General features: G+C 50.5%; 59 protein-coding genes, 3 tRNA genes and 1 pseudogene (2 of these 63 running past the window's edge). 38 read left to right on the forward strand and 25 right to left on the reverse strand.

Translation table 11 applies throughout. The features are described 5' to 3' along the window. The 4 genes from fliD to amyA form a co-directional block, all read left to right on the forward strand. Positions 1-672 carry the final stretch of a flagellar filament capping protein FliD gene (fliD, locus tag QNN86_RS08280; RefSeq protein ID WP_181619163.1) on the forward strand. It extends 732 nt beyond the left edge of the window, so 672 of the gene's 1,404 nt are visible here — the last part of the coding sequence; its start codon lies off the left edge, out of view; its stop codon occupies positions 670-672. Between the two features lie 15 nt (positions 673-687). After that, a complete protein-coding gene (gene fliS / locus QNN86_RS08285) occupies positions 688-1,095 on the forward strand; it encodes a flagellar export chaperone FliS (RefSeq protein WP_096757502.1) in 408 nt (135 codons plus the stop codon). Further along, positions 1,095-1,463, forward strand: a complete 369-nt coding sequence (fliT, locus tag QNN86_RS08290) for a flagella biosynthesis regulatory protein FliT (protein ID WP_096757503.1) — start codon at positions 1,095-1,097, stop codon at positions 1,461-1,463. Before fliS ends, fliT begins: the two co-directional genes overlap by 1 nt. 71 nt (positions 1,464-1,534) lie before the next feature. After that, on the forward strand, positions 1,535-3,022 hold the full coding sequence (gene amyA / locus QNN86_RS08295) for an alpha-amylase (protein WP_414210908.1): 1,488 nt from the start codon (positions 1,535-1,537) through the stop codon (positions 3,020-3,022). A gap of 40 nt (positions 3,023-3,062) precedes the next feature. On the opposite strand, the gene yedD is transcribed toward amyA, so the two are convergent. Then, positions 3,063-3,476: a lipoprotein YedD gene (yedD, locus tag QNN86_RS08300; protein WP_096757505.1), complete on the reverse strand. Its 414-nt coding sequence runs from the start codon at positions 3,474-3,476 to the stop codon at positions 3,063-3,065. A gap of 185 nt (positions 3,477-3,661) precedes the next feature. Here yedD and yedE point away from each other — a divergent pair, with 185 nt between their 5' ends. Together yedE and yedF are read left to right on the forward strand one after the other, a co-directional pair. Further along, positions 3,662-4,867, forward strand: coding sequence for a selenium metabolism membrane protein YedE/FdhT (gene yedE / locus QNN86_RS08305; RefSeq protein WP_115258823.1), 1,206 nt, complete (start codon positions 3,662-3,664; stop codon positions 4,865-4,867). Continuing rightward, on the forward strand, positions 4,864-5,097 hold the full coding sequence (gene yedF / locus QNN86_RS08310) for a sulfurtransferase-like selenium metabolism protein YedF (RefSeq protein WP_000790495.1): 234 nt from the start codon (positions 4,864-4,866) through the stop codon (positions 5,095-5,097). Before yedE ends, yedF begins: the two co-directional genes overlap by 4 nt. Before the next feature lie 54 nt (positions 5,098-5,151). Here yedF and fliE read toward each other — a convergent pair whose 3' ends face one another. Continuing rightward, the gene (gene fliE / locus QNN86_RS08315) at positions 5,152-5,466 is read right to left on the reverse strand and encodes a flagellar hook-basal body complex protein FliE (RefSeq protein ID WP_045444321.1); all 315 of its coding nucleotides are present in this window, start codon (positions 5,464-5,466) and stop codon (positions 5,152-5,154) included. 216 nt (positions 5,467-5,682) lie between these two features. Between fliE and fliF the strand changes: the two genes are divergently transcribed. The 14 genes from fliF to rcsA all read left to right on the forward strand — a co-directional run bounded on the left by fliF (position 5,683) and on the right by rcsA (position 17,179). Next, on the forward strand, positions 5,683-7,353 hold the full coding sequence (fliF, locus tag QNN86_RS08320) for a flagellar basal-body MS-ring/collar protein FliF (RefSeq protein WP_414210909.1): 1,671 nt from the start codon (positions 5,683-5,685) through the stop codon (positions 7,351-7,353). Next, positions 7,346-8,341: a flagellar motor switch protein FliG gene (gene fliG / locus QNN86_RS08325; RefSeq protein ID WP_048211311.1), complete on the forward strand. Its 996-nt coding sequence runs from the start codon at positions 7,346-7,348 to the stop codon at positions 8,339-8,341. The genes fliF and fliG overlap by 8 nt, the downstream gene beginning before the upstream one ends. Beyond that, the gene (gene fliH / locus QNN86_RS08330; protein WP_153879686.1) at positions 8,334-9,041 is read left to right on the forward strand and encodes a flagellar assembly protein FliH; all 708 of its coding nucleotides are present in this window, start codon (positions 8,334-8,336) and stop codon (positions 9,039-9,041) included. The genes fliG and fliH overlap by 8 nt, the downstream gene beginning before the upstream one ends. Further along, positions 9,041-10,411 (forward strand): flagellar protein export ATPase FliI, encoded by a 1,371-nt coding sequence (gene fliI, locus QNN86_RS08335; protein ID WP_096757510.1) that lies wholly within the window; start codon positions 9,041-9,043, stop codon positions 10,409-10,411. The genes fliH and fliI overlap by 1 nt, the downstream gene beginning before the upstream one ends. Positions 10,412-10,432: 21 nt before the next feature. Then, positions 10,433-10,876, forward strand: a complete 444-nt coding sequence (gene fliJ / locus QNN86_RS08340; protein WP_096757511.1) for a flagellar export protein FliJ — start codon at positions 10,433-10,435, stop codon at positions 10,874-10,876. Next, positions 10,873-12,087: a flagellar hook length control protein FliK gene (fliK, locus tag QNN86_RS08345; protein WP_279276999.1), complete on the forward strand. Its 1,215-nt coding sequence runs from the start codon at positions 10,873-10,875 to the stop codon at positions 12,085-12,087. Before fliJ ends, fliK begins: the two co-directional genes overlap by 4 nt. Before the next feature lie 104 nt (positions 12,088-12,191). Beyond that, on the forward strand, positions 12,192-12,659 hold the full coding sequence (gene fliL, locus QNN86_RS08350) for a flagellar basal body-associated protein FliL (protein WP_182270056.1): 468 nt from the start codon (positions 12,192-12,194) through the stop codon (positions 12,657-12,659). Positions 12,660-12,663: 4 nt separating this feature from the next. Next, positions 12,664-13,668: a flagellar motor switch protein FliM gene (gene fliM / locus QNN86_RS08355; RefSeq protein WP_115258830.1), complete on the forward strand. Its 1,005-nt coding sequence runs from the start codon at positions 12,664-12,666 to the stop codon at positions 13,666-13,668. Next, positions 13,665-14,078, forward strand: a complete 414-nt coding sequence (fliN, locus tag QNN86_RS08360; protein ID WP_096757515.1) for a flagellar motor switch protein FliN — start codon at positions 13,665-13,667, stop codon at positions 14,076-14,078. The genes fliM and fliN overlap by 4 nt, the downstream gene beginning before the upstream one ends. Then, positions 14,078-14,455 carry a flagellar biosynthetic protein FliO gene (gene fliO / locus QNN86_RS08365; RefSeq protein ID WP_182270057.1) on the forward strand — a complete coding sequence of 126 codons (378 nt, stop codon included), beginning with the start codon at positions 14,078-14,080 and terminating at the stop codon, positions 14,453-14,455. The genes fliN and fliO overlap by 1 nt, the downstream gene beginning before the upstream one ends. Continuing rightward, a complete protein-coding gene (gene fliP / locus QNN86_RS08370) occupies positions 14,455-15,192 on the forward strand; it encodes a flagellar type III secretion system pore protein FliP (protein ID WP_181619154.1) in 738 nt (245 codons plus the stop codon). The genes fliO and fliP overlap by 1 nt, the downstream gene beginning before the upstream one ends. A 9-nt stretch (positions 15,193-15,201) precedes the next feature. After that, positions 15,202-15,471 (forward strand): flagellar biosynthesis protein FliQ, encoded by a 270-nt coding sequence (gene fliQ / locus QNN86_RS08375; protein ID WP_115258833.1) that lies wholly within the window; start codon positions 15,202-15,204, stop codon positions 15,469-15,471. An 8-nt stretch (positions 15,472-15,479) separates the two neighbouring features. Further along, positions 15,480-16,274 carry a flagellar biosynthetic protein FliR gene (gene fliR, locus QNN86_RS08380; RefSeq protein ID WP_115258834.1) on the forward strand — a complete coding sequence of 265 codons (795 nt, stop codon included), beginning with the start codon at positions 15,480-15,482 and terminating at the stop codon, positions 16,272-16,274. A 281-nt stretch (positions 16,275-16,555) separates the two neighbouring features. Continuing rightward, complete coding sequence (rcsA, locus tag QNN86_RS08385) at positions 16,556-17,179, forward strand: transcriptional regulator RcsA (protein ID WP_181219414.1); 624 nt, start codon at positions 16,556-16,558, stop codon at positions 17,177-17,179. Between the two features lie 55 nt (positions 17,180-17,234). Here the strand turns inward: rcsA and dsrB are convergent, their stop codons facing one another. Continuing rightward, on the reverse strand, positions 17,235-17,423 hold the full coding sequence (gene dsrB, locus QNN86_RS08390; protein WP_170974186.1) for a protein DsrB: 189 nt from the start codon (positions 17,421-17,423) through the stop codon (positions 17,235-17,237). Positions 17,424-17,586: 163 nt separating this feature from the next. Between dsrB and yodD the strand changes: the two genes are divergently transcribed. Next, positions 17,587-17,814: a YodD family peroxide/acid resistance protein gene (gene yodD, locus QNN86_RS08395; RefSeq protein ID WP_096757522.1), complete on the forward strand. Its 228-nt coding sequence runs from the start codon at positions 17,587-17,589 to the stop codon at positions 17,812-17,814. A gap of 206 nt (positions 17,815-18,020) precedes the next feature. Here the strand turns inward: yodD and QNN86_RS08400 are convergent, their stop codons facing one another. Continuing rightward, positions 18,021-18,200, reverse strand: coding sequence for a YodC family protein (locus QNN86_RS08400; RefSeq protein ID WP_170973029.1), 180 nt, complete (start codon positions 18,198-18,200; stop codon positions 18,021-18,023). Between the two features lie 77 nt (positions 18,201-18,277). Then, positions 18,278-19,189: a DUF808 domain-containing protein gene (locus QNN86_RS08405; RefSeq protein WP_115259966.1), complete on the reverse strand. Its 912-nt coding sequence runs from the start codon at positions 19,187-19,189 to the stop codon at positions 18,278-18,280. Positions 19,190-19,367: 178 nt separating this feature from the next. Here QNN86_RS08405 and yedA point away from each other — a divergent pair, with 178 nt between their 5' ends. Beyond that, positions 19,368-20,288, forward strand: coding sequence for a drug/metabolite exporter YedA (gene yedA / locus QNN86_RS08410; protein WP_414210910.1), 921 nt, complete (start codon positions 19,368-19,370; stop codon positions 20,286-20,288). Here yedA and QNN86_RS08415 read toward each other — a convergent pair. The 3 genes from QNN86_RS08415 to QNN86_RS08425 all read right to left on the reverse strand — a co-directional run bounded on the left by QNN86_RS08415 (position 20,280) and on the right by QNN86_RS08425 (position 22,927). Next, complete coding sequence (locus QNN86_RS08415; RefSeq protein ID WP_181619151.1) at positions 20,280-20,747, reverse strand: very short patch repair endonuclease; 468 nt, start codon at positions 20,745-20,747, stop codon at positions 20,280-20,282. The two genes, yedA and QNN86_RS08415, sit on opposite strands and share 9 nt — an antisense overlap. After that, positions 20,728-22,158: a DNA cytosine methyltransferase gene (locus QNN86_RS08420; protein ID WP_414210911.1), complete on the reverse strand. Its 1,431-nt coding sequence runs from the start codon at positions 22,156-22,158 to the stop codon at positions 20,728-20,730. Before QNN86_RS08420 ends, QNN86_RS08415 begins: the two co-directional genes overlap by 20 nt. A gap of 73 nt (positions 22,159-22,231) precedes the next feature. After that, a complete protein-coding gene (locus tag QNN86_RS08425; RefSeq protein ID WP_414210912.1) occupies positions 22,232-22,927 on the reverse strand; it encodes a phosphohydrolase in 696 nt (231 codons plus the stop codon). A 399-nt stretch (positions 22,928-23,326) separates the two neighbouring features. Between QNN86_RS08425 and ompC the strand changes: the two genes are divergently transcribed. After that, the gene (gene ompC / locus QNN86_RS08430; protein WP_414210913.1) at positions 23,327-24,514 is read left to right on the forward strand and encodes a porin OmpC; all 1,188 of its coding nucleotides are present in this window, start codon (positions 23,327-23,329) and stop codon (positions 24,512-24,514) included. Positions 24,515-24,569: 55 nt separating this feature from the next. On the opposite strand, the gene QNN86_RS08435 is transcribed toward ompC, so the two are convergent. Continuing rightward, positions 24,570-25,256, reverse strand: coding sequence for an outer membrane protein (locus QNN86_RS08435; RefSeq protein WP_414210914.1), 687 nt, complete (start codon positions 25,254-25,256; stop codon positions 24,570-24,572). A gap of 602 nt (positions 25,257-25,858) precedes the next feature. Further along, a tRNA-Ser gene (locus tag QNN86_RS08440) sits at positions 25,859-25,948 on the reverse strand. Between the two features lie 93 nt (positions 25,949-26,041). Here QNN86_RS08440 and mtfA point away from each other — a divergent pair. The 3 genes and pseudogenes from mtfA to QNN86_RS08455 form a co-directional block, all read left to right on the forward strand. Then, positions 26,042-26,839, forward strand: coding sequence for a DgsA anti-repressor MtfA (gene mtfA / locus QNN86_RS08445; protein ID WP_135912245.1), 798 nt, complete (start codon positions 26,042-26,044; stop codon positions 26,837-26,839). 100 nt (positions 26,840-26,939) lie between these two features. Then, positions 26,940-27,015 (forward strand) — tRNA-Asn (locus tag QNN86_RS08450). Between the two features lie 160 nt (positions 27,016-27,175). Further along, positions 27,176-27,326 (forward strand): annotated as a pseudogene (locus QNN86_RS08455) (Arm DNA-binding domain-containing protein); the annotation flags it as partial. Positions 27,327-27,469: 143 nt separating this feature from the next. Here the strand turns inward: QNN86_RS08455 and QNN86_RS08460 are convergent. The 11 genes from QNN86_RS08460 to nac all read right to left on the reverse strand — a co-directional run bounded on the left by QNN86_RS08460 (position 27,470) and on the right by nac (position 40,182). Beyond that, positions 27,470-29,926 carry an ankyrin repeat domain-containing protein gene (locus tag QNN86_RS08460; RefSeq protein WP_414210916.1) on the reverse strand — a complete coding sequence of 819 codons (2,457 nt, stop codon included), beginning with the start codon at positions 29,924-29,926 and terminating at the stop codon, positions 27,470-27,472. Between the two features lie 79 nt (positions 29,927-30,005). Further along, complete coding sequence (locus tag QNN86_RS08465; protein WP_414210918.1) at positions 30,006-31,214, reverse strand: glycosyltransferase; 1,209 nt, start codon at positions 31,212-31,214, stop codon at positions 30,006-30,008. Continuing rightward, on the reverse strand, positions 31,215-31,781 hold the full coding sequence (locus QNN86_RS08470) for a hypothetical protein (RefSeq protein WP_181619122.1): 567 nt from the start codon (positions 31,779-31,781) through the stop codon (positions 31,215-31,217). It abuts the gene before it with no gap. Next, positions 31,778-32,902, reverse strand: coding sequence for a glycosyltransferase (locus QNN86_RS08475; protein WP_414210919.1), 1,125 nt, complete (start codon positions 32,900-32,902; stop codon positions 31,778-31,780). The genes QNN86_RS08470 and QNN86_RS08475 overlap by 4 nt, the downstream gene beginning before the upstream one ends. After that, positions 32,893-33,864: an NAD-dependent epimerase/dehydratase family protein gene (locus QNN86_RS08480; protein ID WP_414210920.1), complete on the reverse strand. Its 972-nt coding sequence runs from the start codon at positions 33,862-33,864 to the stop codon at positions 32,893-32,895. The genes QNN86_RS08475 and QNN86_RS08480 overlap by 10 nt, the downstream gene beginning before the upstream one ends. Before the next feature lie 64 nt (positions 33,865-33,928). Next, positions 33,929-35,215 (reverse strand): F390 synthetase-related protein, encoded by a 1,287-nt coding sequence (locus QNN86_RS08485; RefSeq protein ID WP_181619119.1) that lies wholly within the window; start codon positions 35,213-35,215, stop codon positions 33,929-33,931. Further along, entirely contained in the window at positions 35,212-36,018 is an 807-nt protein-coding gene (locus QNN86_RS08490) for an MBL fold metallo-hydrolase (protein WP_135321480.1), read from the reverse strand. Before QNN86_RS08490 ends, QNN86_RS08485 begins: the two co-directional genes overlap by 4 nt. Further along, positions 35,996-37,012: an NAD-dependent epimerase/dehydratase family protein gene (locus tag QNN86_RS08495; RefSeq protein ID WP_414210921.1), complete on the reverse strand. Its 1,017-nt coding sequence runs from the start codon at positions 37,010-37,012 to the stop codon at positions 35,996-35,998. The genes QNN86_RS08490 and QNN86_RS08495 overlap by 23 nt, the downstream gene beginning before the upstream one ends. Then, the gene (locus tag QNN86_RS08500; protein WP_181619116.1) at positions 37,009-38,016 is read right to left on the reverse strand and encodes a 3-oxoacyl-[acyl-carrier-protein] synthase III C-terminal domain-containing protein; all 1,008 of its coding nucleotides are present in this window, start codon (positions 38,014-38,016) and stop codon (positions 37,009-37,011) included. The genes QNN86_RS08495 and QNN86_RS08500 overlap by 4 nt, the downstream gene beginning before the upstream one ends. 193 nt (positions 38,017-38,209) lie before the next feature. Further along, complete coding sequence (gene cbl / locus QNN86_RS08505; protein ID WP_181619115.1) at positions 38,210-39,163, reverse strand: HTH-type transcriptional regulator Cbl; 954 nt, start codon at positions 39,161-39,163, stop codon at positions 38,210-38,212. A 101-nt stretch (positions 39,164-39,264) separates the two neighbouring features. Then, positions 39,265-40,182 carry a nitrogen assimilation transcriptional regulator NAC gene (nac, locus tag QNN86_RS08510; protein ID WP_115258850.1) on the reverse strand — a complete coding sequence of 306 codons (918 nt, stop codon included), beginning with the start codon at positions 40,180-40,182 and terminating at the stop codon, positions 39,265-39,267. A gap of 326 nt (positions 40,183-40,508) precedes the next feature. Here nac and QNN86_RS08515 point away from each other — a divergent pair. Together QNN86_RS08515 and QNN86_RS08520 are read left to right on the forward strand one after the other, a co-directional pair. After that, positions 40,509-40,584: transfer RNA gene (locus tag QNN86_RS08515), tRNA-Asn, on the forward strand. Positions 40,585-40,744: 160 nt separating this feature from the next. Continuing rightward, the gene (locus QNN86_RS08520; RefSeq protein ID WP_414210922.1) at positions 40,745-42,016 is read left to right on the forward strand and encodes a tyrosine-type recombinase/integrase; all 1,272 of its coding nucleotides are present in this window, start codon (positions 40,745-40,747) and stop codon (positions 42,014-42,016) included. Between the two features lie 229 nt (positions 42,017-42,245). Here the strand turns inward: QNN86_RS08520 and QNN86_RS08525 are convergent, their stop codons facing one another. From QNN86_RS08525 to QNN86_RS08540, 4 genes are all read right to left on the reverse strand, one after another. Next, positions 42,246-43,001: an ABC transporter ATP-binding protein gene (locus QNN86_RS08525; RefSeq protein WP_414210923.1), complete on the reverse strand. Its 756-nt coding sequence runs from the start codon at positions 42,999-43,001 to the stop codon at positions 42,246-42,248. Next, entirely contained in the window at positions 42,985-43,998 is a 1,014-nt protein-coding gene (locus tag QNN86_RS08530) for a FecCD family ABC transporter permease (RefSeq protein WP_414210924.1), read from the reverse strand. The genes QNN86_RS08525 and QNN86_RS08530 overlap by 17 nt, the downstream gene beginning before the upstream one ends. A 43-nt stretch (positions 43,999-44,041) precedes the next feature. Next, the gene (locus QNN86_RS08535) at positions 44,042-45,121 is read right to left on the reverse strand and encodes an ABC transporter substrate-binding protein (RefSeq protein ID WP_414210925.1); all 1,080 of its coding nucleotides are present in this window, start codon (positions 45,119-45,121) and stop codon (positions 44,042-44,044) included. A gap of 68 nt (positions 45,122-45,189) precedes the next feature. Further along, positions 45,190-46,572, reverse strand: a complete 1,383-nt coding sequence (locus QNN86_RS08540) for an MFS transporter (protein ID WP_414210926.1) — start codon at positions 46,570-46,572, stop codon at positions 45,190-45,192. Between the two features lie 427 nt (positions 46,573-46,999). Between QNN86_RS08540 and amiA the strand changes: the two genes are divergently transcribed. The 10 genes from amiA to QNN86_RS08590 all read left to right on the forward strand — a co-directional run. Beyond that, entirely contained in the window at positions 47,000-47,854 is an 855-nt protein-coding gene (gene amiA, locus QNN86_RS08545; protein WP_414210978.1) for an N-acetylmuramoyl-L-alanine amidase AmiA, read from the forward strand. A gap of 105 nt (positions 47,855-47,959) precedes the next feature. After that, complete coding sequence (locus QNN86_RS08550) at positions 47,960-49,000, forward strand: porin (protein WP_414210927.1); 1,041 nt, start codon at positions 47,960-47,962, stop codon at positions 48,998-49,000. Between the two features lie 268 nt (positions 49,001-49,268). Beyond that, complete coding sequence (locus tag QNN86_RS08555) at positions 49,269-50,189, forward strand: hypothetical protein (protein WP_414210928.1); 921 nt, start codon at positions 49,269-49,271, stop codon at positions 50,187-50,189. Between the two features lie 134 nt (positions 50,190-50,323). Continuing rightward, positions 50,324-50,509, forward strand: a complete 186-nt coding sequence (locus QNN86_RS08560; RefSeq protein WP_044711720.1) for an AlpA family transcriptional regulator — start codon at positions 50,324-50,326, stop codon at positions 50,507-50,509. A 17-nt stretch (positions 50,510-50,526) separates the two neighbouring features. After that, on the forward strand, positions 50,527-51,099 hold the full coding sequence (locus QNN86_RS08565) for a DUF2857 domain-containing protein (protein ID WP_414210929.1): 573 nt from the start codon (positions 50,527-50,529) through the stop codon (positions 51,097-51,099). A gap of 1 nt (position 51,100) precedes the next feature. Further along, the gene (locus tag QNN86_RS08570) at positions 51,101-51,310 is read left to right on the forward strand and encodes a TraR/DksA family transcriptional regulator (protein ID WP_044711713.1); all 210 of its coding nucleotides are present in this window, start codon (positions 51,101-51,103) and stop codon (positions 51,308-51,310) included. Positions 51,311-51,952: 642 nt separating this feature from the next. Then, positions 51,953-52,660 (forward strand): lytic transglycosylase domain-containing protein, encoded by a 708-nt coding sequence (locus QNN86_RS08575; RefSeq protein WP_414210930.1) that lies wholly within the window; start codon positions 51,953-51,955, stop codon positions 52,658-52,660. Beyond that, on the forward strand, positions 52,660-52,953 hold the full coding sequence (locus tag QNN86_RS08580; RefSeq protein ID WP_414210931.1) for a TrbC/VirB2 family protein: 294 nt from the start codon (positions 52,660-52,662) through the stop codon (positions 52,951-52,953). Before QNN86_RS08575 ends, QNN86_RS08580 begins: the two co-directional genes overlap by 1 nt. A 10-nt stretch (positions 52,954-52,963) precedes the next feature. Further along, positions 52,964-55,708: a VirB3 family type IV secretion system protein gene (locus QNN86_RS08585; protein WP_414210932.1), complete on the forward strand. Its 2,745-nt coding sequence runs from the start codon at positions 52,964-52,966 to the stop codon at positions 55,706-55,708. A 20-nt stretch (positions 55,709-55,728) separates the two neighbouring features. Beyond that, a protein-coding gene (locus QNN86_RS08590; RefSeq protein WP_100194240.1) for a type IV secretion system protein crosses the window boundary here: on the forward strand, positions 55,729-56,371 show its 5' portion. Its footprint extends 62 nt past the window's final position; the window shows 643 of its 705 coding nt (coding positions 1-643); its start codon is at positions 55,729-55,731; its stop codon lies beyond the right edge, outside the window.

The raw sequence follows: 56,371 nt of genomic DNA on the forward strand, positions 1-56,371 counted from the left end.
GACGCCCCGCAGGGCATTACGCTGCAGCTGACCAAAGAAATAAAAGATGCGTCCATCACGGTTGTCAAAAGTGATGAGAAAGCCACCGCGGCGATTAAAACCTGGGTGGATGCCTACAACTCGCTGGTCGATACCTTTGGCACGCTGACCAAATATAAAGAAGTCGAACCGGGCGAAGCGGCCAGCACCGATAACGGCGCGCTGCTGGGTGACAGCGTTTTACGTACCATTCAAAACGGCATCCGCGCACCGTTTGCGAACAGCGGTAGCGAATCCTCGTTTAAAACCATGTCTGAGATTGGCATTACCCAGGACGGCGGAACCGGTAAGCTGAAAATTGATGACGAAAAGCTGGCTAAGGCGCTGAAAGATAACACCGCAGCCACCCGTGAACTGCTGGTTGGCGATGGTAAAGAAAGCGGGATTACCACCAAGATTGCCACTGAAATTAAAGGTTATCTGGCCGATGACGGCATCATCGACAATGCACAAGACAATATTAACGCCAACCTGAAAATGCTGACCAAGCAGTATCTGAACGTAAGTAACAGCATTGACGAAGTGGTGGCGCGCTATAAAGCGCAGTTTACCCAGCTCGATTCCATGATGAGTAAGCTCAACGGCACCAGTACCTATCTGGGCCAACAATTCTCAGCGATGAACAATTCCTGATAACACGAGGTAAGCATGTATACCGCGAGCGGTACCAAAGCCTATGCACAGGTCAGCGTGGAAAGCGCCGTGATGAGCGCCAGCCCGCATCAGCTGATCGAAATGTTGTTTGATGGCGCGCACAGCGCGCTGGTGCGCGCTCGCCTGTTTATGCAACAGGGTGATATCGTCGCCAAAGGCGAGGCCTTAAGCAAAGCCATCAATATTATTGATAATGGCCTAAACGCCGGTTTGGATCATGAAAAAGGAGGTGAACTTGCCACTCATCTGTCTGCGCTATACGCATACATGGTCCGGCGTTTATTGCACGCAAATTTGAATAATGACTGTCAAGCAATTGAAGAAGTCGAAGGGTTGCTCGGCAACATTGCGGAAGCCTGGAAGCAGATCTCACCGAGTGCATCATCCCAGGAGTCGCGTTAATGACCTCAGCCGTGGAGTTTGTCAACCGTTGGCAGCGCATCGCGCTACTCAGTCACTCGCTGCTGGAACTGGCGCAGCGCGGTGAATGGGACCTTTTACTGGAACAGGAAGTTAGCTATCTGCAAAGTATTGAAGTGGTCATGGAAGACGAGGCTCCACCGGGCATTACGCGAGGTATTCAGAACATCGTGGCCGGGTATATTAAACAGACGCTGGATAATGAGCAGTTACTCAAAGCATTGCTGCAACAGCGGCTGGATGAACTCAGTGGGCTTATTGGTCAGTCGACCCGCCAGAAGACGCTGAATAACGCCTATGGTCGTCTTTCCGGCATGCTGCTGGTACCTGACGCCCCTACCGCATCGTAATTTTTTCCCGTCTCGTCTGAATAATCTTCCATACTCCAGAGGTCGGCCAAACGACTTCTGGAGCACGGAAGATGAAAAATCCTACGTTATTGCAGTACTTCCACTGGTATTACCCTGAGGGCGGTCAGCTGTGGCCCGAACTTGCCGCACGCGCAGGCGGCCTCAACGATATCGGCATCAATATGGTGTGGCTGCCGCCCGCGTATAAAGGCGCGTCCGGTGGCTACTCGGTTGGCTACGACTCCTACGATCTGTTTGACCTCGGCGAGTTCGACCAAAAAGGCACCGTCGCCACCAAGTACGGTGATAAAAACCAACTGCTGGCCGCCATTGATGCGCTGAAACACAACGACATTGCGGTACTGCTGGACGTGGTGGTCAACCACAAAATGGGGGCCGATGAGAAAGAACACATTCGCGTCCAGCGCGTAAACGCCGATGACCGCACGCAGATTGACGATGAGATTGTCGAATGCGAGGCCTGGACCCGCTACACCTTCCCGGCCCGCGCCGGGCAATATTCACAGTTTATCTGGGACTTCAAATGCTTCAGCGGCATCGACCATATTGAAAATCCCACCGAAGACGGCATTTTTAAAATCGTCAACGATTACACCGGAGAAGGCTGGAACGATCAGGTGGATGACGAGCTCGGCAACTTTGACTACCTGATGGGCGAAAATATCGATTTTCGTAATCATGCCGTCACCGAGGAGATCAAATACTGGGCGCGCTGGGTGATGGATCAAACCCAGTGCGACGGCTTTCGCCTCGATGCCGTCAAGCATATCCCGGCCTGGTTTTATAAAGAGTGGATCGAACACGTGCAGGAGGTAGCCCCCAAGCCGCTGTTTATCGTCGCTGAATACTGGTCCCACGAAGTCGACAAACTGCAAAACTACATCGACCAGGTGGAGGGGAAAACCATGCTGTTCGACGCCCCCCTGCAGATGAAGTTTCACGAGGCTTCACGTCAGGGACGCGATTATGACATGAGCCAGATCTTCACCGATACGCTGGTGGAAGCCGATCCGTTTCACGCGGTGACGCTGGTCGCCAATCACGATACCCAACCATTGCAGGCGCTGGAGGCCCCGGTCGAACCGTGGTTTAAGCCGCTGGCCTACGCGCTGATCCTGCTGCGCGAAAACGGCGTGCCGTCGGTGTTCTACCCCGATCTGTATGGCGCGCATTATGAAGATACCGGCGGGGATGGCCAAACCTATCCCATCGACATGCCGATCATTGAACAGCTTGATGAACTGATTCTGGCCCGTCAGCGTTTCGCCCACGGCGTACAAACGCTGTATTTTGATCATCCGAATTGTATCGCCTTTAGCCGCAGCGGTACCGACGACGACCCCGGCTGTGTGGTGGTGCTGTCCAACGGCGATGACGGCGAAAAAAGCATTGCGCTTGGCGCGAACTATGGCAATAAAACCTGGCGAGACTATCTGGGGAATCGCGAAGAAAGCGTGGTCACCGATGAAAACGGCGAAGCGACGTTTTTCTGCAACGGCGGCAGCGTCAGCGTGTGGGTGATTGCAGAGGTGTTGTAATGGACTTCCCCGGTAGCGGCGGGCTACCGGGGTTTAACGCTTACGGCAGCGGCGTCGCCAGCGGCGTTTTCTGTAACACCTCGGCGCATTCCTGCGTTGGGCGATCGACCCGTTGCAGCGTCATCCCGTCATATTCCAGCGTATTACCTTCGCGCTCAATCTCATACAGCTCACGCTTCACCGTCACGTTGGTGAGATCGCCGGAGAGCATCGTCAGTTTCCCCGGTAGCGCAATCACCCGCTGCCACTGGCGACAATCCAGCGTATCGCCCTCTTTGGTCACCACCAGCGAGGCGATAGCTTCCGGACTCACCAGCTTGCGCTGCGGACCTTTCGACTGCCAGTAGCCTTCCAGACCGGCGGGCGCGGGTGTTTTTACCACTTCGTTATAATTTTCAACTTCGGCGCATCCGCTAAGAAGCAGAAATGCACCAACGATTGCTAATTTTTTCATCATTCATCCTGCATGCGAAGAAAAAGGGATTGTGGCATTAAACCCCTGATGTCGCCAGCCTTTCGCGGCGGAGGATAAAGATTGATCCCGTCGGGATTACTTCTTATTACTGATAGGCAAAAACGCAGATCGGTGTAATATCCACACTTCTTGTTACATACCTTCTGAGTTCAGAGGCAAAACGCATGTCATGGCAACACTTCAAACAGGCCTGGTTAATTAAATTTTGGGCCCCTGCCCCTGCGGTCATCGCGGCGGGTATTCTCTCCACTTATTATTTCGGCATTACGGGAACCTTCTGGGCGGTAACCGGCGAATTTACTCGCTGGGGCGGTCAAGTCCTGCAACTGTTTGGCGTTCACGCCGAAGAGTGGGGTTACTACAAACTGATCCACCTCGAAGGCTCCCCACTGACCCGTATCGACGGCATGATGATCCTCGGCATGTTCGGCGGCTGCTTTGCGGCAGCGCTGTGGGCCAACAACGTGAAATTACGTATGCCGCGCAGTCGGGTGCGTATTATGCAGGCCATTATCGGCGGGATGATCGCCGGTTTCGGCGCGCGTCTGGCGATGGGCTGTAACCTCGCGGCGTTCTTCACCGGGATCCCACAGTTCTCCCTGCATGCGTGGTTCTTTGCGCTGGCCACCGCGATTGGCTCATGGTTTGGCGCACGCTTCACCCTGCTGCCGATGTTCCGTATTCCGGTCAAAATGCAGAAAGTCTCTGCCGCCTCGCCGCTGACGCAAAAACCGGAGCAGGCACGTCGGCGTTTTCGCCTCGGCATGCTGGTGTTTATCGGCATGATCGGCTGGGCGCTGCTCACCGCCATGGATAAACCCAAGCTCGGGTTAGCCATGCTGTTCGGCGTGGGATTCGGTCTGTTGATTGAACGGGCGCAAATCTGTTTCACCTCGGCATTTCGCGACCTGTGGATTTCCGGGCGCACCCATATGGCAAAAGCCATTATCTTCGGCATGGCGGTCAGCGCCATCGGTATCTTCAGCTACGTGCAACTGGGCGTGGAGGCGAAGATCATGTGGGCCGGTCCCAACGCGGTGATCGGCGGCTTGCTGTTTGGCTTCGGCATCGTGCTGGCGGGCGGGTGTGAAACCGGCTGGATGTACCGCGCGGTCGAAGGTCAGGTGCATTACTGGTGGGTCGGTCTGGGCAACGTAATCGGCTCGACCATTCTGGCCTACTACTGGGATGACTTCGCCCCGGCGCTTGCCACCAGTTGGGATAAAGTGAACCTGCTCAACACCTTCGGTCCGCTCGGCGGCCTGCTGGTGACCTATCTGCTGTTGTTTGCCGCACTGATGCTCATCATTGGCTGGGAAAAACGTTTCTTCCGCCGTGCAGGGCTAACGCCTGCTAAGGAATCCGCATGAAAAATATCGTCCCTGATTACCGTCTGGACATGGTGGGTGAACCGTGTCCCTACCCGGCTGTCGCCACGCTGGAAGCAATGCTGCAGCTGAAGAAAGGTGAAATTCTGGAAGTGGTGAGTGACTGCCCGCAGTCGATCAATAATATTCCGCTGGATGCACGTAATCACGGCTATACGGTGCTGGATATTCAGCAGGATGGGCCAACCATTCGTTATTTGATTCAGAAGTAAGTGTTTGCCGGATAGCGTTGCGCTTATCCGGCCTACATTTTCTGCACGTTGTCCCTACACCTGCATCGACATGACTTCCTGATACGCCGACACCAGCTTGTTACGCACCTGAATCCCCATCTGCATAGAGACCGAGGCTTTTTGCATATCGGTCATCACATCATTCAGCGCAATGCCCGGCTCACCCAGGGTAAATTTTTCTGCCTGCACGCGAGATGCGGTTTGCACATCACTGATGCGGTCCAACGCCGCATGCAGCTGACCGGCAAAGCTCACGGTCGGTTGTGGCTGCATATCCTGCATCTTTGCTGACGTCGCCGTGGCCTGTAGCTGGCTGATGACCCCTTCAATCCCCTGTATTGCCGACATTCTGATCCCCTGGATGATTTTTTACGTAGCAGAGATTACCAGCTCGTCAATAAGATAAAGGCGCTAAATAACGATAAAAACCCCCGGTTTTTGGCGCATAGAAAAATTTAAAACCGCAAATAATGTGACGGTCAATTTTTCGAGTTTGCTGACCCGGGAGTGAGTCTTGTTCCACTTTGCAAAAAACGCCGTCCACGATAATCCACGAGGTGCGAGATGAGTGCGACAGCATCGACTGCAACCCCACTGAAACCTCTCGAGTGGTTAAATCGCCTGCGTGCGAATCCCAGAATCCCTCTGATTGTGGCGGGCGCGGCTGCCGTCGCGATCGTCGTAGCGATGGTCCTGTGGGCCAAAGCGCCAGATTACCGCACGCTGTTCAGCAACCTCTCCGATCAGGACGGGGGCGCCATCGTCACCCAACTGACGCAGATGAACGTGCCCTATCGTTTCACCGAGGGAAGCGGCGCCATCGAAGTTCCCGCGGATAAAGTACATGAACTGCGTTTGCGTCTGGCCCAGCAAGGTCTGCCGAAAGGCGGCGCGGTGGGCTTTGAACTGCTGGACCAGGAAAAGTTTGGTATCAGCCAGTTTAGCGAACAGGTGAATTACCAGCGTGCACTGGAAGGCGAACTGGCCCGCACCATTGAAACGCTCGGACCGGTTAAACGCGCCCGCGTCCATCTGGCCATGCCGAAACCTTCATTATTCGTCCGTGAGCAAAAATCCCCTTCCGCCTCCGTTACCGTAAATCTGGAACCGGGTCGGGCGCTGGATGAAGGTCAAATTAGTGCGGTTACCCATCTGGTCTCCAGCGCCGTGGCCGGTTTACCGCCGGGTAACGTCACGCTGGTCGATCAGGCCGGTCATCTGTTAACCCAGTCGAACACCAGCAGCCGTGACCTGAACGATGCGCAGCTGAAATACGCCAGCGACGTCGAAGGCCGCGTTCAGCGTCGTATCGAATCGATCCTGTCACCGATCGTCGGTAACGGTAACGTCCACGCGCAGGTCACCGCACAGCTGGATTTTGCCAATAAAGAGCAAACCGAAGAACAGTACAGCCCGAATGGTGATGAATCGCAGGCTGTACTGCGTTCGCGCCAGCTCAACGTCAGTGAGCAAATAGGAAGCGGCGCACCGGGCGGCGTACCGGGCGCCCTGTCGAATCAGCCTGCACCGGCGAATACTGCGCCGATCAATACGCCACCGGCTAATCAGCAAAATACGCAAACCGCGCAGACAGCCAATAACGCGAATACCGGCCCACGTAGTACTCAGCGCAATGAAACCAGCAACTATGAAGTCGACCGCACCATTCGTCATACCAAAATGAACGTCGGCGACGTGCAGCGTCTCTCCGTGGCGGTGGTGATCAACTATAAAACCTTGCCGGACGGTAAACCGCTGCCGCTGACCGCCGATCAGATGAAGCAAATTGAGGATCTGACCCGCGAAGCCATGGGCTTCTCCGACAAGCGCGGCGATACCCTGAACGTGGTGAACTCACCCTTCACGGCAACCGACGACGCGGGCGGCGAGCTGCCATTCTGGCAACAGCAGTCCTTTATTGAGCAGTTGATGATTGCCGGACGCTGGTTACTGGTACTGCTGGTGGCCTGGATACTGTGGCGTAAAGCCGTTCGTCCGCAACTGGTCCGCCGTAGCGAAGAGGCGAAAGTCGCGCAGGAACAAACGCGCGTTCGTCAGGAAACCGAAGAAGCGGTAGAAGTTCGTCTCAGCAAAGACGAGCAGACCCAGCAGCGTCGTACGAACCAGCGCTTGGGCGCAGAAGTCATGAGCCAGCGTATTCGTGAAATGTCAGATAACGATCCGCGCGTTGTGGCGCTGGTCATCCGCCAGTGGATGAATAACGAACATGAGTAATCTTAGCGGCACCGATAAAAGCGTCATTTTACTGATGACCATTGGCGAAGATCGCGCGGCGGAGGTGTTTAAACATCTTTCCACGCGTGAAGTGCAGGCCCTCAGTACGGCGATGGCCAACGTGCGCCAGATTTCCAACAAGCAACTCACCGAGGTGCTGGCCGAGTTTGAACAAGAAGCCGAGCAGTTTGCGGCGCTGAACATTAACGCCAACGAATATCTGCGTTCGGTACTGGTGAAAGCGCTGGGTGAAGAGCGCGCCTCCAGCCTGCTGGAAGATATTCTGGAAACCCGCGATACCACCAGCGGCATCGAAACGCTCAACTTTATGGAGCCGCAAAGCGCCGCCGACCTTATTCGCGACGAGCATCCGCAGATCATCGCCACCATTCTGGTACACCTCAAACGGGGCCAGGCGGCCGATATTCTGGCGCTGTTCGACGAGCGTTTACGCCACGATGTGATGTTACGTATTGCCACCTTCGGCGGCGTGCAGCCGGCCGCGCTGGCGGAGCTGACCGAAGTGCTGAACGGCCTGCTCGACGGCCAGAACCTGAAGCGCAGCAAAATGGGCGGCGTGAGAACGGCAGCAGAGATTATCAACCTGATGAAAACGCAGCAGGAAGAAGCGGTCATTACCGCCGTGCGCGAATTCGACGGCGAACTGGCACAGAAAATTATCGACGAGATGTTCCTGTTCGAAAACCTGGTGGACGTCGACGACCGCAGTATCCAGCGCCTGCTGCAGGAAGTGGATTCCGAGTCGCTGCTGATCGCCCTGAAAGGTGCCGAACAGCCGCTACGCGAGAAGTTCCTGCGCAATATGTCGCAACGTGCCGCCGATATTCTGCGCGATGACCTCGCCAACCGTGGTCCGGTACGTCTGTCGCAGGTAGAAAACGAACAGAAAGCGATTCTGCTGATTGTGCGTCGCCTGGCGGAAACCGGCGAGATGGTGATCGGCAGCGGCGAGGATACCTATGTCTAACGACCTGCCGTGGAAAGTCTGGACCCCGGACGATCTCGCGCCACCGATGGCGGCGTTCGTGCTGGCCGATGACAGCAGCCCCTTGCCGACGGACGACGCAGAAGAACCGCAACTGTCTGCTGAACAACAGCTTGAACAACAGCTGGCACAACTGCAGTTGCAGGCGCATGAACAAGGCTATAACGCCGGCCTGGCTGAAGGTCGGCAAAAAGGCCATGAGCAGGGTTATCAGGATGGGTTAGCGCAGGGGCTGGAGCAAGGTCAGACGCAGGCCCGGGCGCAGCATGCGCCGATACACGCCCGCATGCAGCAACTAGTGAGCGAGTTTCAAAATACGCTGGATGCGCTGGACAGCGTGATTGCCTCGCGTCTGATGCAAATGGCGCTGGAAGCCGCACGTCAGGTGATTGGCCAGACGCCGATCGTCGATAACGCCGCGCTGATTAAACAAATCCAACAGCTGCTGCAGCAGGAACCACTGTTTAGCGGCAAACCCCAACTGCGCGTGCATCCGGACGATCTCCAACGCGTGGAAGAGATGCTCGGCGCCACCCTCAGCCTGCACGGCTGGCGACTGCGCGGCGACCCAACTCTGCATCATGGCGGGTGTAAAGTCTCGGCCGACGAAGGCGATTTGGATGCCAGCGTCGCTACGCGCTGGCAGGAACTCTGCCGTCTGGCCGCACCGGGAGTCGTGTAATGACCACCCGTCTGACCCGCTGGCTCACCTCGCTGGATAACTTCGAAGAGAAAATGTCGCTGCTGCCGTCGGTACGACGCTACGGGCGTTTGACCCGCGCCACCGGCCTGGTGCTGGAAGCTACAGGTTTACAGCTGCCGCTGGGCGCCACCTGCGTGATTGAGCGTCAAAACGGCAACGACACTCAGGAAGTCGAAAGCGAAGTGGTCGGTTTTAACGGCCAGCGTCTGTTTTTGATGCCGCTCGAAGAAGTCGAAGGCGTTCTGCCTGGCGCACGTGTTTACGCAAAAAACATTGCCGGTGAAGGCCTGCAAAGTGGCAAGCAGTTGCCGCTGGGCCCCGCCCTGCTTGGTCGCGTGCTCGACGGCAGCGGAAAACCACTCGACGGTCTGCCTGCGCCCGACACCACGGAAACCGGGGCGTTAATTACACCACCGTTTAACCCGCTACAACGTACCGCCATTGAGCACGTGCTGGATACCGGTGTGCGGCCCATCAATGCGCTGCTAACCGTCGGTCGCGGCCAGCGTATGGGCCTGTTCGCCGGTTCCGGTGTGGGTAAAAGCGTCCTGCTCGGCATGATGGCGCGCTATACCCAAGCCGATGTCATTGTCGTTGGGCTGATTGGCGAACGTGGTCGTGAAGTAAAAGATTTTATCGAAAATATTCTCGGTGCCGACGGTCGCGCACGCTCGGTGGTGATTGCCGCCCCTGCGGACGTCTCCCCATTATTACGTATGCAGGGCGCCGCCTATGCCACGCGTATTGCCGAAGATTTTCGCGATCGCGGACAGCACGTCCTGCTGATTATGGACTCCCTTACCCGCTACGCGATGGCACAGCGTGAAATCGCGCTGGCTATCGGTGAACCTCCCGCCACCAAAGGCTATCCGCCCTCGGTGTTCGCCAAATTACCGGCGCTGGTGGAACGTGCCGGGAACGGTATTCACGGCGGCGGTTCGGTTACCGCATTTTATACCGTGCTAACTGAGGGCGATGACCAGCAGGATCCGATTGCCGATTCCGCGCGTGCGATCCTCGACGGACACATCGTGCTGTCCCGTCACCTGGCGGAAGCGGGTCATTATCCGGCCATTGATATCGAAGCCTCAATCAGCCGTGCAATGACCTCGCTAATCAGCGAAAAACACTATGCGCGGGTGCGTAATTTTAAACAGCTGCTGTCCAGTTTCCAGCGTAACCGTGATTTAGTCAGCGTGGGTGCATATGCCAAAGGCAGCGACCCGATGCTGGATAAAGCCATCGCCTTGTGGCCGCAGCTGGAGGCATTTTTACAGCAAGGGATCTTTGAACGGGCCGACTGGGAAGATTCCCTGCAGGCGCTGGATCTGATTTTCCCTGGGGTGTGATTAAGCAGGAGAGCATAGGTCATGGCACAACATGGTGCACTGGCAACACTAAAAGATCTGGCTGAAAAAGAGGTCGATGACGCCGCCATCTTATTAGGCGAAATGCGGCGCGGCTGTCAGCAGGCAGAAGAACAGTTAAAGATGCTGATCGACTACCAGCACGAGTATCGCACCAATCTTAATAGCGATATGGGTCAGGGGATCACCAGTAACCGCTGGATCAACTACCAGCAATTTATTCAGACGCTGGAAAAAGCGATCGAGCAACATCGCCAACAGCTGAATCAGTGGACACAGAAAGTTGACCTGGCGCTGAGCAGTTGGCGCGATAAAAAACAACGGCTGCAGGCCTGGAAAACCCTACAGGACCGACAAACCACGGCGGCCTTACTGGCTGAAAACCGCCTGGATCAGAAAAAAATGGATGAATTTGCTCAGCGCGCAGCTATGAGGAAACCCGAATGATTACGATACCGCAACTGATTACTACCGACATTGACGTTGCCGCAGGGCTTCCGTCAGGAAAGGCGGTGGATTCAGCCGAAAATTTTTTAGCCCTACTGGCTGGCGCGCTAGGCGCGGACGATACACAGGGAAAAGATACCCCGCTGTCTCTGGCCGATCTTCAGGCTGCGGGCAGCAAACTGCAAAAAGGGTTGCTGCAAACACAGGGCGATAACGGCCAGGCCGTGAAGCTTACGGATCTGCTGGCACAAAAAGGCGGGCAAACGGACGCAACGCTTACCGACCTGACCGATGCCCGGCAATTGCTGTCGGCACTCACGCCGTCGCTGAAGGTGAATGCCCTGACGGCGACAGGCAAAGCCGCGCCACACGATGATAAGACCCCCACGCTCAGCGATGAGGATCTGGCGAACCTGAGCGCGCTATTTGCCATGCTGCCGGGTCAGCCTATCACCACGCCCGTCAGTGACACCGCATCCACCCCGGCAGACGCCACCCTGACCACGCTGTTGCGCGGCAATTCGTCCGGCGGGGCGGCGGATAACCGCGTCGAACTGACATCTGGTGAGATGAAAAAAGGCGAAGCCGATGGCGCGATGCACGCCGCTGGCGTTGACCAGACACGTAATCCTACCTTAACCCCGCTGACGGCGGCGGCAACCGCCCGCGCGGAGATGGACAGCACCCCGTCCCCGGTAAGCGTTGGCGCGACGATGACGCCACCGACTGGCCCGCAGCCGCACGCTCAGCCACTGCCCGCTACCGCACCGGTACTCAGCGCCCCGCTGGGTAGCCACGAATGGCAGCAATCATTAAGCCAGCACGTCACGCTGTTTACCCGTCAGGGCCAGCAAAGCGCGGAACTGCGCTTACATCCACAAGACCTGGGCCAGGTGCAAATCTCCCTCAAGCTGGATGACAACCAGGCGCAATTGCAAATGGTGTCACCGCATAGCCACGTGCGCGCCGCGCTGGAAGCGGCGTTGCCGATGCTGCGGACTCAGTTGGCAGAAAGCGGGATCCAGTTGGGGCAAAGCAGCATCAGCAGCGAAAGCTTCACTGGCCAGCAGCAGTCATCTGCTCAGCAGCAACAGGCGGGGCGCACTCAGGGACAAGACATTTTTGCCAGCGAAGATGACACCGCTCTGGCCGCGCCTGCCTCACTGCAAGCCGCCGCGCGCGGTGACGGCGCAGTAGACATCTTCGCCTAACGCCAGAGGTAGCATGATTATCCGCGTCTTTTCCACGCTTTGTCGGGGACAGGACACGGGATAATCAGCCCATAAGCTGTACCGAAACAGGAAGCCCGTATCTGATGACTGACTCCGCGATTAACAAAAAGAGTAAACGCGCTATTTGGATCCCTCTGTTGGTGTTAATTACCCTCGCCGCCTGCGCAACTGCGGGATATAGCTACTGGCGTATGCATCAGCAGCCGTCCGCCAGCGTTAGCGCGGAACCGGCCCCACCGCCAGCCCCGGTGTTTTTTGCGCTGGATACATTTACCGTCAATCTGGGTGATGCGGATCGCGTGCTGTATATCGGGGTCACGCTGCGTATGAAGGACGAAGCGACGCGCGCGCGCCTGAGCGAATATCTGCCGGAAGTGCGGAGCCGTTTGCTGCTACTGTTCTCGCGGCAGAATGCCGCCACGCTCGCCACCGAGCAAGGTAAGCAACAGTTGATTACGTCCATCAAAGAGACGCTCGCGACTCCGCTCGTTGTCGGGCAGCCGAAACAGGTTGTCACCGACGTTCTTTATACAGCTTTTATTCTGCGGTAAAGACATGGGCGACAGTATTCTTTCTCAGGCTGAAATTGACGCATTGCTTAACGGCGATAGCGACACCAAAGACGAACCTATTTCCGGTATTGCAAACGAAAGCAATATTCGTCCTTACGATCCCAACACCCAACGCCGCGTCGTTCGCGAGCGTTTGCAGGCGCTGGAGATCATCAACGAACGCTTCGCGCGCCAGTTCCGGATGGGATTATTTAACCTGTTGCGCCGTAGCCCGGATATTACCGTGGGTGCGATCCGCATCCAGCCGTATCACGAGTTTGCGCGTAACTTACCGGTGCCGACCAACCTGAACTTGATCCACCTGAAACCGCTCCGCGGGACGGGTCTGGTGGTGTTCTCGCCGAGTCTGGTGTTTATCGCCGTCGATAACCTGTTTGGCGGTGATGGACGCTTCCCGACGAAGGTGGAAGGTCGCGAATTTACCCATACCGAACAGCGCGTGATCAACCGCATGCTGAAGCTGGCGCTGGAAAGCTACAGCGATGCCTGGAAAGCGATCAACCCGCTGGAAGTGGAGTATGTGCGTTCGGAAATGCAGGTGAAATTTACCAATATCACCACCTCACCGAACGACATCGTGGTCAACACACCGTTCCACGTTGAGATTGGTAACCTGACCGGTGAATTTAACATCTGTCTGCCCTTCAGCATGATTGAACCGTTGCGCGAGCTGCTGGTTAACCCGCCGCTGGAAAACTCGCGCAATGAGGATCAGAACTGGCGTAATAACCTGGTGCGTCAGGTTCAGCATTCAGAGCTGGAGCTGGTGGCGAACTTTGCCGACATTCCGCTGCGCCTGTCGCAGATTTTAAAGCTCAAACCCGGCGATGTGCTGCCGATTGAAAAACCCGACCGCATTATTGCTCATGTGGACGGCGTGCCTGTGCTGACCAGCCAATATGGCACCGTAAACGGTCAGTATGCGTTACGCGTAGAACATTTGATCAACCCGATTTTGAATTCGCTGAATGAGGAACAGCCCAAATGAGTGACATGAATAATCCGTCCGATGAGAACACTGGTGCATTGGACGATCTGTGGGCTGACGCGTTAAATGAGCAAACAACGACCACCGCTAAAAGTTCGGTAGATGCGGTATTCCAGCAGTTAGGCGGCGGGGACGTCAGCGGTACACTGCAGGACATCGACCTGATCATGGATATTCCGGTCAAGCTGACCGTCGAACTGGGCCGCACTCGCATGACCATCAAAGAGCTGCTGCGCCTGACGCAAGGCTCCGTCGTCGCACTTGACGGTCTGGCGGGCGAGCCGCTGGATATTCTGATCAACGGTTACCTGATTGCTCAGGGTGAAGTGGTTGTCGTCGCAGATAAATACGGCGTGCGTATCACTGACATTATTACGCCGTCTGAACGTATGCGCCGCCTGAGCCGTTAATGATGAACACCCAGGCTACCGTCTCTCAGCCCACCGCCGTTCCCGGATCACCGCTGGTGCAGGTCAGCGGCGTGCTGCTGGGCATCATCCTGTTGATCCTCGCCGCGGCCTGGGTCATTAAACGCCTGGGTTTTTCCCCGAAAGGGGCCGGTGCACGCGGACTGAAAGTCACGGCCAGCACCTCATTGGGACCGCGCGAACGGGTGGTGATTGTTGAGGTTGAGGACGCACGTCTGGTGCTGGGTGTGACCGCCTCGCAGATTAACGTGCTGCATACCCTGCCCCCTACGTCCGTGGTGGCCGACGAGAATCCAGCTCCCCCGGCTGATTTCCAGTCCATGATGAAGAGTTTACTTAAGCGTCCTGGGAGATCCTGATGCGCCGTTTGTTATCCCTCACGCTGCTTGGTTTGTGGCTGTTCAGCCCAGTGGCCGCGGCCCAGCTTCCCGGTCTGGTTAGCCAGCCGCTGCCCGGGGGCGGACAAAGCTGGACGCTACCGGTGCAGACGCTGGTGTTTATCACCTCGCTGACGTTCCTGCCCGCTATTTTGCTGATGATGACCAGCTTCACCCGCATCATCATCGTTTTCGGTCTGTTACGTAATGCGCTGGGAACCCCGTCCGCTCCGCCAAACCAGGTGTTACTTGGACTGGCGCTATTTTTGACGTTTTTCATCATGTCCCCGGTGATTGACAAAATCTACGTTGACGCGTATCAGCCGTTCAGCGAAGAGAAGATCTCCATGCAGGAAGCCATAGATAAAGGCGCACAGCCGCTGCGTGAGTTTATGTTGCGCCAGACCCGCGAAGCCGATCTGGCACTGTTTGCGCGTCTGGCAAACAGCGGACCGTTACAGGGACCGGAAGCAGTGCCGATGCGAATTCTGCTGCCAGCCTATGTCACCAGCGAACTGAAAACCGCCTTCCAGATAGGTTTTACGATTTTCATTCCTTTCCTGATAATCGACCTGGTGATCGCCAGCGTATTGATGGCACTCGGGATGATGATGGTACCGCCCGCCACCATCGCGCTGCCGTTTAAGCTGATGCTGTTTGTGCTGGTTGACGGCTGGCAACTGCTTGTCGGTTCGCTGGCGCAAAGTTTTTACAGTTAGAGGCGCGAAATGACACCTGAATCGGTCATGATGATGGGCACCGAGGCGATGAAAGTCGCTCTTGCCCTCGCCGCACCGTTGTTACTGGTTGCACTGGTGACGGGGCTGATTATTAGCATCCTGCAGGCGGCAACCCAAATTAACGAAATGACGCTGTCGTTCATTCCGAAAATTGTCGCGGTCTTTGTCGCTATTATTGTGGCCGGGCCGTGGATGCTTAACTTGTTGCTGGACTATGTGCGTACGCTGTTCAGCAATATCCCCTATATCATCGGGTAGACGCCGCCATGCTGCAGGTGACGAGCGATCAATGGCTTTACTGGTTGAACCTGTATTTCTGGCCACTGCTGCGTGTATTGGCACTCATTTCTACGGCACCCATCCTCAGTGAGCGTGCGATACCTAAGCGGGTAAAGCTGGGATTGGGCCTGATGATAACGGTGGTTATCGCCCCGTCCCTACCTGCCAATGACGTGCCAATTTTCTCCATCGCGGCTTTATGGTTGGCGATGCAGCAAATCCTGATCGGTATTGCGTTAGGCTTCACCATGCAATTTGCATTTGCTGCTGTGCGTACGGCCGGTGAGTTAATTGGCCTGCAAATGGGGCTTTCTTTCGCCACATTCTTTGACCCCGGCAGTCGACTGAACATGCCCGTGCTGGCACGACTGATGGATTTACTTGCCATGCTGCTGTTTTTGACCTTTAACGGTCACCTATGGTTGATCTCACTGCTGGTAGACACGTTTCATACCCTGCCGATCGGCGGTCACCCGGTAAACAGTAATGCCTTCCTCGCCCTTGCCCGCGCGGGCAGCTTAATATTTCTCAACGGGCTGATGCTGGCGCTGCCGGTGATGACGCTGCTGCTCACGCTCAACCTCGCGCTCGGATTGTTAAATCGTATGGCTCCCCAGCTCTCCGTTTTTGTCATTGGCTTTCCGCTGACCCTGACGGTAGGTATTTCTTTAATGGCCGCATTAATGCCATTAATTGCCCCATTCTGCGAACGATTATTCAGCGAAATTTTTAATTTACTTGCCGATATCATCAGTGAAATGCCCACAAATAATAACCCATAGTATTTATCCTGTTTTACTAAGGATTGTCCGAAATTAAAAAATAGACCACATCTACCAGGATAACGCTGCCGCGGCTTATTTGTTTTTGCCTTACTCACAGAACGCAACATTTACTTTACTTTAAGAAGTTTCCTGGCAAATTATACGCAACTTTACGGGATAGTAAATCCGCCTGAAAACAAGCAGTAAAAGCGTCATCTTGGGTTGTTATTATTCCGTTTAGTTGTGCAGAAATAATCAGGTAAGGGGAATTATCGTTACGCATTGAGTGAGGGTATGCCATGTCAACGATTATTATGGATTTATGCAGTTACACCCGGTTAGGGTTGACCGGGTATCTGGTAAGCCGGGGGGTGAAAAAAAAGGAAATCAACGGTATTTCAACCGTTGACGAACTCAGTATCGCCTGTGACGTACATCAACCTGCTGTGGTGTTTATTAATGAAGACTGTTTCATCCACGATCCGGCTAACAGTCAGCAAATAAAGCAGATCATTAATCAGCATCCCAGTACATTATTTATCGTATTTATGGCTATTGCCAACGTCCATTTTGATGAATATCTCCTGGTCAGAAAAAATTTATTAATCAGTTCAAAGTCGATTAAACCGGATTCACTGGACGAATTGCTTGGCGATATTCTTAAAAAGGATGCGGATATTGTTGTCGATGTCAATCTGCCGACACTGTCATTAAGCCGCACCGAATCCAGCATGTTACGCATGTGGATGGAGGGTCAGGGAACCATTCAGATTTCCGATCAAATGAATATCAAAGCAAAAACCGTCTCATCCCATAAGGGGAATATAAAACGAAAGATCAAAACGCATAATAAACAGGTGATCTATCACGTCGTTCGACTCACCGATAACGTCACCAACGGTATCTTTGTGAATATGCGCTAGTATGTGCTGACTGGTGGGAATGTCACCAGTCAGCATCAAGACACAAGCGGTATGATTAGTCTACCTTCTCCACAAAAATACCATCCTGATGACCTGACTCGTTAAAGAACCAGATACCGAGCGGGTAGTCTTCCAGCGAAACCAGGTACATGGTGCCTTCACTAAACTCCTCGATTGCCAGTACCCGGCCAGGCCGACGAGGACCGCCGTCCGTTTTGACTGTAACCCGATCATTCACCTTCATCATTTTCCTCCTGTGGCTTTGTGCCAGTGTAGAACAAATTCTATTTTCTGGCAGCGCCTGGCGCGCGCGATTGCGGGTTTTCTCGACGGTCTATACTTAGAAAGTGTGCGTCAGCGATTTTGCTGCATACACCCGGTATCCGTAACGGTTGAGAGGTAGGTGAATGAAAACCGCGAAAGAGTACAGCGAGACGGCCAAACGTGAGGTCAGCGTTGATGTAGACGCACTGCTGGAGGCAATCAACGAAATCTGCGAGAGCGAGATTCATCGCAGCCGCGATGACCCGGATCGCGTCAGTGTTGACGGTCGTGATTACCATACATGGCATGAGTTAGCCGAAGCGTTTGAGTTGGATATCCACGATTTTAGCGTGACGGAAATCAATCGCTGACTTCAGGCGAAAAAAATCCCGGCCCTCAGTGGGTCGGGATCAAGCTTGCTTATGCAAGAAGCACTTGAAAATTCGTTACACCAGGAAATCTGATGTGAGGCCAACCTTATCTACAATTTTTTTGCCTGACAAGTAAATAATTCTCACCAAAATGATAAATATAACTAATGGTTGAGAGATCACTCACTTATGCCTGAACGTAATGTTCAGGCATCCTGCCGTTGTTGCCCTTTACCGGACGTCAGTTCATCTTCACGGAATGCTTCCCGTTTGACGCCAAAGCCATCGTACCAGCGACACTCGACCATGCCGCTAGCGTATCCGGTGACAATCATGCGTGGGCCACCCTGTTTCACGGTGACTTCCTCACTGACAGAAAAGACCATACCTGCCTCCTGTATCAAGAGAAACCTTTTCACCTTAGACGACAAGCAGCCTTTTTGCATAATCAGGTAAACAAAAATTAGTGTGAAACACCGCGCAGTTTTGCGACCATTTTCACCAGCAGTACCACAATGCCACCAATGATAAAGCCCAATACAAGGTTTAACAGGGTCGGAATCATCATTGAAATGAATGAATTCTGTTGCTGGGCGAACTGCTCGATCGCATGATGCAACGGCGCGATCCCATGGACGACAATGCCGCCCCCTACCAAAAACATCGCCAGAGTTCCTACCACCGACAGCGTTTTCATCAGCCAGGGCGCCACCACCAGCAAGCCTTTACCCAGCGCCTGAGCGACCGCGCTGCGCTTTTCAGCCAGCCAGAAGCCGATGTCGTCCAACTTGACGATAATGCCAACCAGGCCGTATACGCCAACGGTCACCGCTAAAGCGATCCCTGACAGCACCAGAACCTGATTGAGCAACGGCGCATCGGCCACAATTCCCAGCGTAATCGCCACAATCTCCGCAGATAAAATAAAATCGGTACGTACGGCCCCTTTGATTTTATCTTTCTCAAAGGTCAGTGGGTCCTGCGCCGCCAGCTCTGCCAGACGCTGCTGGCGTTCTTCCGGCGTTTCCTGATGTTTGCGCGCCTGCAGCGTATGCAGGACTTTTTCCACGCCTTCAAAACAGAGGAACGCCCCACCAATCATTAATAACGGGGTAATCGCCCAGGGAATAAAGGCACTGATCAGTAACGCCAACGGCACAAGAATAACTTTGTTGACGAAAGATCCTTTTGCCACGCTCCAGACGACCGGAAGTTCACGGTTTGCCCGTACGCCCGATACCTGCTGCGCGTTAAGCGACAGGTCATCTCCCAGAACGCCCGCGGTTTTTTTTGCGGCCAATTTTCCCATCATGGAGACATCGTCAAGCAGCGTGGCGATGTCATCGAGTAAGGTCAGTAAGCTACTTCCTGCCAAAATTTTCACCCTCAATATTATTTTTTTGCCGCTATAAGTATGAAGTAAAAAACGTGATGCTGAAACTGGCCTTTATGGTCAACAATTTTTTAACAACATCGGGTAATTATAAATCTCGCCAGCGAGATAGTTTTGACGTTTACTATGTTGCGCCTTTTTATTTCCACCGTGAGGGATTATGCGTTTCAGGCAATTGTTACCGCTTTTCAGCGCGCTGTTCGCGCTGTACATCATTTGGGGTTCCACCTACTTCGTTATCCGTATTGGCGTTGAGAGCTGGCCGCCGCTCATGATGGCCGGCGTGCGTTTTCTGTTTGCGGGGATTTTGTTAACCGCATTTTTACTTCTGCGCGGCCACAAACTACCGCCATTACGCCCGCTGCTCAATGCCGCACTGATCGGTATTCTGCTGCTGGCGGTGGGAAATGGGTTAGTCACCGTCGCCGAACACCAGAACGTCCCTTCCGGCATCGCTGCCGTGGTGGTCGCCACCGTCCCACTGTTTACGCTGTGCTTCAGCTATTTCTTTGGCATTAAAACCCGCAAGCTGGAGTGGATGGGCATCGCTATCGGACTGGCCGGGATCATTATGCTTAACAGCGGCGGGAATTTGAGTGGTAACCCCTGGGGGGCGGTGTTGATCCTGATTGGCTCAATGAGCTGGGCATTCGGTTCCGTGTACGGTTCCCGCATTACCTTGCCCGTGGGTATGATGGCCGGTGCAATTGAAATGCTCGCCGCCGGTATCGTGCTGATGGGGGCCTCGCTTATCTCCGGGGAAAAGCTGACTACAATGCCATCTTTTTCCGGGTTTATGGCGGTCGCTTACCTGGCGCTGTTCGGCTCCATTATCGCCATCAACGCATATATGTACCTGATCCGTAACGTGAGTCCGGCGCTGGCAACCAGCTATGCCTACGTCAACCCGGTTGTTGCCGTCTTATTAGGTACCGGTCTGGGAGGTGAAAGCCTGGCGTTCATCGAGTGGCTGGCACTCGGGGTGATTGTTTTTGCCGTGGTGCTGGTGACGCTGGGTAAATACCTGTTTCCGGTCAAAGCAGACGCGGTCGCCGCACCGTCGGAAAAGTCGTTACAGTAAATGAATACCCTGGGTGTCGATCTGCGCGGTAGCACCACCGCTGCAGATCCACTCGACCACGCGCTCGGACAGCGCCTCATCGCTGAGTTTTTTTCGCCCTCGTATGGCGCACTCCCAGATAATGAGTACCCGCCAGCCAAGTGCCTGCAGCCGCTCGCGATCCCGCGCGTCGCGTTCGACGTTTTTGCCTATCTTTGCCAGCCAGAATTGCATGCGCGTCGCAGGGGTCCTGAATAAATAACAATCGTGGTGATGCCAGAAACAGCCATGGGTAAAAACAACACACTGGTAGTCATCCACCACAAAGTCAGGGCGGCCAGGTAACACCGCATCCTGCACGCGAAATGTAACCCCCTGCTCCGTCAATACGCTGGCCAGACGTTTCTCAATCGCCGTATCGCGGGTTGCGATTGCCCGCATATTTTTACTGCGCGTGGCCTTATCGTGAACGTCTGCCATGCAGACTCTCTTTCTCACGCAGCGCGACGGCCTGTTTGATTTTTGGCTCCAGCAGTCGGGCTACCGCCGCAAATGCCGGGACCACCACCGAATTGCCGAACTGGCGATAGGCCTGGGTATCAGACACCGGAATACGGAACTGATAACCCTGAGGCGACTCAAATCCCATCAGGCGCGCGCACTCTCGGGGCGTAAGTCTACGTGGTCGGTGCAACTGGTTGTGCGGATCGTCAAAATCCTGTTCACCCAGCGCCATATCCCAGCCACGGTCGATTAATATTTCTGCCCCGTCTTTGTAATAGCGCGCAGATAACGTGCGCGTTACGCTGTGCGGATTGCCAGGATATACCATGCCGTAGCCAAAGCCGTTCCCCCGCGCCTGATGCTTTTTCGCGTAGCGATATAAATATTTCCACAACACCGGCGTCAGGATGTATTTCACGTCAACGGTCGGTTCAAGCAGCTCAGCCAGCGTAATACGTCGTTGCGGGTAGCGGGTGACAATATCCCGTAGCGTAAAGTCGGTTTTCAGATCCAGATCGCGGCGAAAGCCCACGAGGACAATACGTTCGCGATGCTGCGGTAAAAAGTGTTTTCCATCGATAATTTTAGGATCGTCCGGCCCGTTTTCCGCCGCATCCGCCACGTCATACCCCAGCTCATCCAGCGTTTGCATAATAATGCGAAACGTTTTCCCCTGGTCATGGCTCTTCAGGTTTTTGACGTTTTCCAGCACAAAGATTGCCGGACGGCGGGCATCAATGATTCTGACCACGTCGAAAAATAGCGTACCTTGCGTATCACAGGCAAAACCGTGCGCACGACCTAAGGCATTTTTCTTGGAGACGCCTGCCAGCGAAAACGGCTGACAGGGAAAGCCGGCCAGCAGCACATCATGCTGAGGGACATGCTGGCGGATATGTTCAGCCGCCTCCTCATCGCTCACCCCGGCACGATGGCTTAACGTAATATCGCGAATATCTTCATTAAAATGGTGCTGGTCAGGATCGCAATAGTAATTCGCTTTGTAAGTACGCACCGCATGCTTGTTCCACTCGCTGGTAAACACGCACTGTCCACCGATCGCTTCGAAGCCGCGGCGAATACCGCCAATTCCGGCGAAAAGATCGATAAAACGAAAAGCATACTGCGGATGATGCACCGGCGGCGTCGGTAGCAAGGTCTTCAGGTGGGAATATTCACGATCGCTCAGGCGGTGCCATGTCTCGTTCGCAACCACACGTTTAAAGATGGCCGGGCTCCAGTGATGCTCACCGACGCCATTAAGGTGAGCCACCAGCGTTTTCACGTCGTAAATCTCAAGCAGCTTAGCCAACATCACCTGCACGGCGATCCCGGTATCTTCTGTCATCAGGTTCATGGTGCCTGTTACTGAAAAATTTTCCTGCATACATTTAACCGGCCGAAATGGATTAGCGACAGGTTAACATAAAACAGAGGCGTTTACGTTTCAGCTGTACAGGCTACCAATGCGCCTTAAAAGGCTGAATTGCGGCGAGATCCAGCGACTCATACTCCCCTTTTAGCTCGGCGCTCAATTTCGCCATATAGGTCAACAAAAAATCGGCGTTATGCTGCGCTAAATACCGTCCATGATTCGTTTGCATCGTCAGCGGCAGTTGCAATAATTTGGTCTGGAAATGATCGAGCGCATACTGCCTGTCATCAAGAACACGGTGTTGTGCAAAAGGGTCTTCCGCATCAAACAGTGCCACCCCCAGTGCGCCAGAAACTGCAAATACGCGGGCTAAGCCAATGGCCCCCAACGCCTCAAGTCTGTCAGCATCCTGAACAATTTTGGCCTCGATCGTAGTTGGCGAAATTTTTGCGCTAAAACTGTGTGCTTCAATGGCATGACTTACCGCCGGCAGCCGGTCTTCTGGAAATGTGGGGAAAAACTGTGTCAATACGCGGCAAGTTTCCTGCGCCGCCAGTACCGACGAGCGATGTCGGTCAGGATGGTTTTTCGGCAAGCTGATCAGGTCATGAAAATAGCAGGCTGTCAGCACCACCAGCCAGTCGATGGTTGCATCAGCACCCAGCTGTTGTGACGTCATCCACACACGACGAAAATGAAAGATGTCATGGGCTGCATCCTGCCCGAGATGATTTTCACGTAACCATGCTTCAAATTGCGACTGCCAGTACTGTAAATCCATGCTATTCCTCGCGAGCGCTACGGCCATATATACACCGCATAAATTAACTCATCTATTTTATAACATCAAATGATTAATCATTATGGGCCAGAGCCAGAACCTACAAATTATAAATACAATCAACATAAACATATTAAATTAATATAAAATCAAAATTAAATATAATTAACATCAAACTCATAACCCAATGATAAATAAATCATTTACATGGCAAATACGAAGCATGAAAACATATTAAATAAATAACAAAAATTCAAACAGAAATATTTTGAAATCTTTTAAATACATTTGTTACATGTAATATTTTAAAATAAATGAACTTCATAGAATAGTATCCAAATGTAGTCTTTCGGATAGAACTACATATTCACATCAATTATTATCATAAGGGAATACATAATGAAAAGAAAAGCTCTGGCACTTCTTCTCCCGGCATTATTAGCTGCAGGCGCAGCAAATGCGGCAGAAATCTATAATAAGAATGGCAACAAACTGGATTTGTACGGCAAAGTCGATGGCCTGCGTTATTTTTCTGATGACGCTGGCAGCGACGGCGATCAGACCTATGCGCGTCTGGGCTTTAAAGGCGAAACCCAGATTGACGATATGCTCACCGGCTACGGTCAGTGGGAATATCAGGTTATGGCCAACGGTACCGAAGGCGACAAAGGCGATTCATGGACGCGTCTGGGATTTGCCGGTTTAGGCTTTGGTGAAAACGGTACCTTCGACTACGGTCGTAATTACGGCGTGGTCTACGACGTAGAAGCCTGGACCGATATGCTGCCAGAATTTGGTGGCGATACCTACACCCAGACCGACGTATATATGACCGGCCGCACCAACGGCGTGGCGACCTACCGTAACAAAGGTTTCTTTGGCCTGGTTGATGGTCTGAACTTTGCCCTGCAGTACCAGGGTAATAATGAAGGGGAAGGATCCTGGACCGGTCAGGAAGGTTCTGGAAATAGCGAAGGTCGAAAACTGGCTAAAGAAAATGGCGACGGCTTCGGGATGTCGACTTCCTATGACTTTGACTTCGGTTTAAGCCTCGGAGCAGCATACTCCAGTTCTGACCGTACCGACGACCAGGTTGCTCGTGGCTACCAGGATGGTATAAACCAGCGTAACAACTATGCTGGCGGTGAAACGGCTGAAGCCTGGACCGTTGGTGCTAAATATGATGCCTACAACGTTTACCTGGCAGCCATGTATTCTGAAACCCGCAATATGACCTATTACGGCAGCGGTGACGGCGAAGGTAATGGCGGCATTGCCAACAAAACGCAAAACTTTGAAGCCGTTGCTCAGTACCAGTTTGATTTCGGTCTGCGCCCATCTATCGCCTACCTGCAGTCTAAAGGCAGTGATTTAGGTGGTCAGGAAGTAAGTCGTGGCAACTGGCGTTACGTCGACAAAGATCTGGTCAAATATGTGGATGTTGGCGTGACTTACTACTTCAACAAAAACATGTCCACCTATGTTGATTACAAAATCAACCTGCTGGACGAAGACGACAACTTCTATGAAAGTAATGGCATCGCCACCGATGACATCGTTGCCCTTGGTTTAGTCTACCAGTTCTAATTCTGTTTAATACGCAGCAAGCCCGCTCCATATGAAGCGGGCTTTTTAACATATTTTAAAAGTGATAATTAATTCTTAAAGTCATCGTCTGAAATTTTGTTTCGTAATCCACACGACTGTACTTCGGGAAGTTAGGGTCGTAAAGATTCGCAGTGCTTTCACCTAAATCTGTGTAAGAGTACTCAATTGCCGCAGAGAAACTATCCATAAATTTATATTGTACCCCTGCGCCAACATTATAGCCTACGCGAAAATCATCAGCACTGGATTCAAATGGAGTTTCGCAATCAGAGCCCATAGACTGTCCATTTGATTGGCAACCCGACATATAATCCATTGATGCAACAGTTAAACCAGTAGTAACATACGGTAGCCAATTGTAGAAAGCATAACCAATTTTTAAATTTAAATTAGCAGTGTTTTTAATTTCACTATTTCCGTACCATTCATTATTACCTTCCAGATTCCCACCATTTTCATCTTCGATATCAGATAAAGATAACCCACCTTCAATTCCCAGGACAATATTATTAACCAACTGCCAGTTATAACCAACCTGTAAACCACCAATATCTCCTTCCAAATCTCTTTCATCAGAACTTGGATTATAATTATCCTGTGTCGTTCCTTCTGCCCAACCTACGTTTGCACCAGCATACCATCCCTCGAATGGTGCATTTTCATACGCATAGGACATATTGGAAGTAAGCAATAACGCGACAGTAAGCAATGAATTACGCATAATCCTACCTTAATCTTCAATAATCGAATATTAATATATTAAAAATAAATCCACTTTCATTGGTTTAAATTGCAAAAAAATTACCGCTAAACGGCAGCATGCTATCCTTTCATTCAATTACATACCAGATGTTTTTTGAATTTTAAATATACGTTTAATCAATATATTTATTTAAGCTGAACAGTTTAATAGAATTAAAAAATCTTTATACCTAACGCCTGTAAATAAAAAGACACCTAATTATTTCAGTCGTTATTAATACACTAAAATAAAGTATGACAAACTTCAGCCCAAGCGATAGAGACGTTTGCCAATACCTTTGGCATCGAACTAAACTCTGCCCGCATCAAGCCGGTTTGTTACTGAGTTCATTTTTTCGTCAAAAATGTGCCCATTGATGAATCAATAGGTGCATAGTATGCGAGACGCATTTTCGAATTTACTGTGTAGAAAGAGAAAAATTGGACGGTCGCCACGTCTTTAGGCATAAAAAATGGCTAAAAGAAACGTTCAGAAAAGAGATATTATTCCCTACGGCGATTGCATGTCATGCTAAGTGTGATGTGTGTCGTTGCAAGAAATTGAGCTAACTGTTTGAATAGTGGCGGAGAGAGGGGGATTTGAACCCCCGGTAGAGTTGCCCCCACTCCGGTTTTCGAGACCGGTCCATTCAGCCGCTCTGGCATCTCTCCGTTCTGGCGGTTGCCATGATGCCAGGTAATTTGGCATTTTAACAGACCCCGTTCCGTCAATTTCGTTCAAGTGACGAGTTTGCGAGCAAAACGATGATTAAGTGGCCCTGGAAAGAGCAAGAAACAACCCGGAATGATGACTGGCCGTGGGATGACGCCCTGGCAATTCCTCTTCTGGTGAATCTCACTGAGCAAGAACAAGCCAGACTTATCGCGCTGGCTGAGCGTTTTTTACAGCAAAAAAGGTTAGTTGCACTGCAGGGGCTTGAACTGGACCCGCTAAAAAGTGCGCGTATTGCTCTGCTTTTCTGTTTGCCCATTCTGGAATTGGGTATCGAGTGGCTTGATGGTTTTCATGAAGTTCTGATCTACCCTGCCCCGTTTGTCGTGGATGATGAATGGGAGGATGACATTGGATTGGTGCATAACCAACGCGTCGTTCAATCCGGGCAAAGCTGGCAGCAGGGGCCGATTATCCTGAACTGGCTCGATATTCAGGACTCCTTCGATGCCTCCGGTTTTAATCTGATTATCCATGAAGTGGCACACAAGCTGGATATGCGCAATGGCGATCGGGCCAGCGGTATCCCGGCGATCCCGCTGCGGGATATCGCTGGCTGGGAACACGATTTGCATGCGGCAATGAATAATATTCAGGATGAAGTTGACCTGGTGGGTGAAACCGCTTGCAGTATAGACGCCTATGCTGCGACCGATCCTGCCGAATGTTTTGCCGTGTTATCTGAATATTACTTCAGCGCACCCGAGTTATTTGCGCCTCGTTTTCCTGCACTATGGCAGCGTTTTTCCCAATTTTATCGGCAGAATCCCCTGCAACGACTACGCGATAATCGGGAAGATGAGAATAATCGCTCATCGAATGTGCATTAACACTGCATTTTGAGGATTAATTAACCAATTGAAATGACGTGCTAATTTTACTGTTGACACGTCATGGTGAGGTCAGTAATATGCGCCTCGTTCACACGATTCCTCTGTAGTTCAGTCGGTAGAACGGCGGACTGTTAATCCGTATGTCACTGGTTCGAGTCCAGTCAGAGGAGCCAAATTCTTGTTTTCGTGCAGCTTCATTAACGCCTGTATGGTTTTAATACAACAGCTTAGCGTGAAAACTTCTCCCGATGCATTTTGATTTTATCCTCCGCATCGGGAAAAATTGGTGGTCAAATCTGGGGTCCGGTTAGTTTTACTACGGAGTGACCCCATATGCCTCTTACTGACACCAAAATCCGCAGTCTCAATCCATCTGATAAACCCTTTAAGATCTCTGACTCTCACGATCTGTATCTTCTGATTAAACCGGGCCGACTCACGTCACTGGTATCTCAAGTATCGTAGTGACGGCAAAGTGAAAAGAGAAAAAGCAGTGCGAAGAGATCCATGCGGCGATTGTGATCGGTGTTGACAATCGCCGGACCGCTTTTCGGCAGTCTCTCACGAGATTTAACAAGCAGACCCAGCCACAGCCACAGCCAGACAGCTCTATTCGAAAATGAAACGTTACCAGAAACGTTTTCTGAGTGCGGTTTCAATCTCGATATCAACGCGGTAGAACTGCAAAATCACCCACACGGCATCGACCAACGCCTCGGTCAACGCCGGATAATCATCATTAATGATGGTGTTGATCTGCTCGACGGATTCATCAAGATATTCCTGAATACTCTCTTCAAATTCCTCTTTGGTCGCTTGATTGCGAAAAAAGCTGAAGGTATCCAGTTTTTCAATTAACAGATCGAGTTGTTCTTCAATACCGTATAGCTGCGCAGGCGAGACGTCAGGATCACGGGCGATCAGTGTAAAAAAGCTCTGCACTTTGGCTTTAAGTTCGATAATCGTCGGAAGATGAAGTTTATCCGATGCCGCACTGCTGGCCTCTGGTCCGCTTTTTGTTACGAAAGGCTGTGATTCTCCTGCCCCGACGCCAGCTTTAACTTCGGTATGGGGTAAGGCTGGCTCGACTACTTCGCTTTCTTCTTCAGTTGGGAGTGGCGTAACCTCTTGCGCCGTTTCGCTGTTGATATGTTGGCGTAGACGAAGGTGGAAGTAGCTCTCCGGCTCTGCAAAGACAAGCGCGTGTTCACGTTGTGCCTGGCTATACGGCACCATCTGGAGAAGTGCTTCAAATATCTCTTTATGATCCAATTCGATTGCCGCCACGAGTGGACTGTTACCACGGCAATTCTCTACGGCCAGGTCAGCACCATACTGCTGTAATAACTTCAGGATCCGCACAGCCGTGGATTCAAAACGGGGAAATTCATTTGAGACACCGCCGGTGACGGCGCACAGGGCAGGTGTGAAACCCTCACCATTCTTCACATGCGGGTTTGTCCCTTGCTCCAGGAGCAGTTCGACACAGGATTGAGCACCGTAGTAACAGGCGCACATCAACGGTGTAAATCGTTCATCGACTGAAAACTCTTCGAGTTTTGCGCCATGTTGTAACAGCAACTGAACGGTTTGACGCCGTATTGGGCCGGTTATTGCGTCTATAGAGTAGGTAGAAATCGCTTTATGTAATATCGGCGAGTTATCGAAACCACAATGGGTATGAATATCGCCCCCTTGGTTAATCAGCCATTCAAGGAGTTGACTGCGGCAAGAAATAGCCGCGGCTGAGACAAAGTTAGTATCGTAAATATTGGTCAGGTTTAAATCGAGTCCCTTAGGGAGCAAATACTCCATCACCTGAATGATCGTTTCTTGATCTTCTTTCCATGAACCGCGCTGGGTGATGGTCAGTAAGGTCGGTTCTTCCACAGCACCAAATTTCTTATTGATATCGAGACCATACTGTAAAAAGAGATCGAGAAACTGGGGTAAAAACGTTCTGTTTTTTACCATGGGGAAGACCAGTAATCGTAAATTTGACCAAATCAACATCTCATAGGATTCACCTGTATTGACAAATTCACTATTGGGGTCAGCGCCATATTTAAGTAACAGCTCAAGAGCCTGATAGATGTAGTCACGTTGATCGGGGTCAGTATATTTGTCATTGTCGAGGTACTGGCTGATCAACGATGCCTGGTAAGATTCTGGTGGCGTCATCTTATAGATGCGATTGATATCGACGGTCACCTTAAGCAGTTTCTCGACAATTCTCAAATCAAACTTAGATTTCAGTGCCGCATAGACCAGACTTTTGGCGCGTGAATCGGCTTTCAGTTGTGGCAAATTGTCGAGTAAATATTCGCAGAAGTCCTGTGCGTTGGCATAAACGCACAATTCCAACAAATTGGCGTCATCCCAAAAACTGCTATCATTGGCCATAATGTAGCGTTCTTTTTTAAAGTCAGGAAACCGTTTCACCAACGGCGAAAAGGTTTCAAGCCCCCAAAACTCACTCGCAAAAATAATATTTTCAATCAGCGCAGATGCTTCGATATCCAACGCAATATCTTTATTTATGATATGTATAAAAAGGTCTTTACTTCTTTCAGAATATAATATTTCCAGTGGAAGATTAAGTTCACCATTGGTCCAAAAACTCACAGGCTTATTGATGTCTAAATGAGCGTCAAGCAGAAGGTCAATCATGTCTCTGCGTTGATAATCCTGGTAGGTATACTGTGACTCGGGGTGATAAAGGTAATTAAGCCAACAATTATTGTAGCGATTTTGATAATAAAGATCGGCACCTAAAGTGAGGTAAAGCCTCACCAACGCCGTATTATTAAACTCAATAGCTGAATGAAAGGCGCTAAAACCATTGTACTCAATTTTCGCCCCTTTATCGAATAAGTATTGTACCAGGGAGATATCTGACTCGGGACTGCGTGAGAGAGGAACCAGGACGTTACAAGGGGAAATATCGGGATCAATAAAATTGACATCCCCTCCATTAGCAAGGTACGTCTCAATTTTTTGTATTTTTTTAGAGGTGGAGAGTTTGCTGTCTAAGCAAATATGCCGTAGCGTGAGTTTACTATCCTTAAAAATCCAGTTCAGCATAAAATTCCTTATCAGGGGCTAATAATCGCAGACGTTCACACACTTTAGTCAATCGTAATTCAGGTCAATCTCGTTGAATTTATTGTCGCGATTCTGAATCACGCGCATCAACCAACACCATTAACAACGGTCCCGCCTTTTCCAGTCCTTTTAATCCATCCTTAATCCAGACCCCTTTCCCACGCCAGGCCAACCGCGCAGCATGATCAAACTGGTCATAGTCCACCGGATACACCAGCGCCGGAATATTCTTTTGCAAGCAATGCCACATTATTCCTGCACCACCATGGTGAATGACCGCATCATAGTGCGTTAGCCAGTCATCGTAGTTCACCCAGGATACACGGTAGACATTGTCCTGCCGCTGCGATTCCGCTGCACAATGATGCCCATCAGTGAAATGAAAAACCCACTCGGGCAACGTACTTGCCAGCACGATAACGGCTTGCATTACCGCATCTTTATGCCAGTCCAGATGTGTACCGAGCGTCACCAGCACATGGCGTTTATTTACTTCAAAGGGCGGTGCAACGCCTTGCGATGGCGGCGTGTAGAGCGCCGGGCCGATAAAACTAACCGCAGCGGGCCAGCGACGCGGGAATTCGAATGTTTCTTCGCTTAGTGCCAGTATACGCAGCGGTGAGTAAGCACTTTCGCTGCCATCCTGCCGATACAGGCGCGTGATACCGGTCTGGCGAATAACGTCGCGAAATAGCCAGAACACGGCCAGTTTGAACAGTCGCACTTTTTTACGCTGGAGCGCGTGCCACCCATGCTGAATCGCGTTCTGCGCGGGCATTAACCCGCCGCAATACGCAGGAGCGCCATCGGAGGTTTCCAGCACACAGGGTGACGGCAGACTACTCCACCAGGGGATATCCAACCTGCGACAAACTTCGCCGACAATGGGCAGTGTAAAGTCCGCTATCGCCAGATCCGGCGTACCTTCGCGCAGCCACAGATGTTCCAGTTCATCGGCAAAATTTTTCAATAACCCCACCACGTGGCGAAACTGCCGATACAGCCGCAGCGGATGGGAGCCAACCGCATATTTCGGATTCACCACCTCCAACAGCGGCGTATCGTAATCACCATGCAAAGACAGCCCCATCAGCCCCGCCGCCGCAACAGAAGTAGCCACGCCGTGCGTGCTAATAATCCGCACCTGATAGCGTTCAGACAGCGCCCGCCCCATCGCCAGCACCGGATGTAAATGGCCGGAAAACGGCGGTGCCAGCAAATCAATGCGGGTGACACCCGCGGGGATCAGATCAAATAAACGCTGCATCTACGCACCCTGTTTGCCTGTATCAGCAATAAACCGCCGACACAGCGCCGCCAGTTGCGGCTGTTCAAGATAATTCATATGGCTGCAGGCAATGCGTTGGTCTGCCTGGCGAAACCAGCAACGAGAAATCCAGTCCTGATCGCCTTGTACCAGCAAGTGATGGCAGTCCGGTCGGCGGCCCGCCACCGGTCCAAAAGCAAAAACACTGACGCGCGCCAACCACTCTGGCGGTAAGTGCAGTTGGTTAAACAGTTCCAGTCCGCAACTGCCGGAAAGCAACAACGTATGGCTTGCTGACGCCAGCATCTCCAGCGCCTGTTGTCGGTAGCGAAGGGCAAAGCTGACGTGCTGCGCGCCAAGGTATTCCCGCGCATTGTTGACACTGGCGCGTAGCAGGCCGGTTGCCAGCCATGGCACGGACTGTACGGTCCACGGAAAATTCACATCCACGTGCTGATGGTGGCCGACGACCTGCTGTATAAACGTTGCCTGTGCGGGACTGAGCGAGCAGTTATCCGCACGGCTACGGCCAGTAATAAAGGCAATCTGCAAATCCGGCTTTATCATAGCGACGTAAACCAATCATTGCTGAAAATACGATACCGCCGCGAGCGCCAGTAAATAGTCCGATTCACCAGCGCATTCAGCAAATGGAAAGGCTGAAGTAACTCAGAGAGCAACGACAACAATGGATGCGAGGGGATCTCCGCCGCGACCGCACGCTGAACGTAACGCAGCGCCAGATGGCGTATTGCTAATACCCCCAGCAGCAGAGCCGTTTGGGTCGCACCACCAAAGGCCAGAATCACCAGTGCCCACAGCAACAAAGGGTGTAGCCCCTGCAACAGAAAAATAGCCAGATTGATTGCCGCACTTTTCTCATGCATCAGTAGCGTGGCAAACAGGAACCAGCGATGCATTTGACAGAAATAGCGTTTAGCATCGGCAACGCTGGTCTGCACGCGCACCGCAGCAGCAGACTGCACAATACGCACGCCATGGCGAGTTAATAGTGTCGCCATCGCCAGATCGTCCGTCAGATGACGTAACACCGGCACAAAACCACCAACACTCGCCAGCGTTTTACCGTGAATGGCGTAACACATACCGTTCAGCGTCAGTGGCGGCGAAAACGGTAACAGCGGCAAATAGGTCAGGGCTGAGTTGTCGTTAACAAACTGCGCCAGCAAACGGGAAGGCAGGTTATCCGCCGCACGATACCAGGGAAGCGCGGTCACCAGCGTGCTCTCCGTCAGAGCATCCAGCATGTTGCACAATGACTCCGCGCTCAATACTGCATCATCGTCCAGCACCAGAATCACATCACGCGTTACCTGCACCCTCGCCTGTTCCAGCTTAAACAGCTTGGGATTAACGCCCTCTGGCGCCTGAGGAAAGGAGAGAACAGTAATATGCTGCTGGGGATAGCGTACTTGCAAACGCTGCGTGACCCGCGCAGCTTCCGCATCGTCATTGTCAATCAGCCAAAGAAATGCCGCACCACGCAACTGCCCCACCGTCGAGGCCAGTACACTTTCCAGTGCAGGATCGCCGCTGAGGATGGGCTGCATGACCATGACCATATGCAGATCACCGCCACAATGGCGATGCGCAGCGCGCAACATCTTGAGCGCAAAAAAGAGCTTAAACAGCAGAATAAACAGCCAGAGGAGAGCAATCAGCAGCATCCATTCACCGTCCGATAATGTTGTAAAAAATCCTGCACGCAGTGGTGAAGATCCTCGTTTGGCGCGCCAAAATCCTCGCACATCGCCGTGATATTCAGCGTGGCAGAATAACTAAACACCGCAACACCAAAACGGGTGATCGGCGGCTCACCCGCCAGCGGAAACCAACGCCATAGCCACTCCAGCGCACCCGCGACGTGCAACGCCGTGTCAGGATGCACCGTTTTCACCGGCAACGGCAGACTCAACTGCCGCAGCACATCGTCCAGAAATGCCGCCGTCTCCACGGGTTGCCCCGCCGAAATGTTATAGCAGCGTCTTAGTTGAGGATGGCGAGCCGCCCGCAGCAGATAATCACACAGCATTCCAACTGGCATAATCTCGGCCTGCGCTGGCGTGATGTCGCTTCGCAACCTGACCAGTTGTCTTTTTCTCGCCGCGTTCAGCAACGGTGGGAACAGTAACCGGTCGCCCGCGCCGAACACCGCGCAAGGGCGAAAAATCGTTTTCTCGCCACGATAGGCGTTCACCAACGCTTCTGCCTGATACTTACTACGGCCATACTCACTGGTAAAATCCGCCCCGGAGACCTCGCTCTCACGCAAGTTGAATTGATGGGCAAAGCGATAGTAGACCGCAGCGCTCGACAGCAAGATCAAGCGGGGGAAACCATGTTGATTGCAAAAGTCGATCACCTGCCGGGTCGTTTCTACATTGTCGCGTTCATATTCCTGCGGCGTTCCCCAGGGGGACGTTCTGCCCGCCGCGTGAATGACCACATCAGGTATAAAGTTGAGTTGCGCCAGCCTCTCCAGCGACAGCGCGTGATAGCGCAACGTCTGCGGAAGATCATGCCCTGGCCGCCTTCCGACGCCGCAAAGTTCAAGATTGGCACAGTCAGCAAAGCGGCGCAAAAACGCGCTGCCGATAAATCCCGATGCGCCGGTTAGCAAAATTTTCACCCTAATGCTCCTGTCGTCGGCAACCGCGTCTCACCGCAGCCGGGCGAACACAGTAGAGTTAACGTCATTCCCTTCTCCACTGGCAAATAATTCGCCGACGTTTACTGTCAAATTGCGTCGGCGGTGTTTGTGACACCAGCAACCAGGCAAGACGTGAAGTGTCGATTCCCTGACAGGTAAACAACTGCTCCAGCGCTACACGGCACTGTTCCAGTACAGTTTGGTTGCAGTTTGCTATCAATTCGAGATCCCCGGCCGCGATTTGCATCAGCCGATAATCCGCCGTCAAGGGCAACATCTGCGCCAGCACGCGGCTACAGGGGTCGGCAAACACCGTCTGCGCAGTGCCATCGCAGCCCGGCAGTAACAGTTGGTCATCTTGACGCCCTTCAATCCGTTCAAGCGCGCGCGTCACACTGCCACAAGCACAGGGCTTGTCGCTGGCGACCAACACATCGTCCAGCCGGTAACGTACAATCGGCTGCGTGGTGCGGGTGAAATCGGTAATAATCGGTACAAAACGCCGCTCGTCCAGCCACTCTGGCTCGATATAAAGAAACTCTTCATTCAGATGCAACGTGCCGCAGCAACAGGTTGCTGCAAGAAAACCTTCAGTGGCCTGATAGATTTCACCTACGTCGCCAAACACCTGCTGTAACAGGTCGCGATCCTGCGCGTCCAGCACTTCCGCCACTGAAATCACCTTTTTAACATTCAGCGACAATTCCCCCGCCATCACCGCCAGCGCCAACGCGCGCAACACCTGAGCCGGAGCCACAATCAGCGTGGGTGATTGCTGCTCAAGGCGCGGCAACTGCTGTCGAAACGGTGCAAACAGATCGTAGAATGTCAGGCTCAACCAGCGGTTGTTGACGCTATGATAGAGATGGTTATCTGCCCGCAGAAATAGCGCGACGCGCTCGCCGGCAAACAGCCCCTCTGGCAGCGCTTTCGCCAGCACGCCAGCCGCCCAAATTTGTTGCTCCCGTGGACTGACAACAAACAACCCACGTCTGCCGGAACTGCCCGACGACAACCCAACGCTGAACCGGCCTACCTTCGGCTTAAAATCACGGCTGCGCTCGCTGCTCAGCGCGCACGCCATCAGCTCCTGTTGGCGCAACCCCGCAGTATTCATCTCATCAAAATGGGTCATCATCAGCGCTTTATCCATCAGCGGCCATTGCTCAAACGGCAGAGAAACCCAGCGCCGGAACCACGGGCTGTTGCTCAACACCTTACGCCGAAACATGCGCAGTTTTTTTTCCTGCCACGCATGCAGTTTTTCGCGTTCGGTAAAGCGTAGCTGGCGAACACGAAAGTATCGCCACAACGTCATCAGCGGGGTCACAAATCCCCCTCGTGACATAATCGAATCGCCACATCTCCCGCTCGCCACAACTGGTTCATTTTCTCAAGGGTACGCCAGTAAGCGACAGAATCGGTCAATACCAGATTGGCCAGACGCGATGGACCGCGCAATTCCTGATAGTTAGCAGGGGCCCACGCAGCATCGCCTGCCAGTAACACCCAGCCCTCATCCGTCAGCACAAACGCACCGATATGGCCCGCTGCATGCCCGGGAAGATCGACCAATATGATTTGCCCGTCGCTGTCGGGCAGCAAATAGCCCCGTGCAAACGGCGCCAACGCGGTGGGGAGCGTCAGGGTGTCGAAGCTTTCAATAAAGCGTAATGAGGATTCAAAACCAGAGGGGATCAACCCCGGAATAAACGCTTCGCGTAACGCCGCCAGCCCACGCAGTGTGCGCACATGTTGCCACCCTTCCCCGGAACAGATACAGGCAACATCAGGGAAATCACGCAGTCCGGCAATATGATCGGCATGAAAATGCGAAAGAATAATGCCGTCGATATCCTTGCCAGCCAGCCCGTGCGCATCCAGTTGATTCACCAGCGATTGCTTCTCGTCGAAATAGACCGGTGTAAGGTGGCGGTAGACGCGGAAAATTCCAGAACGGGTGAAGTGTTCAAACCACGAGGAATATCCCGTATCCCATAACCAGCAGCGATCGCCGACTTCCAGCAGCCAGGCGCGTGCCGGAAATTTACACACCCGAAACCCGGCGCCTTTTACAGCCATACAGCCAATGTGCGTGCAGTAACCTACTTCAAATTCGCTGATTTTTGCCATATTCCCTCAGCCACTCACCGGTTAATGCGATCCCTTCCGCCATCGAAAACTGGGGGCGATATCCCAGCTCATTAATTGCTTTTTCCGCGCTCAACGTCATATCAAAACTCAGGGTTCCCGCACTGTAGCGGGTGACTGGAGGTTCCCTGTCGAGGCATTTCCCTGCCAGTTCCATACCGCGCGCAACGAGTGACAGCAGCGGCCAGGGCACCGCTTTAACGCGATAACTCAGTTGCAGTTGCTGACGCAGTAGCGCTCCCAGCATAGCGACTAGTCGCTGTGGCTGATGGTTCGTCACGTTATACACACTGCCGGAAGGCAGTGACGGTATACGTGTCGCCAGTTCCATCGCGTGGACCACGTTTAGAACAAAGGTTAAATCCAGTAGCGTCTCGCCGCCACGCGGCAAACGCAGCACCCCACCACCGCGCTGCAGTTGCTGCAATATGCGTGGAACGATGGTGTTATCGTGCGGACCAAACAAACCACGAGGGCGCAGTAGCACAAAGGTAGTGGCGGGGAAACGGGTGACGGCACCGCTAATTTCCTGCTCCGCCTGAAATTTGCTGTTGGCGTAATGGCTGGAAAAAGCGCGCGCACGGTAGCTTTCCGGCAGAACGTAATGATGCTGAAAATCAAAGTAGACCGCAGGGGTCGAAATATGGATAAAGCGCGGTATCTGGGCATGTCCGGCGGCCTGCGCCAACACGCGGGTTGCCAGCACATTGGCGAGGAAAAATTCCGCCTGTTTGCCCCAGGGCGAGGATTTGGCGGCGCAGTGCCACACCGCGTCACAGCCAGTCATTAACCGAATACAGTCATTTTGACGGGCTTGCGTCAGATCCAGCGGGATAAAATGCGCACCGACCTGCGCCAGTTGTTCGCCCACTCGTTGATTACGTCCCGTCGCCACGACCTGATGGCCGTTTTCCAGCAAATATTGCGCCGCGTTGCGTCCGAGGCCGCTGGTTGCGCCAGTCACCAGAACTTTCATGGCAGTAATACCAGGCCAGCCAACGTCAGACCGGCTGCTGTGCCTATCAGCATCACCGGGTTGCCCGGCGTAAACCGACCGCTGTTAACGGCTTCATGCAGCGCCGTTGGGATCGAAGCGGCAACCTGGTTACCATAATGACGATAAATATCTACCATTGTAGCGGCCGGGACATGCAGACGTTTGCGCATATGTTCAAGGGAAAGATGGCTTGCCTGATGCGGTACTACAGTCGCAATATCTGCCAGCGTCAGGCCGCTTTTGTGCAACAACCGGGCGAAATAGTCTTCAATTAGCGAAGAGGCGTAACGAAACAAGGGATAGCCCTGCATATGAAACAAGAAATCGTTTTCAGCCATACCTGCACGCGGATTACAACGTGTGCCACCCGCGCGAATTTCACATAACTCGCTGCCATCGGGGTACATCTCAATCAGACTGGCGACAATACCGCTGCGCCCGTTGCCACGTTCGACAATCGCACATGCCGCGCCATCGCCGAAAATAAGTGAAGATTCTTCGTGATTCCAGTCGATGCCGCGCGACGCCAGATCAGCAGAAACAATGGCGATACGTCGGTAAGCGCCACTGTTCAGCAGTCCAGCGGCCACTTCCAGCGCCGAGATAAAGCTAACGCAGCTACTGTTAATATCAAAGCCTGCCACGCCGGACGGCATACCCGCGGCTTTCAGAATATGAATGGCGCTGCACGGTAACGCCTGTACAGCTACCGCAGAGGCGCAAATCAACAGATCAATTGAAGAGGGGGCGAGGCTACCCGCTTTTAGCGCCTGATGTAGCGCCTGTGCCGCCAGTCCCGCCTGGCTGTCGTGCAAAGAGGCGTGATAACGATGAACAATACCACAACGTTTTTCCACATAACCCACCGCTTTGCCGAATCTGCTATCCAGTTCGGCAGAGGTGACGCACGTTGACGGTAAGGCAATTCCTGTCGCGATAATCTTGCACTTTGTGACAGGCAAGTCAGAGTGTGTTTTTTCCATAAAACCAACTGTTGTCTTATTCCATAGAACATTATTACTTAATCAATTCCAAATTACCCGGGCTGATTTTACTGACTCAAGCGCGGAAGAACCGGAGCGTACACATAGTACGTGAGGATTCTGAGCACTGCCCAGGTTCGAAATGGCAAGCAAAATAGTCCTAATGGAATAGGTTCTAAGCAGGCTTTTTGCTTTATATCTGATAATCAATCATTACTTCATCATCTGGCTCCATCGCTTGTCGTTTGATCTCCTCCACGGATAACCCTGCATTGCATAACTCGATGAATCGCCAAACGTAATTACGTTGTAATTGACCGCGTTTCAAGCCAAGCCAGACAGTATTGGCATCGAATAAATGCCGGGTATCAAGACGGGTGAGCGTCCCCTCTTCCTGCTCACCGCTGGATTGCTCCGCCACCAGCCCAATGCCCAGTCCCAGCGCCACATAGGTCTTGATCACATCAGAGTCCTGCGCGCTGAGAATAATATCTGGCAGTAATCCTTTGCGGGCAAATGCCTCATCAATACGTGAGCGCCCGGTAATGCCCTGGCGGTAAGTAATGAGCGGCCAGCGAGCAATGGCCTCCAGCGTCAGCGGGGACATCAGGACTAACGGATGATCGTGAGGTACGAGCAGACTGTGATGCCAACGAAACCATGGAAAAGCCACCAAGAGTGGATCGCTGCTTAACCGCTCGCTGGCAATACCGATATCTGCCCCACCATTTTGCAATAGTGCGTCGATTTCCTGCGGCGTGCCCTGAATTAACTCCAGGCGAACCTCAGGGAAGAGTTCGCGAAACGCTTTAATCACCGCAGGAAGGCTATAACGTGCCTGCGTATGGGTAGTGGCAATCGTCAGCACTCCGGAAGTGTCATTGGTAAACAGATCGGCAAGTCGGCGAACATTGCTGGCTTCATTGAGAATACGTTCAGCGATAACCAGCAGGGCTTTACCCGGTTCAGTCATACCAAGCAGGCGTTTACCGCGGCGGATAAATATTTCGATACCCAGTTCATCTTCAAGCTCACGAATATGACGGCTTACCCCCGATTGCGAGGTATAAAGGATATTCGCGACCTCCGTCAGGTTGTAATCCTGACGTGCCGCTTCACGGATGATTTTAAGTTGCTGGAAATTCACTCTACGCTCCGGATACATCAGACATTACGCTATTGTTAAAGTCTGATGACCGGCATAACAAATAATAAAAACCTGCATCTTATTCCTGCACGGAATAAGGTTTAACTCACTAACTGCAGTTCACGGTTTTCCAGTGCCGGGCTACCGACAAGCGACAACAGGATCTCTTTCACCGCCTGAGCCTGAGGCGATAAACTCCCCCTGGCCGACACGTTCAACGATAACGGCAAACTCATCGATGGGGTGGTAATACGCGCCATCCAGCCATTTGCCGCATTGCAGAGTGAACGAGCAGCGGACTCCGGTAAAACAGTCACCCCCATGCCACTGGCAATCGCTGCGGTTAAGGTGGAAATAGACTCAATTTCCCCAATCACTTTGGCCGTTAAACGGCGTAATGAAAATGCTTCATCTACACGTAAACGCACCGCGCTGTAATCCCGGGGAAGAAACAGATTCATCTGGGCTACAGCGGCTAAATCAACACTTTGCCCTGGACAATCTCGTGTGCCGACAAGGAAAAGATCCTCTTTTAGCAATGGCTGGCTAGTAATACCTGCGATCGGAGAACGTTCGTAGAGTACGGCCATATCGAGCTGACCACTGAGCAACTTTTCGTTTAGCGCCGCACCACTGTTCTCATGCAGGTAGATCAGCACCTCTGGCAGTTCGGCGCGCACGGTCTGTAATAACGGCATGGTGATAGATGACGCTGCCGTCCCGGGGGCAAGGCCAATAGACACCTGGCCGCTCAAGGTCTGTCCGATATTACTGACGGCAAGCTGCGCCTGCTCGCACTGCCGCAAAATCGTGCGGGCGTGGGTATAAAGCACCTTTCCAGCGTCAGTCGGTGTCACGCCGCGCTTAGTACGAATCAGCAACTGTTGATCCAGTTCGCCTTCCAGCGTAGCAACCTGTTGGCTCAACGCGGGTTGCGCAATATGCAACACTTCCGCTGCCTGGGTCAGGCTACCAATATCGACGATTTTTACGAAATATTTCAGCCGTCTGAAGTTCATTTTGCCTCCTGTCGGAATACCAGAACCCGTGCTGGCAGTCATGTTCATCAGGTTTGCAAAATGCTTGCCAGTTTCGAGTGAGTACGGGCCGCAGCGCTCAGTGCCCGTAAAACAAGGCCTGGAGGTCAATGATAAATATTCTTTACCCTGGCAGCCGTCTTTTCCTCTGCCCCACCACATGCTGTGGCGCACCAGAATAGGGCAACAATCTAAAAAGCGGGAAAGATCGCCGCTTTGTTGATTTTGTCAGCAAACAAACTCGCAATTGCATTTACCCCTTTGACAACACCCGCGCCCCTCGCTAATATGCGCCTCGTTCACACGATTCCTCTGTAGTTCAGTCGGTAGAACGGCGGACTGTTAATCCGTATGTCACTGGTTCGAGTCCAGTCAGAGGAGCCAAATTATTGTTTTCGTGCAGCTTCATTAATGCCTGTATGGTTTTAATACAACAGCTTAGCGTGAAAACTTCTCCTGATGCATTTTGATTTTATCCTCCGCATCGGGAAAAATTGGTGGTCAAATCTGGGGTCCGGTTCGTTCTATTATGGAGTGACCCCATATGTCTCTTACCGATACCAAAATCCGCAGTCTCAAACCATCTGATAAACCCTTTAAAGTTTCCGATTCCCACGGTCTGTATCTCTTGGTCAAACCAAGCGGTTCACGTCACTGGTATCTCAAGTACCGTATTAAGGGTAAAGAATCCCGTATTGCACTCGGTGCCTACCCAGTCATCTCCCTCTCAGACGCCCGTAGTCAACGTGAAGGTATTCGCAAAATGCTGGTACTGAACATCAATCCGGCAGAGCAGCGAGCAACTGAACGCAGTTCACGCATACCGGCGAAAGTGTTTAGAAACGTGGCGCTGGCGTGGCATAAGAGCAATAAACAATGGTCACAAAATACAGCCGACCGTCTGCTGGCTAGCATGAGTAATCATATCTTCCCAGTCATTGGCACCATGTCAGTTTCAGAACTGAAACCCCGCCACTTCATCACTTTATTAAAAGGAATTGAGGAAAAGGGTCTACTGGAAGTTGCATCCCGTACACGCCAATACCTCCGGAATATCATGCGCTACGCCGTGCATCATGGATTAATCGATTTTAATCCGGCAGCAAACCTGGACGGGGTGACGGCTCCACCACTAAAACATCACTACCCCGCTCTACCGCTGGAGCGTCTTCCAGAACTGCTTGAGAGCATTGAGAGTTTTCAGCAGTGCCGTGAACTCACCCGCCTTGCCATCCTGCTAACACTGCATCTGTTCATTCGCTCGAGTGAATTGCGTTTTGCTCGCTGGCATGAAATTGATTTCGTAAACCAGATCTGGACAATACCCGCCACGCGCGAAGCTATTAAAGGAGTGCGTTACTCTGGTCGTGGTGCCAAAATGCGCAGGCCTCATATCGTACCCCTCTCACAACAGTCGATCGCTATCTTGAAAAAGATTAAGGATATCTCTGGAGATAATGCACTCGTGTTCCCCGGGGACCATAATCCGTATAAACCCATGTGTGAAAATACGGTGAACAAGGCGCTACGCCTGATGGGCTGGGACACGAAAATGGAAATCTGTGGTCACGGTTTCAGGACAATGGCATGCAGTGCCCTTATGGAATCCAGTATATGGTCACAGGATGCTGTTGAACGGCAAATGAGCCACCAGGAACGTAACTCCGTACGCCAGGCATATATTCACAGAGCAGAGCATCTGGAAGCCAGAAAGGCAATGATGCAGTGGTGGTCGGATTATCTGGATACTTGCCGCATATCCTATGTACCGCCCTATATACTGGGGAGAGGAAAAACGACGCTTCAAGCTGGCTAGTGATTTAGTCGCCCTGACAAATCAAAGCCGTATCAGTGCAAACTGATGCGGCTTTTTTGCTTTCTCCAGCAAAAAGGAAAAACGCTGTGTCGTAGATTCACTTGGCGCACGCGGGTTATTCAATCAGAACGACATATTATAATTTTTAATGCCAGTAGCTTCGTACAGTCCGACAGGGCTTAAATCATAATCGATCATTTCTCGTTCTCACCGAGACATTGGCTACCTTTCACAATGCAACAATAAATGATTCTTTCTGTATTCCGTTGTGTTCAAAATGACAGCGTTTAACGGGAACGTGGAAATAATCGGCGAGGAGAGATTCTTGTAAGACACTCTGTTTAGTTCCAAAACAGTAACTATCTTTTCCCATTAGAATACATTTATCTGCAATGTTATTTGCATGATTGATGAAGTGCGTATTCAGGATAATAGTAACTTTTTTCTCCCGCGACAACGTGTGTAACCAATTGATAATGAGAGACTGATTATTAAAATCAAGATTTGATTCAGGTTCATCAAGCACAAGGATGTCCGGCTCTGAGACCAGCGCCTTCGCGATGTAGCACATCTGTAGTTCACCTCCACTGATCTGGTTAACGTCTTTGGTTGCAAGATATGAAGCGCCAAGTCCCGACAATATTCGCGCCGCTTTTTCGATATCCCTCTCCCTAGGAGATGCCAGCATTCCGCCTCGTAATGGGCATCCAAAGGAGATGAAATCAAGTACGTTGTAAGAAAAGTGAACACGTTTGGCCTGCGGAACATACGCCATATGAGCTTTCCGGTTTCCCACTCGGCCAATATGACATGAGCCACTAACCGGCTGATACAGACCGGTAACCGTTTTAAGCAATGTTGTTTTGCCAACACCATTCGGTCCTAGTACGCACAGTACTTCACCTTCATCAATGGAGAAGCTGATATTGTTAAAGGCAGTTTTACTCTTATTGAACGCGAACGTCAGATTATTCACTTCGATCATATCGGTTACTCATGATGAACAGTACAGCAAATAAAGGCGCACCAACCAGAGCAGTAAGTATTCCAATGGGGATCTCTGCGTAAGTCAGGGTCCTGGCGATGTTGTCGATGACCAATAAAAACAATGCACCACATACAGCCGAAGCCGGGATCAGCTTGCTATGGTTGTACCCGACCAGCGTTCTAACCAGATGCGGGATAACCAGACCAACCCAGCCCACCACGCCAGCGATGGTGACTGATGCTGCCACCAAAATTGAGGCTGTGATTAGCAAAACTGCATTCAACAATTGTGGGTTCATTCCAGCAATTTTGGCCTCATCATTTCCCAGAGACAACACATTGATTTTCCATCGAAGTTTGTAGATAACCAGATAACAAATGATGTATAGCGGGATGAGTCCGTAAACCTGCTCTTTGACCAAAGAAGCGAAACTCCCCATAAGCCAGAAGACGATAGCCGGGAGTTCGTCCTGTGGATCGGCAACATATTTAATGATTGATACAAAAGACATAAACACCGAAGCCACTATGATGCCCGACAGGATAGTCGTGAGCTCCCCATTGTTTTTCTTGAAATGGCAAAGTCCCATCACGCATAAAAGGCTGACAATGCCAAAGAAGAAAGAGGAAAAAGCGCTGATTTGTAGTGGAAAACCTAGCAGTATCCCAAGTGCTGCGCCGAACGCTGCGGCGGAAGATGTACCGAGCACATCCGGGCTCGCCAGCGCATTTCGCAACACCGCTTGATACGTCACGCCTGCTACTGATAGCCCTGCCCCTACCATCATGACGGCAATAATCCTTGGCAACCGTAGATTGCATATAACCGAGAATCCTGCGCTCAAACAACAGCGACCATTATCATGTAATACCTCCGTCATTATTTCGGGTAAAGATAATGTATAGCGGCCTATGAACAAAGAAATCATAGCCACAATCAGTAACAATACGATTGAAATCCACATTAGCATGCGGTATTTTTTTCTTTCCTGCATAACTAACCTTTAAAAATAAAAACCTATGCGCCTGATTACTTCATTACCGCTGTCTTAACTCATCGGTTAATAGCGCGTCCGGAATTTCATAATCAAACACTTTTTTATAGTGTAACCGCGTTGCAACTTTCAATTCTGCATCTGTTATATAGTCAGGGTTAAATTTATTAATCATAAACAATGGTAATAGCGCAGTCTCAGCAGACAATCCTCCCCAATTATGTAGCCCTACGGGTGTAGAAAATATTTTCCCATCCTTGAATGCTTTAACATTATGCCAATCTTGCCCGGGATTTTTATTATTAAGAATATCCTTCGCGCTACCAAAGACCACAAATACAACATCGGGATCCCACTGAATTATTTGCTCCATTGAAATATTAATGTACCTGCCAGCATCCCCTTTTACCACCAGATCACTTGCTACATTTTCCATCCCCGCCATCTTAAGATAGGTATCACCATATGTTTTCGGCCCACTAACCTTGAGCTCTTTCCCATCACTCTGCTCAAGATACAATGCCCGAATATGTTGTGATTTGATCTTCTCGGCATAGGGTTTTGCCTCATTGAGGCTTATCTTCCATGCATCCGAAAATTTGTGACTGTGAGGTAAACCAAGGGTCTGGTTAAATTCGTTTTCCCAATAAGTCTGCGTTACTACCGGCTCAAATTTCGTGTCACCGCCAGCATCAAGATTAATGGTGGGGATCCCTGCCCTCTCCAGATTATCATTCTGACTTTTACCATAATAGTAAATAATATCTGGCTGTAGATTTAGTAGGGACTCCATATTTACAACATAGTCTTTATTAATAAAATCAGTAGTGATGCGGTCGATGTCTGGCTTCATATCCTTGAGTAGTTTCATGTTTGAATGCAGAAAAGCCCAAGGCCCAACGCCCACAACATGTTTATATGCCAAATTACTTGCCATAATTACACTAAAGGGACAATTCCCAGTGATAATAATACGGTTAAATTTTATTGGAGTTTCTTCTGAATTGTTTATAATTTGGTTTTTTTTCGTCTTACTCACCTCACTACTACTGGCATAGCTTGCCGTTGATAATAATATTATCGATGATATGAATAATGATAATAATGTTTTTCCATTAAGCATATTTAGCACCTCAATGATTTAAACGGATTGAAATTCAATAGTATCCAATAATTATTTTATTGACAGGTTTACATAACCTTCTTAAAAAAACCAACTCTCTGAGATGCAGACCTAAAGCGAAGATAACTCACCGCCAGAGACATAAATGAGAACAATGCCCCGGCGAAAAGACTAATATTCGTTACATTACGCACAAAATTATTAAAGAAAAACGCCACCAGCACAGAACCAATAATCTGCCCAATCAGACGCGAACTACCTAATAATCCGCTGGCAATACCGCTATTTTCATGTGAAATCGAAGTCATAATGAGAAAATTATTAGGAGACTGGAATAGTCCAAAACCAAAACCACAAATAGCGATCCGCCAGAGAATCTGCAGATCCGAGGGTTGTGCGGGTAGCCATGTCATTAACAGAGTGCCTATCAAAAGTAGTAATAGTCCGGTGAATGCTACCAGGTTGGGCTCGTACTTTTTGATTAGTTCACCCGCGACCAACGAGGTCAACATTGTCGCCAGCGGCCATGCCGTTAACAGCATGCCAATTTCAACGACATTGCGGTTTAATACATTATGAAAATAAAATGGTAAGGAGACATATGCCAGTAACTGCGTACTATATGATAACAAAGACATTAATAAAGACAGAGAAAATGTCCTGTTGCGAAATATCGCAACCGGGATCAAAGCATCAGTAACCTTTCTTTTTTGATTCAAATACAAAGTAATTGCCAGCACGACAAGAATAATCGAGCTTGGGATAACGTCTAACACGTTGTTCCTCGCCAGACCCAGCATCATCGTTGAAAACGAAGCGAACGTCAGGAAAACTAGCAACGCACCCGCTTTATCAAACCGGTTTTCGGTACGTTGCGTCGGTTTGAACGATACAATACAGAGCAGCAATGAAATACAAGCGATCGGTACATTAATAGAAAACAACCAGTTCCAGTTCGCAACTGATAGAATAGCTGAAGCAATTGACGGGCCCGCCGCTGCGGAAACAGAGACCACCATTACATTAATCCCCAATCCACGACCTAACAACCGGGCAGGATAGATCTCTTTAATCAACACCGCATTCACACTTAGAATGGCCGCAGCCCCAAAGCCCTGAATGACGCGAAAAGCCGTAAGCATCATCAGTGTTTCAGAAAGTGCACAGCCTAACGAGGAAAGCGCAAAAAAAATTACCCCAAGGATAAAAATACGTTTGTTACCTATTTTGCCTCCCAATGCAGCAAATACCAGCAATGAAGCGACCACAGCAAACTGGTAAGCATTGATTATCAGGATGGATGAAGCCTCTGAGACGGCAAAATCTTTGCCAATAACAGGTAAAGCAACATTTGCAATAGTGCTGTCCAGCATTGCAATCACTGTACTAAGTGAAACAGCCAGCACGGCGCCAAAGTTTAATTTTTCTTCTTTGATATGTTCAGTTGACATAATTCCTCCCCAGAATAAGTCATCGAATAATGGACTGACTCATCCGATATGTCGGCACACAATTCATTGTTACGTTATAACATTACTATCGATAATGAGAATAATTATCTTTTGAAAGAATCTATATCAATATGTTTCCAGCAGGAGTCCATTGTCCTGGTTGATAATTCAGGGTTTAAAGTAAACACGGCGGGATAAGGGCTGATCAACATTGATGTTGCTGTTCACGATCATTTTTGGATCGTTTGGCGTCATCATGGTTCAAGTGATGAGATGCAGTGATGAGTATTTAAAATCAAAAATTATCAATGAATTGAGATCCTGTAACTTTTCCAGAGATTAATATTAAGTAACCCGAAGCAACAAAAAATAACATTCAAGTCCTCGACCTCATTTAATTTATAACGTTATAACATAACAAATTAATCTGTATGAGGCGGCAACATTGAACATAAAAATCACCCGAAGAAAACTCATTCTTACTGGTTTAGCGGCCCTCGCGACAAATACACTCGCTGTACCGCTAACATACGCACATATGCGACCTCAGCTAAGTCATAAACACTCTTCCTTCCCAACGAATGGGCGCAAGAAATTTACGATAATGCTAGATCCTGGACACGGGGGTATTGATTCCGGCGCAGTGGGTTGTGAAGGATCGCTGGAAAAACATGTAGTACTGGATATTACCTATAAGATAAAAGCCATTCTCAATAGATACGGTATTAATGCACTACAAACGCGATCGGATGACACATTTATTCCACTGTACGATCGCGTACAAATTGCTCATGCGCACAAAGCCGATCTCTTTATGTCCATTCACGCCGATGGTTTCGCAAGCCCTGCAGCTCATGGAGCTTCCGTTTTTGCACTTTCAACACGGGGAGCCAGCAGCGCCATGGCAAGGTATCTATCTAAAAGTGAGAACGCAGCTGATAATATTGCTGGAAAACACATCATTCGCAAAGACAAGTATCTGGAGCAAACAATCTTCGATCTCGAACAGACAGAAACCATCAGGGAAAGTCTTTTACTGGGATCACATATAGTTCACCACATTTCTCCTGTCCACCATATGCATTCAAACCATACTGAACAGGCAGCTTTTGCCGTACTTAAATCACCCTATATCCCATCTGTCCTGGTTGAAACCTCTTTTATCACCAACCCGCAGGAGGAGAAATTATTAGGCACAACGGCATTCCGCAACAAAATTGCATCCGCCATTTCTAATGGCATCATCAGTTATTTTAGCCACAAACAAAACGCTTCAGCATAACGATAATAATCTCATTCTATTGGATTTAAGCAATGAGCATATGTCGCGGTAAATTGTCCACCCTGCCACCATTCAGATGCTGAGCCATCTTTAGGGATGTTTATCATGACATTGCATTACCTACGCTATTATTTTATATCAATCACACTACTCTTTTCACCCTACTCTTTTGCGGTCAACGTTCTGAACCAGGGCGGTAAAAATCTCGATTTTTATGGCACTATCATTGCGAGACGTTTTACCAGTAATAACATCAAAGATGATGGCGATCGTAGCTATCTCTATTTTGGGTTGATTGGGAGGCAAGATCTTACCCACAACTGGCAAAGCTACGCTCACTGGGAATATACGATTAGTGCATTAGATGCCAGCAGAAACGCAACCCGGCTAGCGTTTCTGGGTGTAGACAACTCGTACTGGGGAAGCCTGGATATCGGTCGGAACTGGGGGGTACTGTACGACGTTACCTCACTAACCGATCGCTCTCCCTTATTCAGGGAAATGTCCTATAACTACATTGACAACTTCATGCGTGGCCGAGCCCTTAATCTTATGACGTGGCGCAAAAAATTTTCGGTCTTTCAACAGACTGTGAAATTAGCAATGCAATACCAGTTCAAAAGTAACAACGAAAACCGAGTTTTAAGACAACAAAACGGCAATGGTGTAGGTACTTCCCTGTCCTGGTTCTTTACGCCAAAGCTCAGTGCACTTTTTGCTGCGTCATCTTCCGAGACCACATTTTCACAGCAACAAAATGCCGGTTACGAAAAAAATATTCTGACTTTCGCAGAGGGGCTTAAGTACCAGAGTAAAAAACTTTATCTGGCCACTGTTTTCACGCAGAGTAATGATGCTATCAACCCCCAACCTCACAATAACAATACCAACGCCTTCAGCTATGAAGCCCTGGCTAAATATATGCTGACCGACAAATTTCAGCCCAACATTGGTTACACTCACCTGACACAAACAATTGCTGGCCAACGAACCCGAGTGCTGGATTATGAAGAAATAGGCTTTAGCTACTACTTTAACAAAAATATGCAGATATTTTTAGACTATAAATTTAATAACATCAGAAATAGCCCTGCCGGGATTGACTGTGCAGATAAACTTGATACAGGGATAAGTTATCACTGGTGAAAACGTATCCAGAGTTAGATGGATTCTGACTCTGGAAAACAGAACATGGTTGGAATTAACGGATATGATATACACCGATAAAGACCCTTTCCCTTGCATCATTGGCGACTACCACTTACAAGCTATAAAGAAGATACATCAATAGGATAATTTATTTTTCTGAACCTCGCAGGTCTATAAACGCTGAGGTATTTCTTACATTGATAGCAATCAATCAACATATGGCATCAGATAATTGCCAAAAAAAACAAATAAAGGAAAATCATTCATGTCCTGGAATAGCAATCTCAAGCTTATGGCAAAAAACTGGTTAACAATACACGAAGCTGTGCAAGTGATTAATGAGACATTCGACACTTCAATTACAGAAAGTACAATATACCGCTGTGCACTTTATGGACAAATCAATCTATCCATTTACTTCCAGTCTCCAGTGACATTACGAAAAATAACTAAAAATGGAGGAAAAGTAAAAATATCTATTTTGGATAATTCAGAACTAAAGAGACTCTGCTTTCTTGATAAGCAGTGTTTCATAAATAATAGGAACCTTATCATATCTACTGAAGGAGATTACTTTTCATCTCGCAGGAATATTTTTGACACTAACTTATTTGGATTTGAATACATTATCATTCAAAGGTATCTAGCAGACTCCCTCAGAATACCACTGCCTATTAACAATCCTGACACCATTAATTTTGGCATCACTGTTACGAGTGCAAATGATCTATTTTTACTTTTCAATAAAATATCATGGAACGAACAAATTCAGAGCAAGATAAAATACTTACAGGATGAAACCACCTCTATAATTAAAGAGTCTTCCTTGCGGAATGAAAAGCGGGACTATGCGGATCCATGCTACTTTCCAATGCATGACTTGCCACAAGATGCTTGTTTCGTAATCAAATGTGTTGAAATTGAGAGATTAATAGAAAAGCTAACCAGTGACAAAAACCTCAAGTTATCTCCGACGAGAATATCTACGCCATTATCCCGGCTGTTCTGGCTAGCCTGTCATCATAATGATGATATACGCCCTCTGGTGAAACAACCTTACAAACTCTTGTCTATATTTGAGGAATGGGCAATCTCTGATGGTATCACCGATCATCTCAGCGGTGATACGCTAAAAACGGCCCTAGAACGTGGCTCCCCTTTATCGTTTAAAACTACGGTGAAGTAGTACATCCTTCGTGTATATAGCTCTGAGATCCGTATTACGGGTGAATAATTTCGTGATACGGGTTCACTGTCTTTATCTAAACATCATTCTGTGTTCCTTTATGATAGCAATACCATAAGCCCCTGGAGGAACAAATGCCATCTCATCAATTATTACGCCTCAGACAGGTCGAGCAAAAAACAGGTCTTAAACGTTCACAAATCTATCTGTATATGAAAGACAAGAGTTTCCCACTCTCAATAAAAATCGGCCCAGCCAGCGTAGCCTGGCTCGAGTCCGAGATTGACGAATGGATTAATCGTAAATTAGCTAACCGCTAAGACAAGAGAGATAATTTATGTTTCCCTCGCTGAATTATTACGTACTCACGGATGTAATGTATACATTGAAGGAAGGTGACTTATCTTACGGTGAAACACTTGGATTTACTCTTGAAGAAATTAACGAAATCAGTCAGTTACCCTTTGATACATTATTTACTATCTGCCACTCTCCCGCATCATTTATTACAGTCAAAATTCACCATGACATTTTACGCAAACAGCTGGAAAGAGCACGTACTGAAACCCAGCATCATCAGCAAATTAATCGGGCGATCCGGTTAGGTGGATCTATAGCATTACTAAAGCATTATTTTGGTCTTACTTCCAACGATGTCTGTTTCAACCGCAGATTACAGGGCATATCTGTACCGTATGGACGCTCACCTCTTCCTGATGAAACCATGGATGCCACAATATGGTGCCGATGGAAGGCGTTAAAGGGGAAAAGTCCTGATGCTAATGAAGCAATTAACATCATGATGCAGATCACCGAAGAGTTAGCCTCAGAGCCCGATCCCCCCTCACTCACTGTTGTGTGTAACCGAATCACATTTTGCGAGCAGGGAAGGACAGACAGGAGGACATGATATGCCTGACGAAGTTGATCGCGACCAGGAATTCAATGAGCAGCGTCTGGAGGAAATGATCGAACAAAGCCGTTTCAAACCAGCAGCAACGCCTTCCCTGTATCACTGTCAGTTCTGCGGCAGACCAATTCCTGAAAAGCGGAGGCGCACTCTCCCAGGAGTAACAACGTGTAGAGAATGCCAGGAAATGCTGGAACGACGCAAACGCTAATATTAACAGCAAGACGTGCAGGGAATTAAAACCCCGCACGTCTTTATATTTCACTATTAGTAAAAACACAACCACCGATTATATCCCCCCTCCCCCCTACACTACTAAAGTTCATCCCCAAAAAACTCTTAGCATTTCATTTTCACTTTATCATTCCAATTTATATTAATTAAATTCATCCTGATTGTGTTTCCGCTCATCGACCTGACAGTAAGGAACTTATTCAGCCTTGGTCGAGTACCGTTCTTTAATAATTTATATCAGGCTATCACACAACCTTAATTCAGTGTGCCGCTGAATGTTCTCGCTGACCCGTTGAAATCGGAATGCAGAATTGGGATGTGACCCGTTTATTATTATTTTGATTAGAGAACTATCCAGATAAAACCAAGTGACATAGTTTTGTCGGTCTGGAATTTTCAACAGGTACGCTGAAATAAAACATCTACCGCAAAAACATTAGTGCAGCATTTATCCGAATCAAAAGCCCTGTAAAGAATATCCCATGACACTCTTTATAATGGTTTCGGCAGTCCGGCGTAAAGCGCTCACAATCTCGAAACCACACATTTAATCCTTCAAGTTTCCCTCAGCATGCATGGTTCTTTAGCTATGTACGCTGCCCGCATTCCCGAGGCTACTATGCTTTCCACATCTGCCTTTCTGGCGGTGGCCATGCAGTGTGCCGCCAGCATTCATCCGTCCACAGCACTCGACGTCGTAAGGGTGGAGTCCAATTTTAACCCCTATGCGATCGCAGAAATTATCCCAAGGGGCTCAGGCACCTTCAGTCACAATAAAATCATTTCTCATCAGCCCACCAGCCGGGAAAGAGCAGAGCGAATCATACGTCGCCTTGTGGTGCAGAGCCGCCGTTACTCTGTGGGGCTGATGCAAATTACCAGCACCAATTTCCATCATTACGGTGTGACAGCCTCTGACCTGCTTGATCCCTGTACCAATCTGTCTGTTTTCGAATACATCCTCAACGACTGTTACCGACGCGGCGGCTCGCTGAAAAGAGCACTGAGCTGCTACTACTCCGGCAATTTCCGTACCGGAGAACAGCCGGAAGCGGCTTTTTCCGGAACCAGCTATGTGCAACGGATTGGTTACGCTGCAGCTCCCCACTATGCCGTACCCGGAACCCACGAGGAAAAATTGACATCCCCGCCGTCACTGAAGCCTACGTCTGCCGGTGACCAGTTACGTCCCTGCGTGATCTGGCCGAAGGGCGTGGTTCGTGGCGTCCCCTCAAAATTCCGCCTGAAGAAAATTGCCATCGAAAAGTTCTCTACACCGTCATTGCGCCGGAGCCTCTCCCTGTCACCCCGTGAGGAGAAAGAATAATGACACTTTGCCACAAACTTAAGGCCGCTTTCAGTCCTGTTTCCGCATTTGTACTCATCGTTTGTTCTGTACCTCCGGTTTTTGCCGACGGCTTTCAACGCGCAAATACCGTGATGGAAAAAGTCGCCACCGGCCTTAATGGTCTGGCGGCCATCACCATTACCGTGGCCGTGATCTGGGTAGGTTACAAGACTCTCTGGAAAGGCGAAAGCCTGTCCCAGTGTGCCTACATCATCATTGGCGGCATCCTGATTGGTGGAGGCAGTGAAATCGGCGCACTGCTGATGAGCTGAGAGGTTATCTATGGCAAAGCTGCTTAAGGCAATGAAACGTCCGGCGGCACTATGGGGGGTGCCGATGGTGCCTCTACTGGCTACCACGGGTATCACCATCATCATTGCTGTCTGGACCTCCGTCGCTTTCCTTGCCCTACTCCCGATTGAATTTCTGCTGATGAAATCGCTCACCAGGAATGAACCCATGCGGTTCAGCCTGATAGCCGTCTGGCTCAGGGCAAGAGGAAAACCTGCGGCAAACCGTCTATTTAGCGCAACAGCATTTATGCCCATTGAGCATGATGCTGTTGATATCACGGAGTTTCTCAACGTCATGAAACTGAATCAGAGTGCCACGCTCAGGAAATACATTCCGTATTCATCGCATATTCATCAACATGTCGTCCGCTCACCCAATAGTGACCTCTACTGTACCTGGGAACTGACGGGCACTCCGTTCGATTGTGAATCAGAAGAAACGCTCAATATTGACCGTAACCAGTTGCACGGACTTATCCGCTCTTTCGAGGGGATGCCGATCACCTTCTATATCCATAACGTAAGGGAGCCATTTACCGATTCGCTACATAAGGTATCCGGCAACTCTTACGCTGATGAAGTCAGCCGTCTGTATTATACCTCGCTGGAGGCTAACCCGTTTCGCCGTAACCGCTTGTTCCTGACTGCCTGCTACCGCCCTTTTGCCAGTCTGGAAAAAGCCGGACACCGGCGTATGAAAGACGGCCAGAAACTGAAAGAGCTTGACGGTGCGTTACAGGAGATGCTGGAAATTAAAGGTACCCTCGATACCGCTCTGTCACGCTACGCCGCACACTCTCTTGGTACTTTCAGCGAAGAACAGGCTGTATTCTCCTCCCAGTTATCCTTTTACGAGTACCTCTTGGCGCACCAATGGCGCAGGATCCGTGTCACCCGTGCTCCTGCATATTCGGTCATGGGATCGGCAGCGCTGTTTTTCTCCGGGGAGTCTGGACAGATAAACCATGCCGGCGGCACCCAGTATTTCCGGGGTCTGGAAGTTAAAGAGTTCCCTGAAGAAACAGCGACTGGGATGATGGATTCGCTGCTTTATGCCCCCTGCGATTATGTGATCACACAGTCCTACACCTGCATGTCACGGGAAGAAGCCCGGAAGGCCATCAAACGCACCCGACGTCTGTTAATGAGTTCAGATGATGATGCGGTGTCACAGCGGCTGGATCTGGATGTGGCGCTTGACCTGCTGACATCGGGAAAAATTGCGTATGGAAAACACCATTTTTCCATCATGGTGTTTTCCCACACGCTGGATAGTCTGGTAGACGATACCAGCGAAATCAGCAATGCCCTGAACAACCTCGGCATTATATCGGTTCCCGCCGCTCTTTCTCTTTCAGCCGGGTATATGGCGCAACTGCCCGGCAATTATCATTTGCGGCCCCGCAAGGGTGAGCTGAGCAGTCAGAATTTTGTCGAGCTGGCTTCGCTACACAATTTCTATCCCGGCAAGCGCGATAATGCGCCCTGGGGGGATGCAATGGCCTTACTGCGTGCCCCGTCAGGGGATGGCTACTATCTGAACCTTCACAATACGCTGGCGGACAAGGATGAATTCAACGAGAAGAATCCAGCCAGTACCTGCATTCTCGGTACCAACGGTTCGGGTAAAACCATGCTCATGACGTTTCTGGAAAACATGCAGCAGAAATATAGCCGTACGGAGAGTTTTTCTCCCGACGCAAAAACCAAACGACTGACAACCGTTTATCTGGATAAGGATCGTGGCGCTGAAATGAATATCCGGGCATTGCAAGGCCGTTATTACCGTCTTACACATGGCGAGCCCACCGGGTGGAACCCATTTTCGCTATCGCCCACGAAACGCAATATCAGTTTTATCAGTCAGCTGATGAAACTGCTGTGTACGCGTAACGGTGCGACCATCACGCCCCGCAATGAGCGACGTCTAAATGACGCCATACTGGCGGTGATCGGTAATGAACCACAGTACCGTATTCATGGGATCACCCGTTTACTGGAGAATCTTCCGGAGCCTGCGACCCGAGAAGCACAGGAGAATGGCCTGAGTATTCGCCTGTCGCAGTGGGCGCAGGGTGGCGAGTTTGGCTGGGTGTTTGATAACGCATCAGACACCTTCGATATCAATCGCTGCGATAACTTTGGCATTGACGGCACAGAGTTCCTTGACGATGCGAATATCTGCGCACCGATCTCCTTTTATCTGCTGTACCGTATTACCAGCCTACTCGACGGACGTCGACTGGTTATCTTCATGGATGAGTTCTGGAAATGGCTACGGGATCCGGTATTTAAGGATTTTGCCTATAACCGGCTGAAAACTATTCGTAAGCTAAACGGGATGCTGGTTGTAGGAACCCAGTCCCCGGCGGAGATCATCAGGGATGAAATTGCGCCTGCCGTGATTGAGCAGTGTGGGACGCAGATTCTGGCAGCTAACCCCAGTGCCGACCGGGCACACTATGTCGACGGAATGAAGTTTGAACCGGAGGTGTTCGACGTCGTGAAAGCCCTGGATCCGCAGGCCCGTCAGTATGTAGTGGTAAAAAATCAATTTAGACGCGGCGACATAAAGCGTTTTGCTGCACGTGTGACGCTCGATCTTTCCGGTATCGGCAAGTACACAAAAGTCATGAGCGGCAGCGCCGACAACCTGGAAATCTTCGACTCTCTCTACCGTGAAGGGATGCAGCCCTATGAATGGCTGGATACCTACCTGGCTCAGGCACTCTGAAAATCCACAGGAGATTCATGATGAAACGGCGTTTTCATGCATTAATTATTGCGTGTGTGATCATCAGCCCGATGGCACACGCAGGTATCCCTGTTCTGGTGGATGCTGACCCACTACGTGAGCTCGAATGGCTGAAAGAGGCACAACGCTGGATACAAACAGCGCAGCATTATGAGAGCCAAATTCAGGCATATAAAGACCAGTTAGCAACGGCCACCGGTGTACGGAATATTGTTGATTTCGTTGATCAGGCGAAGAGTCTTAAATCAGATCTGGAAAAACTGCGTAAGCCGGGTCAGACACTCAACGACCTGCTACTTTCTGGTGGCATCGCCGGGCAGTTCGATGCGCTATACGCAAAGTACCGGGTTTTCGATACGTGCAACGCGGCGCAGTCCGGAAGCTATGCCGATATCTGCAAACAACAGGTTATCAATAAGGCAATTCAGTTTGAGCAGACTGACGAGATCCAGGATCAGGTCAGCCAGACATTGGGTGAGATCAATAATCTTTCTAACCGGATTGCACTCTCTAAAGACTCAAAGGAGTCACAGGACCTTGCCAACAGTATTCAGTTGAAATCAGTGATGCTGAACACGCTCACTGATCAATGGGAAATGAGTGTGAAGGCGGCAGAAAAACGCGGGAAAGTGCTGGAGGATG

This window comes from Citrobacter sp. C348, assembly GCF_047467975.1.
GTDB lineage: Bacteria > Pseudomonadota > Gammaproteobacteria > Enterobacterales > Enterobacteriaceae > Citrobacter > Citrobacter gillenii.

Bases quoted from the DNA above. Each gene is read 5' to 3' on its own strand.
- fliS (WP_096757502.1), top strand. From the start codon at position 688: ATGTATACCGCGAGCGGTACCAAAGCCTATGCACAGGTCAGCGTGGAA.
- fliT (WP_096757503.1), top strand. From the start codon at position 1,095: ATGACCTCAGCCGTGGAGTTTGTCAACCGTTGGCAGCGCATCGCGCTA.
- amyA (WP_414210908.1), top strand. From the start codon at position 1,535: ATGAAAAATCCTACGTTATTGCAGTACTTCCACTGGTATTACCCTGAG.
- yedD (WP_096757505.1), bottom strand. From the start codon at position 3,476: ATGAAAAAATTAGCAATCGTTGGTGCATTTCTGCTTCTTAGCGGATGC.
- yedE (WP_115258823.1), top strand. From the start codon at position 3,662: ATGTCATGGCAACACTTCAAACAGGCCTGGTTAATTAAATTTTGGGCC.
- yedF (WP_000790495.1), top strand. From the start codon at position 4,864: ATGAAAAATATCGTCCCTGATTACCGTCTGGACATGGTGGGTGAACCG.
- fliE (WP_045444321.1), bottom strand. From the start codon at position 5,466: ATGTCGGCAATACAGGGGATTGAAGGGGTCATCAGCCAGCTACAGGCC.
- fliF (WP_414210909.1), top strand. From the start codon at position 5,683: ATGAGTGCGACAGCATCGACTGCAACCCCACTGAAACCTCTCGAGTGG.
- fliG (WP_048211311.1), top strand. From the start codon at position 7,346: ATGAGTAATCTTAGCGGCACCGATAAAAGCGTCATTTTACTGATGACC.
- fliH (WP_153879686.1), top strand. From the start codon at position 8,334: ATGTCTAACGACCTGCCGTGGAAAGTCTGGACCCCGGACGATCTCGCG.
- fliI (WP_096757510.1), top strand. From the start codon at position 9,041: ATGACCACCCGTCTGACCCGCTGGCTCACCTCGCTGGATAACTTCGAA.
- fliJ (WP_096757511.1), top strand. From the start codon at position 10,433: ATGGCACAACATGGTGCACTGGCAACACTAAAAGATCTGGCTGAAAAA.
- fliK (WP_279276999.1), top strand. From the start codon at position 10,873: ATGATTACGATACCGCAACTGATTACTACCGACATTGACGTTGCCGCA.
- fliL (WP_182270056.1), top strand. From the start codon at position 12,192: ATGACTGACTCCGCGATTAACAAAAAGAGTAAACGCGCTATTTGGATC.
- fliM (WP_115258830.1), top strand. From the start codon at position 12,664: ATGGGCGACAGTATTCTTTCTCAGGCTGAAATTGACGCATTGCTTAAC.
- fliN (WP_096757515.1), top strand. From the start codon at position 13,665: ATGAGTGACATGAATAATCCGTCCGATGAGAACACTGGTGCATTGGAC.
- fliO (WP_182270057.1), top strand. From the start codon at position 14,078: ATGATGAACACCCAGGCTACCGTCTCTCAGCCCACCGCCGTTCCCGGA.
- fliP (WP_181619154.1), top strand. From the start codon at position 14,455: ATGCGCCGTTTGTTATCCCTCACGCTGCTTGGTTTGTGGCTGTTCAGC.
- fliQ (WP_115258833.1), top strand. From the start codon at position 15,202: ATGACACCTGAATCGGTCATGATGATGGGCACCGAGGCGATGAAAGTC.
- fliR (WP_115258834.1), top strand. From the start codon at position 15,480: ATGCTGCAGGTGACGAGCGATCAATGGCTTTACTGGTTGAACCTGTAT.
- rcsA (WP_181219414.1), top strand. From the start codon at position 16,556: ATGTCAACGATTATTATGGATTTATGCAGTTACACCCGGTTAGGGTTG.
- dsrB (WP_170974186.1), bottom strand. From the start codon at position 17,423: ATGAAGGTGAATGATCGGGTTACAGTCAAAACGGACGGCGGTCCTCGT.
- yodD (WP_096757522.1), top strand. From the start codon at position 17,587: ATGAAAACCGCGAAAGAGTACAGCGAGACGGCCAAACGTGAGGTCAGC.
- QNN86_RS08400 (WP_170973029.1), bottom strand. From the start codon at position 18,200: ATGGTCTTTTCTGTCAGTGAGGAAGTCACCGTGAAACAGGGTGGCCCA.
- yedA (WP_414210910.1), top strand. From the start codon at position 19,368: ATGCGTTTCAGGCAATTGTTACCGCTTTTCAGCGCGCTGTTCGCGCTG.
- QNN86_RS08415 (WP_181619151.1), bottom strand. From the start codon at position 20,747: ATGGCAGACGTTCACGATAAGGCCACGCGCAGTAAAAATATGCGGGCA.
- QNN86_RS08420 (WP_414210911.1), bottom strand. From the start codon at position 22,158: ATGCAGGAAAATTTTTCAGTAACAGGCACCATGAACCTGATGACAGAA.
- QNN86_RS08425 (WP_414210912.1), bottom strand. From the start codon at position 22,927: ATGGATTTACAGTACTGGCAGTCGCAATTTGAAGCATGGTTACGTGAA.
- ompC (WP_414210913.1), top strand. From the start codon at position 23,327: ATGAAAAGAAAAGCTCTGGCACTTCTTCTCCCGGCATTATTAGCTGCA.
- QNN86_RS08435 (WP_414210914.1), bottom strand. From the start codon at position 25,256: ATGCGTAATTCATTGCTTACTGTCGCGTTATTGCTTACTTCCAATATG.
- mtfA (WP_135912245.1), top strand. From the start codon at position 26,042: ATGATTAAGTGGCCCTGGAAAGAGCAAGAAACAACCCGGAATGATGAC.
- QNN86_RS08460 (WP_414210916.1), bottom strand. From the start codon at position 29,926: ATGCTGAACTGGATTTTTAAGGATAGTAAACTCACGCTACGGCATATT.
- QNN86_RS08465 (WP_414210918.1), bottom strand. From the start codon at position 31,214: ATGCAGCGTTTATTTGATCTGATCCCCGCGGGTGTCACCCGCATTGAT.
- QNN86_RS08470 (WP_181619122.1), bottom strand. From the start codon at position 31,781: ATGATAAAGCCGGATTTGCAGATTGCCTTTATTACTGGCCGTAGCCGT.
- QNN86_RS08475 (WP_414210919.1), bottom strand. From the start codon at position 32,902: ATGCTGCTGATTGCTCTCCTCTGGCTGTTTATTCTGCTGTTTAAGCTC.
- QNN86_RS08490 (WP_135321480.1), bottom strand. From the start codon at position 36,018: ATGGCAAAAATCAGCGAATTTGAAGTAGGTTACTGCACGCACATTGGC.
- QNN86_RS08495 (WP_414210921.1), bottom strand. From the start codon at position 37,012: ATGAAAGTTCTGGTGACTGGCGCAACCAGCGGCCTCGGACGCAACGCG.
- QNN86_RS08500 (WP_181619116.1), bottom strand. From the start codon at position 38,016: ATGGAAAAAACACACTCTGACTTGCCTGTCACAAAGTGCAAGATTATC.
- nac (WP_115258850.1), bottom strand. From the start codon at position 40,182: ATGAACTTCAGACGGCTGAAATATTTCGTAAAAATCGTCGATATTGGT.
- QNN86_RS08520 (WP_414210922.1), top strand. From the start codon at position 40,745: ATGTCTCTTACCGATACCAAAATCCGCAGTCTCAAACCATCTGATAAA.
- QNN86_RS08525 (WP_414210923.1), bottom strand. From the start codon at position 43,001: ATGATCGAAGTGAATAATCTGACGTTCGCGTTCAATAAGAGTAAAACT.
- QNN86_RS08530 (WP_414210924.1), bottom strand. From the start codon at position 43,998: ATGCAGGAAAGAAAAAAATACCGCATGCTAATGTGGATTTCAATCGTA.
- QNN86_RS08535 (WP_414210925.1), bottom strand. From the start codon at position 45,121: ATGCTTAATGGAAAAACATTATTATCATTATTCATATCATCGATAATA.
- QNN86_RS08540 (WP_414210926.1), bottom strand. From the start codon at position 46,572: ATGTCAACTGAACATATCAAAGAAGAAAAATTAAACTTTGGCGCCGTG.
- QNN86_RS08550 (WP_414210927.1), top strand. From the start codon at position 47,960: ATGACATTGCATTACCTACGCTATTATTTTATATCAATCACACTACTC.
- QNN86_RS08555 (WP_414210928.1), top strand. From the start codon at position 49,269: ATGTCCTGGAATAGCAATCTCAAGCTTATGGCAAAAAACTGGTTAACA.
- QNN86_RS08560 (WP_044711720.1), top strand. From the start codon at position 50,324: ATGCCATCTCATCAATTATTACGCCTCAGACAGGTCGAGCAAAAAACA.
- QNN86_RS08565 (WP_414210929.1), top strand. From the start codon at position 50,527: ATGTTTCCCTCGCTGAATTATTACGTACTCACGGATGTAATGTATACA.
- QNN86_RS08570 (WP_044711713.1), top strand. From the start codon at position 51,101: ATGCCTGACGAAGTTGATCGCGACCAGGAATTCAATGAGCAGCGTCTG.
- QNN86_RS08575 (WP_414210930.1), top strand. From the start codon at position 51,953: ATGCTTTCCACATCTGCCTTTCTGGCGGTGGCCATGCAGTGTGCCGCC.
- QNN86_RS08580 (WP_414210931.1), top strand. From the start codon at position 52,660: ATGACACTTTGCCACAAACTTAAGGCCGCTTTCAGTCCTGTTTCCGCA.
- QNN86_RS08585 (WP_414210932.1), top strand. From the start codon at position 52,964: ATGGCAAAGCTGCTTAAGGCAATGAAACGTCCGGCGGCACTATGGGGG.